Raw genomic sequence first — 49,684 nt, 5'->3', positions numbered from 1 at the left:
TCGACTGCAGGCCCGCAGTTGAGCTGCGGGTTTTCACAGTCGACGCGACAAGCCGCCTACGAGCTCTTTACGCCCAATAAATCCGGACAACGCTCGCACCCTACGTCTTACCGCGGCTGCTGGCACGTAGTTGGCCGGTGCTTCTTCTGCAGGTACCGTCACTTACGCTTCGTCCCTGCTGAAAGAGGTTTACAACCCGAAGGCCGTCATCCCTCACGCGGCGTCGCTGCATCAGGCTTCCGCCCATTGTGCAATATTCCCCACTGCTGCCTCCCGTAGGAGTCTGGGCCGTGTCTCAGTCCCAGTGTGGCCGGTCGCCCTCTCAGGCCGGCTACCCGTCGTCGCCTTGGTAGGCCATCACCCCACCAACAAGCTGATAGGCCGCGAGCCCATCCCAGGCCGAAAAACTTTCCACCACCAACCATGCGACCGGTGGTCCTATTCGGTATTAGCCCCCGTTTCCGAGGGTTATCCCAAAGCCTAGGGCAGGTTGCTCACGTGTTACTCACCCGTTCGCCGCTCGAGTACCCCGAAGGGCCTTTCCGCTCGACTTGCATGTGTTAAGCACGCCGCCAGCGTTCGTCCTGAGCCAGGATCAAACTCTCCAACAAAAACTTGTCGAACAGTCATCCCGACAACAAAAAGTGTTGCCAAAGGAATCCAAGACCAACAAACCATAAACGGTCTGCCAGTCCGGGGTATAAAACATAATTGGCACTGGCTTATCAAGCACCCTGTTGAGTTCTCAAAGAACAACCACACACCGCCCAGAAACCCCACACCGTGGAGCACCCGACCCGGGGCATTTCGTTCACCGCACCCGCCGCTTCCCGCGCCGGGCACTTTTACTACGTTACCCGGTGGTTTCCGCCGTGTCAAACCGCTTCGTAGCGATCCGCACCACTTCAACCCATTTTCCGGGCGCACACGACATCGGCTTGCGCCGTTGTCGATCGTGACTTCCGGTAGGCCGGCCGCCGCAGTCTCCCGCGAGCTCGCCCGGTTCCCTACCGGCGATGAACCATACCCGGTCGGCTCCGCCTCGCCAAATCCGCCTCGCGGCGGATCCGGGGCACCGCCCGGTCACGGGCCGGTGAGTGCAACTCGCCGGACCCGAAAGCTCGTTGCCGCGCCCGGCCTCCGGTTAATTTGCCCCGGTTCGTCCGTTCCGCGCTGGCAGAGAGAAAGTTACGCCCCCGGCGGATCGATCGTCAAATCCGCCGGGGGCGTCCCACGTCACGTCTGGAAACGTACGGCTAACCGCGCAGCTCGACCCCGGCGAACGACCGCTTGCCGCGACGCAGCACCAGGTACCGGCCGTGCAGCAGGTCGCCGGGGCCCACCGTGGCGTCCGTCTCGGTGATCCGGGTGTTGTTCACGTAGGCGCCGCCCTCGGCGATCACCCGGCGCGCCTCCTTGAGGCTCGGGACCAGCCCGGAGTCCCGCAGCAGTCCGGCGACGTCGGGCAGCTCGTCGACGTGGACGAGGCCGGCCTCGGTCAGCGCGGCCCGCAGCGTCGCCGGCGCCAGCCCGTCCAGCGAGCCGCGGCCGAAGAGCGCCTGGCTCGCGGCGACCGCCTGCGCCATCTCCCGCTCGCCGTGCACCAGCGTGGTCAACTCCTCGGCGAGCGCCCGCTGCGCCGCCCGGGCCGCCGGTCGCTCGGCAGTCTCCTTCTCCAGCGCCTCCAGCTCCTCCCGGGAGCGGAAGCTGAAGTAGCGCAGGTAGCGACTCACGTCCCGGTCGTCGACGTTGACCCAGAACTGGTAGAACGCGTACGGGCTGGTCATCTCGGGGTCGAGCCAGATCGCGCCGCCCTCGGTCTTGCCGAACTTCGTGCCGTCGGACTTCGTCACCAGCGGCGTGGTGAACGCCTGCACGGGCCCGGCGCCGCGCCGGCGGACGTAGTCGACGCCGGCGGTGATGTTGCCCCACTGGTCCGAGCCGCCGAACTGGAGCCGGCAGCCGTGCCGGCGGTGCAGCTCGAAGAAGTCGTTCGCCTGGAGCAGCTGGTAGCTGAACTCGGTGAAGCTGATGCCGCTCTCCAGCCGGGCCTTGACCACCTCCCGGGCCAGCATCTTGTTGACCGGGAAGTGCTTGCCGACGTCGCGGAGGAACTCGACCACCGACATCTCGCCGGTCCAGTCCAGGTTGTTGACCAGGTGCGCCGCGTTCTCGCCCTCGTACGAGACGAAGGGGGCGAGCTGGTCGCGGATCCGCGCCACCCAGCCGGCGACCACCTCGGGCGGGTTGAGGCTCCGCTCGGCGCTCTCCTTCGGGTCGCCGATCTGGCCGGTGGCGCCGCCGACGAGCAGCAGCGGACGGTGCCCGGCAAGCTGGAGCCGACGGGCCGTGGCGACCTGCATGAGGTGGCCGACGTGCAGGCTCGGCGCCGTCGGATCGAAGCCCACGTAGTAGGCGATGGAGCCGCCGTCGAGCAGCGTACGCAGCTCGTCGAGGCCGGTGGAGTCCTGGATCAGGCCCCGCCAGCGCAGGTCGTCGGTCAGGGAGTCCCGCCCGGGCGGCGGGAGGCTGCTGTCGGTCACGGTCACCGATTCTCCCTCACGAGCCCCAGCGGGCAGTACCGGGTTTGCCCGGGCGAGCCGCGGCGTAGGCTGGCCACGCCGTGATCAAGGAGGGGACCACCGTGGACGTGCCGGACCTGACGGGTGGCTTCGTCGCGCTGCTCGGCCTCAAGCTCGACGAGGTCGACGGCGACCGGGTGGTGATCCGTTGGCAGGTCCGCCCCGAGCTGCACCAGCCGTTCGGGATCCAGCACGGCGGCGTGTACTGCTCGGTGGTCGAGACGGCCGCCAGCATCGGCGGGTCGCTGTGGCTCGGCGAGCGCGGGCGCGTCGTGGGCGTGTCGAACCAGACGGACTTCCTCCGCGCGGTCCGCGACGGTGAGCTGACCGCCGTGGGCACCCCCGTGCACCGGGGGCGCAGCCAGCAGCTCTGGCAGGTGGAGATCACCGACGCCGACGCCCGGCTCGTGGCCCGCGGCCAGGTCCGGCTGCAGAACCTCTACCCGGCCTGACCCGCCGAGCGCAGGCCTGCCCGCCGAGCGCAGGCCTGCCCAACGAGGGCTGGCCTTGACCGGCCGAGACGCGTGACGGCGCTGCCGGTTGAGGCGCGTGACGGCGCTGCCGGCCGAGGCACGTGACGGTGCCGGCCGCAAGGCGGCAGCGAAGGTGCGTCAGCCCCGGGCCTCGTCCAGCACGGCCTCGGCCTCGTCGGGCGCCGGCTCGGCCCGCCGGCGCAGCCGGACCCCGACGATGGCGCGGTGGTCGATGCGGGTCACCTCCAGCTCCCAGCCGTCCACGACGACGCTCTCCCCCGCCACGGTGGGGATGTGGCCGAGGCAGGCGAGCAGGAGGCCCGCGATGGTGGTGTAGTCGCCGCCCGGACGGCTGGGCAGCTCGACGCCCAGATCGACGAGGTCGTGCACGGGGAAGGTGCCGGGAAGCAGCAGGGCGCCGTCGGGCTCGGTGCGCACGGAGCGCACGTCCCGGTCGGTCTCGTCGTAGATCTCCCCGACGATCTCCTCGAGGATGTCCTCCAGGGTGACGATCCCGTCGACCGCGCCCCGCTCGTCGACGACCAGGGCGATGTGCTGGCGTTCGGCCTTGAACTGCCGCAGCGCGTCCACCACCGGCAGGGAGTCCGGCAGCAGCATCGGCGGGCGGGCGCACTCGTCGACCGGCCGGTCGTCGGGGACGCCGACGAGGTCACGCAGGTGGATCACGCCGACCGCGTCGTCGAGGCCGCCATGCCGGACCACCGGCGCCCGGGAGTGGCCGGTGGCGGCCAGCAGCAGCCGCGCGGCCTCCGCCGTGGTGCCGCTGTCGAGCGTGAAGACCTGCAACCGGGGTACGAGGACCGCCCGCAGCTGCCGGTCGGCGATCTCGACGGCGCCGGCGATGATGGTCCGCTGCTCCTTGGTGAAGCCGTGGTTGCCGGCGACGATGTCCCGCAGCTCGTCAGGGCCGATCTCGTCGGGCTCGTGCTTCGGGTTGAGCCCGACGAGGCGTACCACCAGGTCGCTGGTGGCGCCGAGGGCCCAGACGGCCGGCCGGGTCACGGAGGACAGCAGGTCGAGTGGGCGGGCCACCAGCAGGGCCCACCGCTCGGCGGCCTGCATGGCGATCCGCTTCGGGGCCAGCTCGCCGAAGACCAGGGTGACGAAGGTCAGCACCAGGGTGACCGCCACGATCGCGACGGTCTCGGCGGCGCCGCCGAGCGCGCTGAGGAGCGGTACGAGGGGCTTGGCCAGCGACACCGCCGCCGCGGCGGAGGCGAGGAAGCCGGCGAGGGTGATCCCGATCTGGATGGTGGCCAGGAAGCGGTTCGGGTCCTTGGCGAGGCGGGCCAGCACCCGCCCGGCCCGGCTGGTGCGTTCCAGCCGCTGGATCTGGCTGTCCCGCAGCGAGACCAGGGCCATCTCGCTGCCCGCGAAGACCGCGTTGAGGACGACCAGGACGCCGACCAGGGCCAGTTGGGTCCAGATGCTCTGCACGCCCGGCTCTCCTCACGCGGGACAGGTGCCCGCCGGCACGACGGGCACCGCCGGCCGAAGGTCCCGGCCGGCGTAGGGCACTCTGTGCCCACCGGACCGGCCGGCGAATCCTCGCCCCGGGCGGGATGTGATCAGATCCGCCCGGCAACCGGCGGGGCGGGCAGGTCGAGGGCGTACGAGCGGCCCTCGGGGCGGAAACCCAGCCGGTGGTAGTACGGGGCGACCATGCCGGGCGGGGTGATCACCCGGCGGAAGCCGCGGTCGGTGAAGAGGCTGCTGCGCCGGTAGACGAACTCGCCCGGGGTGAAGTCGCGGAACCGCCGGGTCACGTAGTCGAGGTCGACCTGCGCCACGCCGTCCGCCTCGGCGTGCGACAGCACCACGCCGACCACCTCGTCGGCGCGTACGACCAGGAACGCCGAGCGTTCGGCGGCGGTGCCGGGGGGCCAGCGGAAGCCGGGGTTGAACCGGGCGATGTCGGCGGCGTGCACACTCAGCGTGTGGGCCAGGAACTGGTCGTCGACGCCGACCTCGACCACCTGGTAGGTAGCCTCGTCGTGGCGGGTGGCGAGCATGCTCCGCAGGTACCAGACGTTGATCACGGCGAGTACGACGTTCAGCCCGACCATGGGCCAGACCTGCACGGCGGCGTTGTAACCGATCAGGATCAGACAGCCGACCAGGTTCAGGGCACGCAGCCGGAGGATGCGCGTCTGCAGCAGCGACCAGACCAGCAGCGCGGAGCCGGTCCAGCCGATCAGTTCCAGCCAGTTCACCCCGCGAGAGTAGTGAACGCGCGGATGCGGTGACCCGGCGGGCGGCGACGGCTCAGTCGCCGGCCAGCTCCAGCACCCATTCCTCCACCTCGGTACCCCGGCCGTTGGCGTAACCCCGGTCCTCGCCGATGACGACGAAGCCGCACTTGCGCAGCACGGCGAGCGAGGCGCGGTTGTCCTTGGCGGCGCGGGCGTGCACCGGCCGTTGGGGCAGCTCGCGCAGCAGCGCGGCGAGCGCCGCGGTGGCGTGGCCCCGGCCCCAGCGTCGCGGGTCGATCCAGTAGCTGACCTCGGTGCGCCCGTCGGCCGGGAACGCGACCACGTGGCCGACGACCTCGTCGCCGACGACCACGGTGCGCGGAACGTTGCGCTCGTCGGCGCGCACGCGGCGCCAGTGGGCGTCGAAGCGCTCCCGGTCGGCAGGGTCCTCCGGGCCGAAGGCGGCCATCCAGTTGGCCTCGACGTCCTGCTCGTGGGCGAAGAAGTGAGGCAGGTCGTCGTCGCGGACGGGGCGCAGGCGCAGCTCGGCGGTCACGGGCCCGAGGATAGGGCCGACCACCGACAACGGGACCGCTGGCCGCCCGGCCGGCCGGGACGCCCGGTGGCGCTGCCGGATCCGCGGCCACCGGACCGCTGGCCGGGACGCCCGGTGGCGCTACCGGATCCGCGTCGCACCCGCGCGCCGGCCGTGGGCGGCAGGGCCGTTGGTCCCGGGTCAGTCGGGCGGAACTCCCCTGGCCGGTGCCGTCCGACGGGACGAGGGTGGGATCGGGACGGTGCGCCGCGACGGCGCCGGCAGGGCGGAGGGCGATGTGGGACGGTGCGGAGAACGGCGGCCATGGGGGCGTACCGGTGCCCGCTGAGACCTCGACCAGGCCGGCGGCCGGGCTCAGCTCGGCGGAGGCCGCCGCGCGACTGCGCGCGGACGGGCCGAACGCGGCGGTCGCGCCGGCCCGGCGCCGTCTGGGCGGGCGCGTCCTGCACCAGCTCAGCGACCCGCTGGTGGCGCTGCTGCTGGCCGCCGCCGTGGTCACCACCGTGCTGCGCGACTACCCGGACACCGCGGTGATCGTGCTGGTGGTGCTGGTGAACACCGCCATCGGCGTGGTCCAGGAGGTTCGCGCCGACCGGGCGATCGCCGCGTTGGACCAGCTCGCCGCGCCCACCGCCCGGGTCGTCCGGGACGGCCGCGACGTCGTCCTGCCCGCCGCCGACCTCGTCCGTGGTGACCTGGTGCGGGTCGAGGCCGGCGACGTGGTTCCGGCCGACCTGCTGCTCGCCGAGGCGGCCCGGCTGAGCGTCGACGAGTCGGCGCTGACCGGGGAGTCGGTGCCGGTGACCCGGGCCGTGGGCGAGGAGGCCAGCGCGGGGACCGTCGTCACCACCGGGCGGGCCACCGGAACGGTGGTACGCACGGGCGCCGCGAGCGCGCTCGGCCGGATCACCGCCCTGGTGGCGTCCACCCGGCCCGCCGCCACCCCGTTGCAGCGCCGCCTCGCCGCGCTCGGCCGGATGCTCGGCTTCGCCGCGGTGGTGCTCTCGGGGGTGGTCTTCGTCATCGGCGTCGTCAGCGGGCGGCCGGTGGTCGACATGGCGGTCACCGCGGTGAGCCTCGTGGTGGCGGCCGTGCCCGAGTCGCTGCCGGCGGTCGTCACCCTCGCCCTCGCCCTCGGCGCCCGCCGGATGGCCGGGGCGCGGGCCATCCCCCGCCGGCTGCACGCGGTCGAGACGCTCGGCTCCGTCACCGTCATCGCCTCCGACAAGACGGGCACGCTCACCGAGGGCCGGATGGCGGTGCAGCACGCCGTCACCGCCGGCGGCTCCCGCTACGGCGTCACCGGCAGCGGCTACGCGCCGCAGGGCGCGGTGCACCAGCGGGGCGCGCCGGTGGCCGTACCGGACGACCTGCGCCGCCTGGCGCGCGCCGGGCTGCTCTGCAACGACGCGACCCTGGCCCCGCCCACCGACGAGCGGCCGGAGTGGGCAGCCGTCGGCGACCCGCTGGAGGCGGCCCTGGTCGCCTTCGCCGGCCGGTGCGGCCTCGACCCGGAGCTCACCCGGTCGGCGTGGCCGCGCGTCGCGGAGCACCCCTTCGACCAGGAGCTGCGCCGGATGACCACCGTGCACCGCTCCTGCGACCAGCGGTACCTGGTGGTGTGCAAGGGCGCACCGGAGAACGTGCTGGCCGCGCCGCTTGTCGACGCCTCCGCCGAGGAGATCGCCGAGCTGACCGCCGTCGCGCACCGGCTGGCCGCCGAGGGGCTGCGGGTGCTGGCCGTCGCGTCCGCCGTGGTGGACACCCCGCCGGCCGATCCCGCCCGGCCGGTCGGGCTGCGGCCCGTGGGGCTGGTCGCCGTCGGCGACCCGCTGCGCGCGGGCGCGGCCGACATCGCGGGCAGCTTCGACGACGCCGGGGTCCGGCTGGTGCTGGTCACGGGCGACCACCCGGCGACCGCCGCGGCGATCGGCGGCCAGTTGGGGCTCTGGCGCGAGGGCGATCCGGTGGTACGCGGGGACGACGGCGACCCGGCGCGGGCGCACCCGCAGGCGCGGGTGTTCGCGCGGACCCAGCCGGAGCAGAAGCTCGACATCATCGCCGGCCTCCAGTCGCGGGGGCACGTGGTGGCGATGACCGGCGACGGGGTGAACGATGCCCCCGCGCTGCGTCGCGCCGACATCGGGGTGGCGATGGGCGGCGGTACGGAGGTCGCCCGGCAGGCCGCCGACCTGGTGCTCGTCGACGACGACCTGTCCACGGTGGCCACCGCGATCGGTGAGGGCCGCCGCATCTACGACAACATCCGGCGGTTCCTGCGCTACGCGCTCTCGGGCGGGGTCGCCGAGATCGCCGTCATGCTGCTCGGCCCGCTGTTCGGGCTGGCCGTACCGCTGCTGCCGGCGCAGATCCTCTGGGTGAACCTGCTCACCCACGGCGTGCCGGGCGTGGCGCTGGGCGCGGAGCCGGCGGAGCCCGGCACCCTGCGCCGGGCGCCGCGCTCCCCGTCGGAGTCGGTGCTCGGGGCCGGCCTGGGCCGCGACGTGCTGGTCACCGGCGGGCTGATCGCCGCCGTGGTGCTCGGCGCCGGTGTGCTCGCCGCGCACTGGGGCCGGCCCTGGCAGTCGGTGGTCTTCGTGGTGCTCGGCCTGGCCCAGCTCGGGGTGGCGCTCGCGGTCCGCGCGCCACGACCGCACGGCGCCCGGCACGGCAACCTGGCGCTGCCGGTGGCGGTGGCGGTCTCCGCGCTGCTCCAGGTCGCCGGGGTGCTGCTGCCGCCGCTGCGGGAGCTGCTCGGCACGCAGCCGCTCGACGCGGCGGAGCTGCTGGCCTGCGCCGCCGTCAGCGTGCTGCCCGGGCTGGTGCTGCGGCTGGCCCGCCGCCCGGGTGGCGGCGACGGCCCGGCGGACGCGCCCATGCGGGACGGGAGCGCGCGGGGTCCGGAGGCGGTGGCCGGTGTCGGTCGGCCCGCGGGGAGCGCGCCGGTGGCGGACGGCCCGCCCGGTGACCGCCAGCCTGCGATTCGGGACCAAGGTCCCGCTGGTCGGGACGACCGCCTCTGACGGGTAGCGTGCGGACGAAGCAGGCTGAAGGTGGACGAAGGAGGAGTCGATGACCATCAACACCGGTGCCCCCGTCGTGGTGGGTGTGGACGGCTCGGCCGCCGCGCTCGACGCGGTCCGGGCGGCGGCGCGGGAGGCGGCGCAGCGGCAGCGTCCGCTGCGGGTCGTGCACGCCTTCATCTGGCCCCTGACGCGCGCCCCGCTCGGTGCCGCCGAGGGCGCGCCGGCCGGCGCCGGTCTGCGCAACCAGGCCGAGCGATACGTCGCCGAGGCGATCGCCGAGGCCACCAAGACGGCCCCGGACGTGCCGGTGACCGGCGTGGTGGTCGACGGCGCGGCGACCCCCGTCCTGCTCGGGGAGTCCCGGGACGCCGCCCTGCTGGTGCTGGGCCACCGGGGCCTGGGCGGTTTCGCCGGGCTGCTGCTCGGCTCCGTCACCGTGCAGGTCTCCGCCCACGCGCAGGTGCCCGTCCTCGTGGTGCGCGGCGAGCAGCGCGCCGACGGTCCGGTCGTGGTGGGCGTCGACGGCTCCGAGTGCTCCCTCGAGGCCGTGGAATTCGCCTTCGAGGAGGCGAGCCGCCGGGGTGCCCCGCTGCTCGCCGTGCAGGCCTGGCTCTATCCCACGCCGGTCGGCCCGGGTGACATCCTGCCCCTGGTGTACGACCTGGACGCCTACGCCGCGGACGAGGAACGGGCCCTCGCGGAGTCCGTCGCCGGCTTCGCCGAGCGCTACCCCGACGTGCCGGTGCAGCACCGGCTGGTCCGGGGCTCCCCGGGCGGCGTACTGGTGGAGGAGTCGAAGCGGGCCCAGTTGGTGGTCGTGGGGGCGCGCGGCCGGGGCGCGCTGGGCGGGCTGCTGCTCGGCTCGGTCAGCCACGCGGTGCTGCACCACGCGCACTGCCCGCTGGTGATCGTGCGGCACCCGAAGCGGGCCGACGCGTCCTGATCCGGTCACCGCACCGCGACGCCGTCGCGTCGGCCGCTCCCCCGGCCGGCACGGCGGCGTCGACGCAAATGCCGGCGGGTCGGCGGTGCCGCGTCGACAATGGCCTGATCGATCTCTGGGAGGGCTCATGAACCGACCCGTGGTGGTGGGTGTGGACGGATCACCGGCGAGCCTGCTGGCGGCGGAGCACGCCGCCCGGGCCGCCGTGCTGCGGTCCCGCCCCCTGCACCTGGTGCACGGATACCTGCATCCGCTCGGTTACGGCGTGCCGGTCAACCCGTACGACCTGGGGTTGCCGGCGCCGACCGAGGAGGCGCAGAAGATGTTGGAGACGACGGCCGCCGACCTCGCCGAGCGCTGCCCGGGGCTGACCGTCGAGGTACGCCAGGTGGCGGGCGGGCCGGGTGCGACGCTGGTGGAGGAGTCCCGGCGGGCCGAGCTGGTGGTGGTGGGCAGCCGGGGGCTGGGCGGCTTCGCCGGGCTGCTGCTCGGCTCGGTCGGCACGCAGGTGGCCGCCCACGCGCACTGCCCGGTGCTGGTGGTGCGCCCCGCCGAGGAGCCGATCCCCGTCGCCGGGCCGGTGCTGGTCGGGGTGGACGGGTCGGAGCCCGCCGAGCTGGCGGTCGGGTACGCGGCCGACGAGGCGGCCCGCCGGGGCGACGGGCTGGTGCTGTTGCACGTCGGGCCCCCGGACCGCGCGCCGGCGGACGAGGCGACGGAGACGCAGGCCGCCGAGCTGCTGGCCACCGCCGCGGCGGCCGTCCGGGGCAGCCACCCGGGGCTGGCCGTGGAGGAGCGGGTGCTCCGGGCGCCGAAGGCCGAGCAGGCACTCGTCGAGGCCAGCGGGGACGCGGCGCTGGTGGTGGTCGGCTCCCGGGGCCGGGGCGGGTTCGCCGGGCTGCTGCTCGGCTCGGTCAGCCAGGCCCTCGTGCAGCACGCGCACTGCCCGGTGCTGGTGGCCCGCCCGTACGGTCACGCCCGCTGACGTGCCCCGACCCGCCGGCCCCGGGCGGGGTCGGCGGGTCGGCGGCGATCAGTGGTCCCGGCCGCCGAGCAGCTCGTCGAAGCTGGTGGTGAGGGCGAACGGGTCGGCGGGGCCGGTGGATGCCGGCCGCCGGTGGACCTGATCGGCCAGCTCGCCGCCGGCGCGGGCGATCCGCGCCCGCAGCGCGCCGTCGGCGGACCCGGCGGACCAGTCCTCACCGGCGGCGAAGACGGCGGTGGGGACCACGACCGACCGCAGGGGGGCGAACATCGGGCGCAGGGCGTGCTCCAGCGCCAGCGAGTGCCGGGCCGTTCCGCCGGTGGCGCCGACCAGCACCGGCCGGTCCGCGAGCGCGCCGGATTCGACCAGGTCGAAGAACGACTTGAACAGCCCGTTGTACGAGGCGTGGAAGATGGGCGTGACGGCGATCAGCCCGTCCGCGCCGGTGACCGTGTCGAGCACCTCCCGCAGCGCGGGCGACGGGAAGCCGGTCAGCAGGTGGTTGACGATGTCGTGGGCGTGCTCGCGCAGCTCGACGGGGCGGACGTCGACGTCGTCGCCGCGCCGGACCAGCTCGTCGCGGGTGGCCGCGGCGAGCTGGTCGGCGAGCAGCCGGGTCGACGAGGGCTGGCTCAGCCCGGCCGACACCACGGCGAGGGTGCGGCGGGTCATCGGCCCGCTCCCGTCCCGGCCCGATCCGCGGCGTCGCCGCTGGTGGCGGCGTCCCGCAGGGTCGCGTGGGTGGGCGCCGCCGGCACATGCGCCGGGCGCAGCGACTCGAACTCCTTGCGCAGCACGGGGACGACCTCCTCGCCGAGCAGGTCGAGCTGCTCCAGCACGGTCTTCAGGGGCAGGCCGGCGTGGTCCATGAGGAACAGCTGGCGCTGGTAGTCGCCGACGTAGTCGCGGAAGCCCAGCGTGCGGTCGATGACCTGCTGCGGACTGCCGACGGTCAGCGGGGTCTGCGCGGTGAACTCCTCCAGCGACGGGCCGTGCCCGTAGACGGGCGCGTTGTCGAAGTACGGCCGGAACTCCCGTACCGCGTCCTGCGAGTTGCGCCGCATGAACACCTGCCCGCCGAGGCCCACGATGGCCTGGTCGGCGGAGCCGTGGCCGTAGTGGGCGTAGCGCTGCCGGTAGAGCCCGACCATCCGCTGGGTGTGCTCCTTCGGCCAGAAGATGTGGTTGGCGAAGAAGCCGTCGCCGTAGTAGGCGGCCTGCTCGGCGATCTCGGGGCTGCGGATCGAGCCGTGCCAGACGAACGGCGGCACGCCGTCGAGCGGGCGCGGCGTCGACGTGAACGACTGCAACGGGGTGCGGAAGCGGCCCTTCCAGTCGACTACGTCCTCGCGCCAGAGCCGGTGCAGCAGGTCGTAGTTCTCGATGGCGAGGGGGATGCCGTTGCGGATGTCCTGGCCGAACCACGGGTAGACCGGCCCGGTGTTGCCGCGCCCCATCATCAGGTCCACCCGGCCGTCGGCGAGGTGCTGGAGCATCGCGTAGTCCTCGGCGATCTTCACCGGGTCGTTGGTGGTGATCAGCGTGGTGGAGGTGGAGAGCAGCAGGCGCTCGGTGCGGGCGGCGATGAAGCCCAGCATGGTGGTGGGCGACGACGGCACGAACGGCGGGTTGTGGTGCTCGCCGGTGGCGAAGACGTCGAGGCCGACCTCCTCGGCCTTGAGCGCGATGGTGACCATGGCCTTGATCCGCTCATGCTCGGTCGGCTCGCGACCGGTGGTCGGGTCGACCGTGACGTCGCCGACGGTGAAGACTCCGAACTGCATGACCAGCTCCTCGCGTTGTCCCTGGCCGGGGCCGCTGCGGCTCCCGGACGCCCCGCACAACATGTTTGACGAGTCAACTATTCCGCCACCGGAGGCGCCGCCGGTGGCCGCCGTCACGCCCCCACGCCCTACGCGTCGATCGCGCGGCGGGCGTTCCCGGGCAGGTCAGCGGCTACGCGGCACGTGCCGGCGGTAGGCGCTGACCGTCGGGTCGCCGGCGATCCAGAACCGCCACGGCACGTCGTGCGCGCCGGTGACGCCGACGCGGGGCCCGGCGGCGACCGCCTCGTCGGGCACCGGCACGTCGGCCGGGCGCAGCCGGACGGGTCCGTCGCCGAGCAGCCAGCGGCCATAGGCGCTCTTGTCGATGCCCAGGGCCGCGCAGAGCCGGGCGGGCCCGCGCGCGAGATCGACGTCCCGGCGTACGGCGGTGCGCCGGGCCCGGGCCGCCTCGACGCCGTCGACCACCTCGCCGGCGCGCAGCAGCACCGCCGAGGCCTCCCCCTCGACGCCCGTGACGACGTTCATGCACCAGTGCATGCCGTAGGTGAAGTAGACGTAGGCGTGCCCGGCCGGCCCGAACATGACGGCGTTGCGCGGGGTGCGACCGCGGTGCGCGTGCGACGCCGGGTCGCCGGCCGTCCCGGCGTACGCCTCGACCTCGGTGATCCGGACGGTCACGTCGCCGGCGGTCAGCCGGCAGCCGAGCAGGCCCCGGGCGGCCGGCACCACCGGGCCGGCGAGCAGGTCGGCCAGCCCGGCGAGGTCGGCGGGACGGGGGTCGGAGTACGCCACCACGGCACCGACCCTATCCGCGCGACACCCGGACCGCCGGCTATCAACGATCCGTTGAAGAACTCTGCGTTGCTCTCATGGGGCCAACAGTTCGATCGACTCCTGCTCCGCCGCTCCGCCGCGAGCTGCGCCCGAGCGCAGCTTCCTGATCGCTTCGAGCACCTCGCGGGCGGCAGTGGCCGCCCGGCAGTCGGGCGTGTGACAGATCGGGCAGGTGCCGTCGGGGTCGGGACGGTGGTCGCGAAGGGTCCAACGGGCGGCGAGGGCCAGCCGGTTGAGGATCTGGGGCAGGGAGAGGAACGGCGCGGTCATCCCGCCGATACCCCGAGTGCGGAGGCGATCGGGATGATCGCGCTCGGCGCGTCCGGGCTCCGGATCACCTGGGCGAGCACCTCGCGGGCAGCGGGCCGGTGCCGCACCTCGGCCGGTGCGGCACGGTCAGCGTCCAGCAGGAGCTTTCCGGCAGAGGCCGGGTCGTCTGCCTGAAGGTGGGCGCGGGCGGCGTCGACCAAGTGGGCAGCGCGGTGCTCGGCCGGCAGCCACCGCCAACCATCGCTGCCGATCGCCTTCTCGTGCCAGGCCATTGCCTCGCCCGTGTCGCCCAGTTCCAACGCCACCAGCATGCGCGCCGCCGTGGTCGCGGTAATTCCGAACCCGGTCCGGTGGTGGTCGTGGCCGTCGCCCACCCGCGCCGCCAGGTCCGTCGCCTCGTCGATCAAGCTCATCGAGGCCTGCTCGTCGTCGTGCCGGGCCGCAGCGAGGGCAGCTTGCACGAGCAGCGTGCCGCAGAGCGACAGGTACCCCGCCGGGCCGCCGTCGAGGTCCGGCGGGGCGATGCGGTAGGCGGCAGCCCGCATGATCGGCACCGCAGAAGGCGCTCGGCCGGTGGCGCGCAGCACCTGCCCAAGCTGCACCGCCGCAGCGGCCACCAGCACTGGATCCCCGGTAGCGATCGTCATCGCTCGGTCGGCAGCGAGCCACGCCAACTCGGTCTCACCGATTTTCAACAGCAGGGATGCAGCGATCCGGTACACCTCTACCAGCGAGACCCGTCGCGCCTCAGGCTCCCGAACGTAGCCGCGCTGCGCCGCGACCACCAGGTCCGGCAACCCTTTGACCAACTGTGGGTACCGCGCATGCTGGTAGGTGGTCCAGGCGTGCCCGACGCTGTCTGCCAACTGGACTGCCGGAGGCACATCCCGGCCCGGTGCCTTCCGGTCCAGAGCCATCTCGTACGTCGACAGCGCCGCCCGGATCCGCTCCACGCCGTCAGCCTGCGCAGCCAAGTCGGCGGGTTGAGTGTCCCGGCCCAGTAGGATCGCCGGGTCGATCCGGAGAACAGCGGCGACGTCCGCGATGGTGGAGACCTTGTCGAGCGACCGGGCGCCACGCTCGACCTTGTCCACTCAACTCTTCGACTTGCCCATCCGGTCGGCGAACACCTGCTGAGACATCCTGCGTCGACTACGCCAGTACGCCACCCGCCGACCGATCGGCAACGACTCACCGCCCACGGCGCCACCGCCGGTCCGGCACTGCCCGAGTCGTCTCCTCGACCGGAATCCGCTCCGCCTCAGCCTGGGCGAGCAACCGGTGGCTGGCCGCCTCCCGTTCGGCCGCCTCGATTTCTTCTCCCCTGCTGGGCTTCCTGACGCTTTCCTGGCCGCTCATCCCGACTCCCTCGCCATCAGAACCGGCAGCGGGAGCACTCTCGGAGGACTCCCCGCTGCCATCGCCTGATCACGTTAAGCAGTCGAGTCTTGCCGCCGGGGTACGCGTCGTACCCGGTGACGAGGCGTACCTAGAGGTCAGTGGCACCGATTCGACGTGCGAGGTCGACCGCCTCGGCGCGGATGGCCGCCGGTGCTTCATGGCAAAGCCGGGTGACCATGTCCTGTGCCATCGGTGAGTAGCGGACCGTCTCCGGCGAGGTTGCCTCGGCTCGGGCCAGCAGGTGCAGGGTCGCCTCCCTCGCACCCTCCAGATCGGCCGAGCGGGCCAGCTCCACATAGTGCCGGCCCCGACGCTCTGTCGACGGAATCGACGCCGGGTCAAGGGCGTGGGCGCGGCGCTGCGCCTCGTCCGGATCACCCAGATCCACTGCGCACATGACCGCGTACACGTCGACCAAGGGCCGCGACACCCGGGTCCGCAGGCCCACGAAGCCCTCGGGCAGCGCCCGGTCGACGACCGATCGGGCAGCGTCCCAATCCGACCACGCCCCCTGGTCGCCGGTCCGGGCGCGAGTAAGCGCCCCGCAGAGGTGCAGGTCCGCGAGCATCTCCGCCCATTCAGGACCGCCATTCGACACGCGCGGTTCGATCAGCCCTCGCGCTTCCCGAAGCCGCTCCAGCGCCTCGTCTCCGCGGCCGACCGAGCGCAGCAGGTGCGCGGCATACCAACTGGCCTGTGCGATAGCCAGCGCGTCGTCCGCGTCCAGGGCAGCGGCCATCCCGCGATCGACGGTCAACCACACCAACTCGCGGTCGCCATGCCAGGCCAGGTATGCCTGGGCAAGATGGTAAGTCTGCGCGAGCAGGGCGAGGCTCGCCCGCCGCTCGTCGCCGGAGTGCAGTCGGGCGGCCCGCTGGGTGGCGTCCAGCAGGCCGGGCAGGATCTCCCCCGCCGCCGTGCGCTGGTGCCGAGACGTGTGCCAGGCCTGCCATGCGGAGTCGACCGCGCCCCGTAGGTAGTCGGCGCTCTCTGGTTCACCGTCGAGGATGATGTGCCAGGCGGTCAACGCGCGGCGGACCTCGTGGACTGCGGGATGGCTGACCCGACCGTCGAGAGACAACGCCACGGACGGGCCGAACAGGTCACCGAGGTCCCGAACCCCGAGGTGCGGCGCCAACTGTTGCGCGGCACGCAGGGTCAACGACCGCCGGCCGTTCTCGATGAACTTCACCGTGGTCGCTGAGAGTCCGCTCAAGTTGGCGAGGCGCTCGCGGGAAAGCCCAACTGCTCGACGAAGCCGCTCCAAACGCTGGCCCGGCGTGGGCTGCTTTTGACTGATCACGAAACGACACCTCATCTGATGGGGTACATCGTGTACCTCACCGTACGCGCAGCTCCCTCTGACTGGAAGAGCCGCGAGCCGATCGCCGCCTCGGCGCTGCACCGCCAGCGCTCTAACGTGGGGTCCTTTCACATTGTCGGATAATCAACAGTGTTGCCATCCCGGGACAAGATTCCTCGCGTCCTGCGCGAGCTGACTCTCTCCTTATTGGATAATGGAGTCATGGCATTGATCAACTTGTCGCTGATCGACGGCAGGCCGGGCGAACTGCACTCCCTGTTCAGTTGGCTCCAGCGCACCGATGAACTGCGCGGAAGGGTGCGGACCCTGCCTCGCCAGCCTGGCCCGCACGAGATGGGCGGCGCCGTGGAGATGGTCTCGGTAGCGCTCGGCAGCGGCGGTGCGGGTGCGGTGCTGGTCGGCGCCCTGACAACCTGGTTGCAGACGCGGCGCGCTCGGATCAGCGTGGAGTTCGTTGTCGACGAAGCGGGCGAGACCCTCCGGAGGGTGGAGGTCGAGGCGAGTAATGCAGCCTCAGTCAAAGAGCTGTACGACGCCTTGGCCTCGGACCGGGCGGCGCCATGAGCGCGAGGCTGCCGGATCGGCAGACGTCGCGGGCACTGCTCATCGGGGCGTCGCGCTTCTCCAACGGAGACCTGCACGATCTTCCAGCGGTAGTCAACAACGTGCAGGCGTTGACCGACGTCCTGGCTGATCCGGTTGCCGGCGGCTTTGATCGATCCAGTTGTCGAGTGCTGACCGACCCAACGACACAGCAACAGGTCGGGGACCAGATTGACGCCGTCGTCGACGAGGCGTTGGACACACTCGTGCTGTACTACGCGGGCCACGGCGTGCTCAATCAACGTGGTGACCTGTTCCTGGCCGTCGAAATCACGGACCCCGATCCGCGTCGGGTGCACTACTCGGGCGTGCCCATGGAATGGCTCCGGTCCGCGCTGGCCGACAGCCCGGCGCGCAACCGAATCCTGATCCTGGACTGCTGCTTCTCCGGGCACGCTGCGGAAGCGATGTCGGGCACCACCTCGGCGGTCAACGGAAGGCTCGACATTCGCGGCACGTACACCCTGGCGTCCGCGCCTGCCCACGAAACTGCGGTCGCACCGGTTGGTGCGCAGTTCACCGCCTTCACCGGCGAGCTGTTGAACACTCTGCGGCAGGGCGTTCCGGGCAGCGAACCGCTGCTGACTCTCGGCAACATGTACCCCGCGCTGACCCGGGCGCTGCTGGCGGGCGGCATGCCACGCCCGCAGCGTCTCGGCACCGGCCTGGCCGACCACATCGCACTGACTCGCAACCCCGCCTATCGGCCAGCAGCTCTACCGGCCGCCAAGCCGCAGCCGGTGTCAGAACCGCATCGAAGTCCGAGCGTGCCGCGCCGGCGAGTCGCCGATGAGCAGAATCCGAAGGTCACCGCCGAGTTCCACGCCGCCATGCTGGACGGCTATCGCAGAGCCAAGAAGGAGCTGAACTACAACGCCGCCTACTTCCTGCAAATGGTGCAGGAAGTAGGCGGGCTGGAAGCGGCCCGGCGGCTGATCAGGGCAAGCTCGGTTTCCAGCGGCTTCACCACCCTGTGGGAGAAGGGCCGACTCGACCTCGCCGTGGAGGCGGTGGTGCTACAGGACCGCTTCGCCGGGCTGTTCACCGACGAGGAACTCGATATCGCCCGGAACCGGTTGGCAGAGTACGGCTACCAGCTGCCGGCTCAGACCTCGTAGACCTTGACTACCTCGTCGCCGTAGTGGTTGACCACCTTTACGGCGATCTTTCCTGACTCAGGTCGGGGGAACGGGCGGGACCGGTGACCGTAGAGGCTAGCCCAAGCCGACTCATCGATCTGTGCCCGGAGCGCCTTGCGCAGCCGATCGTACGGATCCAGCCCATCCGGCTTGCCCTCGCTGCCGGCGAAGTAGATGTGCCGGACGAAGAACTCTTCCTCGTTGTAGTCCGTGTCGATCATCCATAGGGCAATGTCATCGACGCCGTTGTCTGGCCGTAGATAACCGGTCGTGGGATTGTAGACATCGACGCCGCGGATTTCCACCACGAGCCCATCCGGTGCTGGGTCGATGGCAATATCCGGCTCGCCGAAAACCGTGAAGAGGTTTGCCGTCCCCGTCTTCTTCAACAGCGTGTCGCCCATCGCCAGGTCCGCGTTCATCCGGACCAGCAGAACAGGAAGCCGGCCGAGCTGGCGCTGCTCCGCGACCGTGGCGAAGTCGTCGCCCTCCGGTGCAAACTCACCGACGGCCTCGCTGGCACGCCCGCCAAAGCCGAACGCGCACACCAGTAGCAGGTCGAAACCGACACCCCGTATCGCCTCCCGGGCCGCATCCTTGACCCAGTCAGCATCCACCGTGCCGTACTGCGGGCCAACACTCACCGCGATCCGCGCCGAGGTGCCATCGTCGTTGCGGCGGGCAGCTTCCGCATGGATGAGTTTTCCCGGGTGCGGGGCCAACGACACGAACTCCAGCCGTTCGTTCCGCCAGCCGTTCTGCACGCCGGCTTTGGCAAGGTTGTCCAGGATCGTCTTGTGGTACGCGTTCACGTCAGTGCCACTGGCCTGTTCATCGCCCACCGAGAACGTCGCCGGGCGGTGTGGTGACAGGCTCTCGACGGTGAATTTGCCGGCAACGCGGACCCGCTTCTTGTCCTCGTACGGCCGATCATAGAGCAGTTCATAATCAGCGTGCCGGGCAATCGCCGCGTCGATCTCCGTAGGGCTCATACCCTCCTTGATGTCCGGATTGTTGGCGATGGACTTGAGGGTTACGTGCGGCACCCGCTCGTAGACAAATCCCCTACGGACGTCATGACCGGGCAAGGTGGGCGGCGGCTCAGCACCGGACAACTCCCGTTCCTTAGCCCGGCCCTCAATGGAGTCGGCGAGCAGGTAAGCCGGATATTTGGCCCCAATCAACCGCTGCCGCGCAAGGGTGATCGCGACTCGGGAGGTATCAATGGTGATCCATCGTCGCCCCCACTGCTCAGCCACGTACGCAGTGGTTCCAGATCCACAAGTCGGATCCAGCACCAAGTCCCCCGGGTCGGTGCACATCAACATGCACCGCTCCGGCACCTTAGTCCCCGTCTGGACAACGTAGACTTTTTCTCCGGGCCTACCCGCGACACCGGTATCGGCCCAGATTGTGTTGATAGTCAGAGCGGGAAAGTCGTCCATAAATCGCAGGTAGGCTAACGAATTGGCGCGTGGAACAACTCGCCCCGCCGCAACGAGACGTTGCATGCCCTCGCGGTGCGTCTTCCACTCGCCGGCCCCCGGCAGGAACTCTCGACCGTCAATGACAATTGGATAGTATCCGGTACGGTTCTCCCGCACCCGAGGGGAGGTCATGTTATCAAGACGGAAGGGCCTGCCCTTCGGCGATGTGCCGGCGGGTGCGATTGTGCCATCCGGCAGGTACTCCTGACGATATTCACCACCGCCAGCACCCTTGATCGATTTGAGCTCAAAAAGGCGATTGAATTTAAGTGAGTCGCGATTCTTCCCAAACCACAGAATATAATCAGATGTGCCGGGCAGGAACTGCGCTGTGGCTCCAGACGTCTTCGCAAAGGTAATCTGAGCCACGAAGTTTTCCGGGCCAAAAATTTCGTCGAGGAGGCAGCGAACCAGGTGGACGTTCTCGTCGCCGATCTGGACGAAGATGCTGCCGGACTCGGTGAGAAGGTCGCGGGCGATCAACAGCCGGTCCCGCAGGTACGCCAGGTAGGAGTTGATTCCCAGCTCCCACGTGTCCCGGAATGCCTTGATCTGCTCAACCTCGCGGGTCACATCGGCGAGGTTGCCGTCCTTGACGTCCCGCTTACGCGCCGACATCTGCCAGTTGGAGCCGAACCTGATGCCGTACGGCGGGTCGATATAGATCATCTGGACCTTGCCGCGCAAGCGTTCCTTTTCCGCCAGGGACGCCATGACCCGTAGCGAGTCGCCGAGGATCATCCGGTTCGACCAGTTGGCCTCGTGCTGGTAATACTCGACGGACTGCCATTCGTCCAGACCATCGAAGTCAGCGTAGTCGTCGGCGAAGAGTCCGAGTTGTTCGTTCTCGCGAGGGCGGGATTTTTCGGTGACCCTCCGCATCTCCTCGACTAGGGCGCGCGGGGCGATCTTCTCCTGGATGTAGATCGGCGGGGCCTCGACCACCAGGTCTTCGGCGTTCTGTTCCTCCTTGCCGATCCAGACGAGTTGCGGGTCCAGGCTCGGATCGCGCTCCTTGACGACCTGCTCGATCCGGGCGGCGTCGGGCGAGAGGAACTCCTGACCATCCGCCGTCGGCAGATGCACTCGCCGGTCGGTCGGGTGCGCGATCGCCTGCACGGGCACGCTGGCGACAGGCTTACGACTTCTCGGGGGCATCAGACCAGCTCCTCTTCGGCGGGTACGACATCCGTGAGCGTCGACGCGCCTTGCAGCTTGAACAGCGCTTCGATGGCGGGTCGGAGATCTCGTTTGGCGGTGGTCGGGTCACGAAGCTCGCAGAAGCTCCAGCGCCCAAAGGTGCCGCTGTTGTTGACCGCCGGCACCCAGAGATTACGGGCGGCCCACGCCTTCTGCGCCGCCTCGGCCTGCGATTTGCGTCCACCGGACACCTCGACGATCAGGGTGCGGGGGATCTCGTCGCCAACATCGGCCAGCTTGACCAGGAAGTCAGGGTAGAACCGCCGGCTCCGGCCGGCATGCTCGTACGGGATGAAGAAGTCGAGGTGGTCGTTGCGGACGTACGCGACGACCTGGTCCTCTGGCAACGACTCGATCGCCTGCGCCACCGCCCGCTCCCAGGCGTTACCGTCCTTGCCGTCCAGCGTCACGAGGTTGACCTGGCACCGCCTCGGGTCCGTCGGCCAGACCTCCCGGGTCGTCCGGAAGTCCACACTCGACGTTGTGCCGATCGGCTCGGTCGTCCGCAGCACCGGCAGCACCCAGCGCTCCCGCCGGCCGTCCTGCCACGTGATCGACTGCCAGATCTTCTCCACCGCCTCAGCCTCGCGCAGCAGGATGAGACCGATCGCCTGGTCGTCGCGTAGGTCGACACAGCGCCGCAGCCACTCCTGGGTGATCTCCAGCACTTGCGGGAAGTACCACGGCCGCAGATCGCCCTCCTCGGTGCGCAGCTTGCGCTTGAGCACCTCGGTGGCCAGCCGGTACGCCACAAACTGTCCCCGATAGCGCTTCAACCGCTCAAGGTCGTGGACGTCCTCCTCGCCGACCTGCCCCGCCACCGTGGTCTTTGTCGGCAGGTCGGCCCGGGAGAGGGCCATCCGCAGGTCCGGGTCCGAGAACTCGGGCACCAGCCGCTCGTCGGGCACCTCCAGGTGGTAGCCGACCACCCGAGGGAAGGTAATTTCCAGCTTGCTCGCGTCCCGGTCGGGCTCAGCCCGCACGTTGCGAACCGGCTTCATCGGCAGTTCGCGGGACACGGCGACGGTGGGGATGAACTGAAACGGAACGCCGTAGACATCCGCATACTCGGGGGTGAACATGCCGTTCTCGTCGGCGACGTACGAGCGTCGCCGCAGGCCTCGCCCGACCACCTGTTCGCACAGCAGTTGAGTGCCGAAGGCTCGCACTCCCAAAATGTGGGTGACCGTGTTGGCATCCCACCCCTCCGTCAGCATGGAGACGCTGACGACGCACCGCACGGGTTCACCGAGCTTTCCCGGCTTGCCGACGGTGTTCATCACCTCTCGCATCAGATCCGCATCGTCGATATCGTCGGCGGTACGGCCGGGGAACCGATCCGCGTACTCCTGCTTGAACTCGGCGATCTCCCGGCCCGCCGCACGGCGGAACTCCGGTGACAGGCTCCCGGACTCGAACTCCGCTGCGTCAACGAGGATCGTCCGCGGTCGTTGCAGCCACTGCCCATCCGTCACGTTGCTGAACAGGGGAAGCTGTCCAGAGGTCGGCAGCAGGGCGCCACCCTGTTCACGGTCGTAGCCGCTGATCCAGTCGTAGACCGCCTTCGAGATCGTCGTATTGCTGCAGACGACGATGAACACGGGCGGCGGTTGCCCGTGCGCTGCGGCCGCTGACTTCTCCCATGCCTCGAACGCCGTCACGTATGAGCCGTAGAGGCTGTGCAGGGCGGCGGTCAGCGTGCCGGGCAGGTCCATTGCGGTGAAGCCCTGGTTGGACCTACGCCCGCCCTTGGGCAGGGCGTCCCGTACCTCCTGCCACAGATTCAGGTACGTCACCCGGTTGGCCACCCGGTCGTCGTCCACTGGCACGCGGGGAATCTTGACGATGCCGGCCTCGATGGCGTCGATCAGGGAGAAGTCGCTGACCGTCCAAGGGAAGAGCGTGCCCTCGCGGTAGCCGGAGCCGGCCAGGAAGAACGGCGTCGCGGAGAGGTCGTACACCTTCTTTATGCCGACCTTGGCCCGGATAGCCTCCAGGCCACTGAACCAGACCCGGGCCTCCTCGGCCCGGTCGGCGGCCTCCTTACGCTCCTCGCCGCGCAGGTTCTCGACGGTGTCGGCGTCCGGCTCGGGGTCGCCGATCCGCCCCCGGTAGCAGTGGTGCGCCTCGTCATTGAAGACGACGATCTCCGAAGACCCGCCGAGTTCGCGCAGCACCCGGCTGACCATCTGCGCGGGCGTCTCCTGGAAGGGGTTGGGCCTCCCGGGCGCTACCAGGAGCTTGGTGTTGCCGGTCGCGTTGCGACCGAACCGGGTCTCACGAAGCTGGAAGGCGTGGAAGTTGGTGATAACGATCTTCGCCTGACCAAGGTCGTCAGCGAACTCGATCGGCACCAGGTCCCGCTCGCGGTAGTAGTTGCCGGCGTCTTCGGGCAACAGCACTCGCAACCGGTCGCGGATGGTGAGGCCGGGCGTCACCACGAGGAACCGCTTGGCGAACGTCCTGTCGTACGGCGCGTGCACCTTGTTGATCGTCTGCCAAGCGATCAACATGGCCATCACGACCGTCTTACCGGTGCCGGTCGCCATCTTCAGCGCGACGCGCGGCATCCCGTTGTTGTACTCGGCGTTGTGCGCGTCCAGATCGTTGTTGATCCAACTCCCGTGCCACTTGGTCGCGCCCTCGGCCAGGAAGATCGCCGTTTCGACGGCTTCGAGCTGGCAGAACAGGAGTTTGTTGTCCCGCTCCGGATCACTCCAGTACTCCAGCAGGCGTCGCGTCACCGGCGTCACGTTCGGCCAGCCGGCCTCTCGCCAGGCGTCGACACGTTCACGGACGTCGTTGACCTGCTTGTTGGGCTTGATGTCGTCTTCGGTGAAGACCTGCAACTCGAGTTGCTGACCCCGCTTGCGGGGCCGGGGCACCGGGATGAAGAAGCTTGACGGGCGCCGCTGCTCCTCGATCCGCTCGGTGATGCCGTCGCGGTCGAAGGCAAAATGGCGGGTCGGCCGCCCATACGGTGAGTTGATGATCGGGTTGTCGATGACCCGGTCGCTCACCGCGAGACCTCCCGGTTGAGTGGATGTTGCAGAACAGAGCGACAGCCTATACCGGGCGTTAGGCCCCTCGACGCAGCACCTACCCCTCACATAGAGTGCAGAGCGACTCGAACTTTCAACAATAAGTTGACAACCTTAAGTTGAGGCGCTTGAATCGATGGCATGTCTGATGCTTTCGTTACGCCTGACGCCTCCCGCGCCCGCGCCGAGCGCACGTACGCGGCGCTGCACCGGATCACGGAGCGGCACGCCGACACCGAGACGCGGCGCCGCCGACACACCAATCCCTACGTGCCGGACACCTACGAGGCGGTCGCGCTCGTCACCGCCCTGGCCGCCGGCGGGGCCGAGGTCGAGGCCGACGAGGAGCCCGTCGACGAGGCGGACCTCGTCGCGGCGCTCACCCTCGTCCCGCACCTGCGCGCCGAGGTCGACACCATGGAGGCGGGGCTGCTGACGCTGGCCCGCAGCCGCGGACTGACCTGGCAGCAGATCGCGTACGGGCTCGGGCTGGGCAGCGCGCAGGCCGCCAAGCAGCGCTTCGAACGGCTCTCCGCCCGCACCGCCACCACCGAATGACGCCGCCGATGGACGAGACTGGGCGCGGGATCGGTGTCGAGGAGGACGCGATGACGCGCGAGGAGATGCTGGCGTACTGCCTGGGCAAGCCGGGGGCCTGGCTGGACCAGCCGTGGGAGGGCGACGAGGTGGTGAAGGTCGGCAGCCGGATCTTCGCCTTCCTCGGCTCCGCCGGCGGCGACGAGCCGACCGTCGGGGTGAAGTGCGGCCCGAGCCGGGAGGTGGCCGACGAGTGGCTGCACCGGCACCCGGGCGACGCGCGGCCGTCGCCGTACATCGGGCGCGCCGGCTGGAACACGCTGCGCCTGGCCGGCGGGATCGACGAGGAGGAGCTGATCGAGGCGGTCGACGCCTCGTACGACGCGGTGGTGGCGAAGCTGCCGAAGCGGGAGCGCCCGGCGGGCTGAACCCCGCGCGGCCTCCGTGGCGGCCGCGCGGGGTCGGCGACTCAGCGGGGTACGACCCGCTCGGCGGCCCACTCCCGCCAGCCGGCGAGCTTGTCGGCGGCGGTGGCGAGCTGGTCGGCGACCGGTCCGGGACCGGTGGAGCCGGGCGTGGTCCGGGCGGCGAGCGCCGAGCGGACCGAGAGCACGTCGCGCACCGACGGGTCGAGGTGCTCGCTGACCGCCGCGAGGTCGTCGTCGCTGACCTCGTCGAGGGCGCAGTCCCGGGCCACGCAGAGCGCCACCAGCCGCCCGGTGATCTCGTGCGCGTCGCGGAACGGCACGTTGCGGCGCACCAGCCAGTCCGCGACCTCGGTGGCGAGGGAGAACCCGACCGGCGCGGCGGCCACGAGCCGGTCGGCGCGTACCGTCATCGTGGAGATCATCCCGGCGAGCGCCGGCAGCAGCAGCTCCAGGGTGTCGACCGCGTCGAAGGCCGGCTCCTTGTCCTCCTGCATGTCCCGGTCGTAGGTCATCGGCAGGCCCTTGAGCATGGTGAGCACGCTCATCAGCCCGCCGACCAGCCGGCCGGACTTGCCCCGGGCCAGCTCGGCGATGTCCGCGTTCTTCTTCTGCGGCATGATCGACGAACCGGTGGCGAACGCGTCGTCCAGCTCCACCCAGCCGAACTCCTGCGACGTCCAGAGCACCACCTCCTCGCCGAGGCGGGACAGGTGCACGCCGATCATCGCGGTGACGAAGAGGAACTCGGCGACGAAGTCCCGGTCGGCGACCGCGTCCATCGAGTTGGCGAAGGACGTGCGGAAGCCCAACTCCTTGGAGACGGCCACCGGGTCCAGCGGCAGGCCGGAACCGGCGAGCGCGCCCGCGCCGAGCGGGCTGACCGCCGTGCGGTGGTCCCAGTCGCTCAGCCGCTCCAGGTCGCGCAGCAGCGGCTGCACGTGGGCCAGCAGCCAGTGCCCGAACGTGACCGGCTGGGCGTGCTGCAGGTGCGTCATGCCCGGTGCGGCGGTCTCCACGTGCCGCTCGGCCTGCTCGACCAGGGCCTCGGCCAGCTCCACCAGCCGACCGGCCACACCCCGGGCGTGGTCGCGCAGGTAGAGCCGCAGGTCGGTGGCGACCTGGTCGTTGCGGGACCGGCCGGCGCGCAGCTTGCCGCCGAGGCTGCCGAGCCGCTCCAGCAGGCCGCGCTCCAGGGCGGTGTGCACGTCCTCGTCGTCGACCGTGGGACGGAACTGCCCGGAGGCGCAGGCGGCCTCCAGGTCGTCCAGGGCGGCGAGGATGCGGCCCAGTTCGTCCGGGTCGAGCAGGCCGGCCCCCGCGAGCACCCGGGCGTGCGCCCGGGACGCCGCGATGTCGTACGGGGCCAGCCGCCAGTCGAACTGCACGCTCACCGACAGGCGGGCCAGGGCCTCGGCGGGGCCGCCGGCGAATCGGCCGCCCCACAGGCTCGTGCGGTTGGTGGCGGCGCTGTTCTCGGTCAGGCTCTTGTCGTCCACGGCGCCCATTCTGGTGGTCATGGTCAGCAGCCGCCCAACCGGGCGTCCCGTGCGGCGGCCATCTCGCTGGGCAGGCCCCACAGCCGCACGAAGCCCTTCGCCAGGGACTGGTCGAAGGTGTCGCCGGTGTCGTAGGTGGCCATGCCGAAGTCGTAGAGGCTGGCCTCGGAACGGCGTCCGGTGACGGTGGCCCGGCCGCCGTGCAGGGTCAGCCGTACCTCGCCGGTGACGTGCCGCTGCGCGTCGTCGATGAACGCGTCCAGCGCGCGCTTCAGCGGCGAGAACCAGAGGCCGTCGTAGACCAGCTCCCCCCAGCGCTGGTCGACGCCGCGCTTGAACCGGGCCAGGTCCCGCTCCACGGTCACCGCCTCCAGCTCCTGGTGGGCGGTGATCAGCGCGATCGCGCCCGGCGCCTCGTACACCTCGCGGCTCTTGATGCCGACGAGGCGGTCCTCGACCATGTCGAGCCGGCCGACGCCCTGCGCGCCCGCGCGCCGGTTGAGCTCCCGGATCGCCTGGTACGGGGTGACGGTCTCGCCGTCGATCGCCACCGGGACGCCGGCGTCGAAGGTGATCACGACCTCGTCGGCGTCGCGCTCCTGCGCCGGGTCGCAGGTGTACGAGTAGAGGTCCTCGACGGGCGCGTTCCAGATGTCCTCCAGGAAGCCCGTCTCGACGGCGCGGCCCCACAGGTTCTGGTCGACGGAGTACGGCGACTTCGCCGACACGTCGATCGGCAGCCCCTTCTCCTCGGCGAAGGCGATCGCCTTGTCCCGCGTCCACGCGAAGTCCCGGGCCGGTGCCACGATCCTCAGGTCGGGGGCGAGCGCGCCGAGGCCGACCTCGAAACGGACCTGGTCGTTGCCCTTGCCGGTGCAGCCGTGCGACACGATGGTGCCGCCGTGCCTGCGGGCCGCGGCCACCAGGTGCGTGACGATCAGCGGCCGGGACAGCGCGGAGACCAACGGGTAGCGGTCCATGTAGAGCGCGTTCGCGCGGATGGCCGGCAGGCAGTACCCGGCGGCGAACTCGTCGCGCGCGTCGATGACCTCCGACTCCACGGCGCCGCAGTCCAGGGCGCGCTGCCGGATGGCGTCGAGGTCCTCGCCGCCCTGCCCGACGTCCACCGCCACGGCGATCACCTCGGCGCCGGTCTCCTCGGCCAGGTACGGGATGGCGACGGAGGTGTCGAGCCCTCCGGAGTAGGCGAGCACGACCCGCTCGGTCATGGTGTGCTGTTCCCTTCGGCGTTCTCTTCGCGGCGGGCCCAGCCGGCGAGCTTGTCGCCGAGCGCGGCCCCGCCGACGGCCTCGCGGGCCACGACGAGGATGGTGTCGTCGCCGGCGATGGTGCCGACGACCTCGGGCAGGCCCGCCCGGTCCAACGCGCTGGCCAGGTAGTGGGCTGCGCCCGGCGGGGTGCGCAGTACGGCGATGTTGCCGCTGGCGTCGACCCCGTTGAGCAGCTCGCGCAGCAGCCGGACCAGCCGGGCCGGTGCCGCCTCGGCGTCGCGCAGCGGCCGGTGGCCGTCCTCGGGGATGAGGTAGACGGCCCGCCCGTCGCCGCCGCGCGCGGTGACCGCGCCCAGTTCCTTGAGGTCCCGGGAGAGGGTGGCCTGGGTGACCTGGATGCCGTCGCCGGAGAGCAGGTCGGCCAGCTCGGTCTGCGAGTGGATCGCCTTGTCGCGGATCAGCTCGACGATGCGGGCGTGCCGGGCGGCACGGGTCAGCGGGGCGGTCATGGTGTCTCCCTGGTCGCGGCGACGCCCGGCGCCGCCGCGTCCGGGGCGGCGGGCGCGGCCCCGAGGAGGAACGTCAGCAGCGCCTTCTGGGCGTGCAGCCGATTCTCCGCCTGGTCGAACACGACGCTCTGCGGGCCGTCGAGCACCTCGTCGGTGATCTCCTCACCCCGGTGCGCGGGCAGGCAGTGCAGTACGACGGCGTCGGGCGCGGCGTGCCCGAGCAGCGCGGCGTTGACCTGGTACGGCAGGAACGGGGTGATCCGGTCCAGCCCGTCGTCCTCCTGCCCCATCGACGTCCAGGTGTCCGTGGCGACCACGTCGGCGCCGGCCACCGCCGCCACCGGATCGGTCAGCGCCTGCACCGAACCCCCGGTGCCGGCGGCGATCTTCGCGGCCCGGGCGACCACCTCAGGGTCGGGGCCGAAGCCCGCCGGCCCGGCGACCCGCACGTGCATGCCGGCGGTCGCCCCGGCCAGCAGGTACGAGTGGGCGAGGTTGTTCGCCGCGTCGCCGACGTACGCCAGCGTCCGCCCGGCGGTGCCGCCGCAGTGCTCACGGACGGTGAGCAGGTCGGCCAGGAGCTGGCAGGGATGGAAGCCGTCGGTGAGCGCGTTGACCACCGGCACGCTGGCGCCGTCGGCCACCTCGGCGATCCGGTCGTCGCCATGGGTACGCAGCACGATCGCCGCGACGTAACGGGACAGCACCCGGCCGGCGTCGGCCAGGGTCTCGCCCCGCCCGAAGTGGGTGACCTGGGTGTCCACCACGAGGGGGTGCCCACCCAGCTCGGCGATGCCGACGTCGAACGAGAACCGGGTCCGCAGGCTCTGCTTGTCGAACAGCACCGCCACCGACCGGGGCCCGGCCAGCGGCCGGTGACCGAACCGGTCGGCCTTCATCCGCGCAGCCAGATCGAGCACGGCCGACTGCTCGGCGGGGCTCAGGTCGTCGTCCCGCAGGAAGTGCCGGATCACGCCCCCGCCTCCGTCGTGCTCGACATCGCCCCGCCGCCGGTGGACGGCCTCGGCGCGGTGGGCAGGGTGGGCGGCGTGGACACGGTGGACGGCGTCAACGCGGCCGGCGCGGTGGGTGCGGTGGGTGCGGTGGGTGCGGTGGGGGGCGTCGAGATCTTGGTAGGTTCCGGCCCCTGGAGGGGCGGTTTCTCACCAAGATCCGACGCGGAGCCGGTGGAGTCGGTGGAGCCGGCGGCGGCAGCCGGGGATGCGCCGGCAGTCGCCGGGACGGAGGCGGCAGCCGGGAGGAAGGCGTTAGCGGCAGCGGCAGGGACCGTGCCGGCGGCGGCCGGGGACGCCGCGTCGAGGGCGGCCGGGAGGGCGGCCAGGAAGTCGTCGGCCTGGGCGACGGTGAGGATCAGCGGCGGTGCGAGCCGTAGCACGCCGGGCTGCGCCGGGTTGGCCAGGAAGCCGGCCTCCCGCAGCGCCTCGGCGAGCACCTTCGCGACGGGCGCGGTGAGCACGACGCCGAGCAGCAGGCCCGCGCCGCGTACGTTGTCGACCAGCGGGTGGTCGAGCGCCTCGATCCCCCGGCGCAGCCGCTCGCCGACCCGCGTGACGTGGTCGAGCAGCCCCTCGCTGGCGATGGTCGACACCACCGCGAGGGCGGCGGCGCAGCTCACCGGGTTGCCGCCGAAGGTGGTGCCGTGCGAGCCGGGGGCCAGCAGCTCGGCGGCCCGGCCGAAGGCCAGGCAGGCGCCGATGGGCAGCCCGCCGCCGAGCCCCTTGGCCAGGGTCACCACGTCGGGCTCGATCCCCTCGGCCTGGTGCGCGAACCAGTGCCCGGTACGCCCGACACCGGTCTGCACCTCGTCGAGCACCAGCAGCGCGCCGTGCCGGGCGGTGATCCGGCGCGCGGCGGCCAGGTAGCCGGCCGGCGGGACCACCACGCCGTTCTCCCCCTGGATCGGCTCCAGGATCACCATCGCGGTGGCGTCGGTGACCGCCGCCTCCAGGGCTGCCACGTCGCCGTAGTCGACGTGGGTCACCTCACCGGGCAGCGGGCGGAACGGATCGGCCTTGGCCGGCTGGCCGGTGAGGGCGAGCGCGCCCATCGTCCGGCCGTGGAAGCCGCCCCGGGTGGCGACCACGTGCGTGCGGCCCGTCAGCCGGGAGAGCTTGAACGCCGCCTCGTTGGCCTCCGCGCCCGAGTTGGCGAAGAAGACCCGTCCCGGCCGCCCGGCCAGGGCCAGCAGCAGCTCGGCGAGGGCCACCGGCGGTTCGGCGACGTAGAGGTTCGAGACGTGCCCCAGGGTGGCGACCTGCTTCGACACGGCGGCCACCACGGCCGGGTGGGCGTGACCGAGGGCGTTGACCGCGATGCCGCCGACGAGGTCGACGTACTCCCGGCCGGCGTCGTCGACCACGACGGCGCCGGAGCCGGCGACGAGGGCGAGCGGCGGCGTGCCGTAGTTGTCCATCATGGACTGCGCCCAGCGCTCGACGAGCGTGCTCATCCGGCGATCGTGCCTTCCTGGTTGGCGGCGGCGGAGCTGACAGGCCCGCTCCGCGCGCTGACGGTGTCCGGTTCGTTCGCGACCGCGGGGCTTGGTCGCTCCGCTCCCGCACTCCTCGCGCGAACGACCATGGTGCCGAATCCTTCCGAGGTGAAGACCTCCAGCAGCGTGGAGTGGGCGACCCGGCCGTCCACGACGTGCGCGGCCGGCACGCCCTGCCGCACCGCCCGCAGGCACGCCTCCATCTTCGGGACCATGCCGCTGGACAGCGACGGCAGCAGGGCCGCCAGTTCGTCGACGGTGATCTCGCTGATCAGGCTGTCGGTGTCGGGCCAGTCGGCGTAGAGACCCGGCACGTCGGTGAGGACGACCAGCTTGCGGGCGTCGAGGGCGACGGCGAGCGCGGCGGCGGCGGTGTCGGCGTTCAGGTTGTGCAGCACCCCGTCGGCGTCGGGCGCCACGGTGGAGATCACCGGGATGCGGCCGGCCCCGATCAGGTCGGTGACCGCCGAGACGTCGACCGATTCGACGTCGCCGACCTGCCCGACGTCGACCGGTTCCCCGTCCACGTACGCGGGCCGCCGCACGGCGGTGAACAGCCCGGCGTCCTCGCCGGAGAGGCCCACCGCGAACGGGCCGTGGGCGTTGATCAGGCCGACGAGTTCCCGGCCGACCTGGCCGACCAGGACCATCCGGACCACGTCCATCGCCTCCGGGGTGGTGACCCGCAGGCCGCCCCGGAACTCGCTGGCGATGCCCAGCCGGCCGAGCATGGCGGAGATCTGCGGGCCGCCCCCGTGCACCACGACCGGCCGCAGGCCGGCGTAGCGCAGGAAGACCATGTCGGCGGCGAAGGCCCGTTGGAGCTCGGGGTCGACCATGGCGTTGCCGCCGTACTTGACCACGACGGTCGAGCCGGAGAAGCGGGCCAGCCAGGGCAGCGCCTCGATCAGCGTGGCCGCCTTGACCTGGGCGCGGGCGAGGTCGGTGGAGAGGCTCATGTCGAGTAGGCCGAGTTCTCGTGCACGTACGCGTGGGACAGGTCGTTGGTCCAGATCGTGGCCTCGGCGGCGCCGGCGTGCAGGTCGATGCGGATGGTGACGTCCCGGCCGGTCAGGTCGACCTTCGACCGGTCCTCGGCGGCGGCGCCGGAGCGGCACACCCAGACGCCGTTGACGGCGACGTCGACGCCGTCGGGCTCGAACGCGGCGGCGGTGGTGCCGACGGCGGCGAGGATCCGGCCCCAGTTCGGGTCGTTGCCGAACAGCGCGGTCTTGACCAGGTTGTTGCGGGCCACCGAGCGACCCACCTCGACTGCGTCGTCCTCGCTGGCCGCGCCGACCACGTCGATGGCGATCTGCTTGGTGGCGCCCTCGGCGTCGGCGATGAGCTGCTGGGCCAGGTCGTGGGCGGCGGCGGTGACCGCGGCGGTCAGCTCGGCCGGGGTCGGCGCGATGCCGCTCGCGCCACTGGCCAGCAGCAGCACCGTGTCGTTCGTCGACATGCAGCCGTCGGAGTCGATCCGGTCGAAGGTGACCCGGCACGCCTCCCGCAGGGCGGCGTCGAGGTCCTCCGGCCCGGCCACCGCGTCGGTGGTCAGCACGCAGAGCATGGTGGCCATCGCCGGCGCGAGCATGCCGGCGCCCTTGGCCATGCCGCCGACGGTCCAGCCGCTGCCCCGGGCCACCGCCGTCTTGGGCCGGGTGTCCGTGGTCATGATGGCCTCGGCCGCCGCCGGGCCGCCGTCGCGCGCCAGCCGGCGGATCGCCGAGCGTACGCCGGGAAGCAGCTTGCCCATCGGCAGCCGCTCGCCGATCAGCCCGGTCGAGCAGACCGCCACGTCGGCGGCGCCCAGCATCAGCCGTGGGCTGGCCGCGGTGAGCGCGGCGGCGGTGTGCTCGGCCGTGGCGTGGGTGTCCTGGAAGCCGGCCGGGCCCGTGCAGGCGTTGGCGCCGCCGGAGTTGAGGATCACGGCGCGCGCCACGCCGCCGCGCACCACCTGCTGCGTCCAGAGCACCGGCGCGGCCTTGACCCGGTTCGCGGTGAACACACCGGCGACACCGGCGTCCGGGCCGTCGTTGACGACCAGCGCGACGTCGCTCGCGCCGCTGGTCTTGAGCCCGGCGGCCACCCCGGCCGCCCGGAACCCCCGTGGAGTCGTGACGCTCACTGCACCAGTCCTTCGTTCGTGGCTACGGAACTCACGGTGCGACTCCTTCGTTCGCGGCTGCGGGGCTCCGCTGCGCTGCACTCCTCACGCTCACGGCGCGACTCCCCAGACGGACAGGCCCGTCGTCTCCGGCAGGCCGCACATCAGGTTGGCGTTCTGCACGGCCTGGCCGGCGGCGCCCTTGCCGAGGTTGTCCAGCGCGCTCAGCACGATCATCCGGCGGGAGTCGACGTCGACCGTGGCCTGCAGGTGGCAGGAGTTGGAGCCGAGGGTGGCGGCGGTGTGCGGCCAGGCCCCCTCGGGCAGGACGTGCACGAAGGGCGCGTCCGCGTACGCCTCGGCGAGCACCGCCCGCGGGTCGACGCCCCGGGCCGGCACCGCCGTCACGGTGGCGAGGATGCCCCGGGGCATCGGCGCGAGCACCGGAGTCAACGACAGGCCGGTCGCGCCGGTGGCCTGCTTGATCTCCGGGACGTGCTGGTGGGTGCCCACGCGGTAGGGCGACAGGTCGCCCATCACCTCGCTGCCGAGCAGGTGCGGCTTCGCCGCCTTGCCGGCGCCGGAGGTGCCGGAGGCGGCGACGACCACCACGTCGGCCGGGGAGGCGGCGCCGGCGGCGATCAGCGGGGCGAGGGCCAGGATGATCGCGGCGGCGTAGCAGCCGGTGTTGGCGACCCGGGTGGCGCCGGCGATCAGCTCACGCTGGCCGGGCAGCTCGGGCAGGCCGTAGGTCCACGGGCCGGCGTGCGTGCCGCCGTAGTAGTTGGCCCAGGCGTAGGGGTCGGCGAGCCGGTGGTCGGCGCCCAGGTCGACGACCCGGACCTCGGGCGGCAGCTGGGCCGCCAGGGCCGCCGACTGGCCGTGCGGCAGGGCCAGGAAGACCAGGTCCGCGTCGGCCAGCGTCGCCGCGTCCGTCTCGCCGAGGATCAGGTCCAGGCCGGCGAGCTGCGGGTGTACGACGTCGAGCCGGTGCCCGGCCTGGCTGTGCGCCGTGGCGGCGACCAGCTCGAACTCCGGGTGCCCGGCGACCAGGCGGATCAGCTCGCCCCCGGCGTAGCCGCTCGCCCCGGCGACCGCGACTCGGATACCCATCCCCACCTCCGCATGACTATGCAGAGGAGGCTAGCAAGCGACGACACTCCTCTGCAAGTTCATGCAGTCGACTGCATGGGAATGAGGCTGGCCCGATCGCGCTCCCACCCCCCTGAGGAGCCGGGGAACGACGAGGGCTCCTCCCGCGCCGGCGGAAGGAGCCCTCGTCGTCAGTCAGGCGCCGCGCAGGGTGGCGCCGAAGCGTTCCGCGGCGCGGGCGACCGCCGCGTCCCGGGCGGCCACCGCCTCCTCCACGGTCAGCGTCCGGTCCGGGGCCCGGAAGGTGAGCTTGTACGCCAGCGACCTGCGCCCCTCGCCGAGCTGCTCCGAGGCGTACACGTCGAACAGGCGCACCTGCTCCAGCAGCCCGCCGGCGCCCTCGACGAGGGCCTGCTGCACCTGCGCCGCGGGCACCGAGGCGTCCACCACCAGCGCCACGTCGATCAGCGCCGGGGGGAAGCCCGAGACCACCGGCCCGGACGCCACCGGGGCGGCCGGCAGCGCGTCCAGGTCCAGTTCCATGGCGCTGGTGCGCCGGGGCAGCTCCAGCGCCGCCACGACCGCCGGGTGCAGCTCGCCGGCGTGCCCGACCACGGTGCCGTCGACCAGCAGCTCGGCGCAGCGGCCGGGGTGCCAGGGGGCGTACTCGGCGGCCCGGACCTCGATCCGGTGCGTGGGGACGTCGGCGGCGGCGAGCACGTCGCGGCCGGCCTCCACGGCGTCCGCCCAGCCGGCCGGGCGGCCCGCGCCCCACCAGCCGGCCGGCTCGACGTCGCCGGTCAGCACGACGGCGACGTGCCGGGGCTGGTCGGGCACCACCGCGTCGGCGGCGGCGAACTCCTCGTCGGTGGGTCGCCGGTCCACGCCCATCGCCGGCGGGCGGCCGGCGTCGGGACGCGGATGGAACACCGCGCCGATCTCGTAGAGGGCGAGGTCGCGCTGGCCCCGGCCGAGGTTGCGCTTCGCGATGCCGAGCAGCGGGCCGAGCAGCGTGGTGCGCAGCAGCGGCTCCTCCTCCGACAGCGGGTTGGCCAGTCGCACCGCGCTCCGGCGCGGGTCGTCGGCCGGCAGCCCGAGCTGGTCGGCCAGCCCGGGGGCGACGAACGGGTGCGCGAGCACCTCCACGTACCCCCGCTCGGCGAGCGACCGGGCCACGGCCCGGCGGCGGCGCTGCTGCCAGGTCAGGCCGCGCCCGGGCGGCGCGGTCGGCAGCACGGACGGCACCCTGTCGTACCCGTCGAGGCGGACCACCTCCTCGACCAGGTCGGCCGGGTCGGTCAGGTCGGGACGCCACGTCGGCGGGGTGACGCTGAGCGCGTCCCCGGTGCCGGCGGCCACGCCGACCTCGCCCGGGTCCTCGGCCAGCCGGTCGGTGCCCTGGGCCACCGTGCAGCCGACCTGCTCCAGCAGGGCGGCCACCCGCGCGGGCGGGTAGTTCACGCCGATCCGCTGGCTCGGCAGGTCGGCCGGCAGGACGACCGGGGTACGCGGCCGGACGTGGTCGATGTCGAGGATCTCGTCACCGGCCGCGCCGCCCGCGTGCTCGGTGAGCAGCCGGACCGCCCGCGCGACGGCCACCAGCGGCAGGGCCGGGTCGACGCCCCGCTCCCACCGCTTCGCCGCCTCGCTGAACAGCTTGTGCCGGCGGGCGGTGCGCCCGACCATCACCGGGTCCCAGTGGGCGGCCTCGAAGAGCACGTTCGTCGTCCCGGCGACGACCTCGCTGGTCTCGCCACCCATCACGGCGGCCAGCGAGATCGGGCCGGTCTCATCGCAGATGACCATGTCCTCGGGCGCGAGGGCGCGGGTGACCCCGTCCAGGGTCGTCAGCTTCTCCCCCGTCTCGGCGCGGCGGACCACCAGCGGCCCGGCGATCCGGTCGGCGTCGAAGGCGTGCATCGGCTGGCCCAGTTCGAGCATCACGTAGTTGGTGATGTCGACAGGCAGCGAGATGCTGCGGATGCCGGCGACGGTGAGCCGCCGCTGCATCCAGCCGGGGGTCGGCGCCGTCGGGTCGACGCCGCGCACGAGGCGGGCGGCGAACCGGTCGCAGCCGACGGTGTCGCGCACCTCGACCGGGTACGCCGGCTCGGCGGTGCCGCCGGGCGCGGGCGCCAGGCCCGGGTCGCGGAACGGCACGCCGAGGGCGTGCGACAGCTCCCGGGCCAGGCCACGGACGCTCATCGCGTACCCCCGGTCGGGGGTGATCTCCACGTCGACCACGACGTCGTCGAGGCCGACGACGGGCCGCGCGTCGTCGCCCGGCTTGGCCGGGGTGTCCCGGGGCAGCACGACGATGCCGTCGTGGTCGTCGCCCAGGCCCAGCTCCCGCGCGGAGCAGATCATGCCGTGGGAGTTGCGCCCGTACGTCTTGCGCGCGCCGATGGCGAAGCCGCCGGGCAGCACGCCGCCGGGCAGGATCACCACGACCCGGTCGCCGGGGGCGAAGTTGCGCGCCCCGCAGACGATCTCCTGCGGCTCGCCGGTGCCGTTGGCGTCGCCGACGTCGACCCGGCAGAACCGGATCGGCTTCTTGAAGCCGGTCAGCTCCTCGATCTCGCGTACCTCACCGACCACCAGCGCACCGGTGACGGTCTCCCGCAGGTCCGCCACGGACTCGACCTCGATGCCGAGGCCGACCAGGGCCTGCTCCAGGTCGCCGGCGGGCAGGTCGGCCGGGAGGTCGACGTACTCCCGCAGCCAACTGACAGAAACTCGCATGACTCAGACCACCGTCTCCATGACTCGTACCCGCATCGCCTACGCCCCGACCCCGAACGCGCGGGTGAACCGCACGTCGCCCTCGGCCATGTCCCGCATGTCGCTGACCCCGTGCCGGAACATCACCGTCCGGTCGATGCCCATGCCGAACGCGAATCCGGAGTAGACCTCGGGGTCGATGCCGCAGGCGCGCAGCACCCGCGGGTTGACCATGCCGCAACCGCCCCACTCGACCCAGCGCGGGCCGTCGCGGTGCTCCGGGAACCAGACGTCGAACTCGGCCGACGGCTCGGTGAACGGGAAGTAGTGCGGCCGGAAGCGGGTCTTCGCGCCCTCGCCGAACATCGCCCGGGCGAAGTGGTCCAGGGTGCCGCGCAGGTGCGCCATGGTGATGCCCCGGTCGACAACGAGCCCCTCCACCTGGTGGAAGACCGGCGCGTGGGTGGCGTCCAGCTCGTCGGTGCGGTAGACCCGGCCCGGCACGATCACGTAGATCGGCGGCTTGCGGGTCAGCATGGTGCGCGCCTGCACCGGCGAGGTGTGGGTGCGCAGGACGAGGCCGGAGCCCTCCGTGCCCTCCGGCGGCGCGACGTGGAAGGTGTCCATCAGGCCACGCGCCGGGTGGTCGGCGGGGATGTTCAGGGCGTCGAAGTTGGTCCACTCCAGCTCGACCTCGGGCCCCTCGGCCACCTCGTAGCCCATGCCGACGAACAGGTCGCTGACCTGCTCCATCAGGGTGCTGATCGGGTGCCGGGCGCCCCGGGGCCGCCGGTCGTGGGGCAGCGTCACGTCGACGCGCTCCTCCACCAGCACCCGTTGCGCCTGCTCCCGGTCCAGAACCTCCTGGCGGGCCGCGTACGCGGCGTCGATGGCGCGGCGGGCCTCGTTGACCCGCTTGCCGGCGTCGGACTTGGCGGCCGGCGGCAGCGCGCCGATCTCGCGGCGGGCCAGCGAGACCGGGGACCGGTCGCCGAGGTGCGCCGGGCGCAGCGCGGTCAGCGCGTCCGGGTCACCGGCCTCGGCGAACGCCTTCTCGGCGGCGGCGACGGCCTCGGCCAGGGCGGCCGGGTCGAGCAGGGCGACCTGCTTCGGGTCGTACGGATCGTTGCGGTAGCTCATGGCGTACGGGCACTCCCTCACGGCGGCGCCAGCCCTCACGGGCGGCGAAGCGAGTCTACGGACGCGCGGCTGTGCCGCAGCCCGCCGGTGGGAGTTGTGCGGGGAGCAGGTCAGGCCCGCCGCCCGCCGACACCGGCGGGCTGGCTAAACGAACGCCGTGGCGCGTTCATGGGCGGACGGTCTCCCCTGCGATCTGTCTCGACGGCCGGGTCACGACCGCCGCTGTGCTCTCGCCGAAGCGTACAGGCAGACGGCGGCGGCCGCAGCCAGGTTGAGGCTCTCGGCGCGCCCGTGCAGGGGCACCCGGACCCGGGCGTCGGCGGCGGCGGTGAGCGCCTCGGGCAGGCCGTGCGCCTCCGCGCCGAAGAGCCAGGCCGTGGGAGCGGCGAGCCGCCCGTCGTCGGCGAGGTCGTCGAGGTCGTCCTCGCCGTAGCCGGTGGTGGCGAGCACGGTGAGCCCGGCGGCGCGCAGCGCCGCGACGACCTCCACCGGGTCGGGCGCGCGGACCACGTCGACGTGGAAGAGGCTGCCGGCCGAGGCCCGCACGCACTTGCCGTTGTACGGGTCGACGGCCTCGCCGGCGAAGACCACCGCACCGGCGCCCGCGGCGTCGGCGGTGCGCAGCACGGTGCCGGCGTTGCCCGGGTCGCGGATCCCGGCGAGCACGGCCACCAGGCGGGGCCCGTCGGCCAGGGCCCGCTCCAGCGGCACGTCGAGGTGTCGGCAGACGGCGACGAGGCCCTGCGGGGCGACGGTCTCGGCCAGCGCGGCGAGCGCCTCGTCGGTCGCCTCGGAGACGGGCACGTCGGCACGGGCCGCGACGGCGGCCAGGTCGGCGTGCCGGTCCAGGGCGGCGGGCGTACCGAAGAGTTCGGTGACCACCCCTGGGCGGGCCAGGGCCTCGCGGACCGCCTGCGGCCCCTCGGCCAGGAAGCGGCCGGCGGCCTCGCGGTCCCGGCGGCGCTGCAACCGGCGGGCGGCGACGACCCTGGGGGTACGCGGGGTGAAGGGGCCGGAGACAGCGTCGAGGCGTCTCCCGCGCGATGGTGACTGCATGGGAGACGCCTCGATCTGCTGGTGCGCGGGGATCAGGCGGCCTGGGCCGCCGCGCCGCCGGTGCCCTCGGCCGCGACCGCGGCCCGGGCCAGCTCGACGATCGCCGCGAAGGCGGCGGCGTCGTTGACGGCCAGGTCGGCCAGGATCTTGCGGTCGACCTCGATGCCGGCCAGGCGCAGGCCCTGGATCAGGCGGTTGTAGGTCATCCCGTTGGCGCGGGCGCCCGCGTTGATCCGCTGGATCCACAGCTGCCGGAAGTCGCCCTTGCGGTCGCGACGGTCCCGGTAGGCGTACTGCATCGAGTGCAGCACCTGCTCCTTGGCCTTGCGGTAGAGGCGGGAGCGCTGACCGCGGTAGCCGCTCGCGGTCTCCAGCAGGGTACGACGCTTCTTCTGGGCGTTCACAGCCCGCTTGACGCGTGCCATCTCAACTCCTAATTACGTAAGGTGGCGCGCGTCAGCGGCCGAGCAGCTTCTTGATGCGCTTGACATCGGCCTTGGCCAGCACCACGGTGCCGGTCAGCCGACGGGTCTGGGTGGAGGGCTTCTTCTCCAGGTTGTGCCGGAGGCCGGCCTGCTGGGCAACGATCTTGCCCTTGCCGGTCACCTTGACCCGCTTGCCCATCCCCGTGTGGCTCTTCATCTTCGGCATGTGGAACGTCTCTCCCCTGTTACTCGCCGCTGTTGTCGGCGACGGTGCCGGTGTCACCGGCCGCTGCGGGCTCGCCGGCCGGGGCGCCCTCGGCGTCCCGCTCCCGCGGCCCGCCCCGGGTGGCCGTGGCGGCGACCGCGGCGGCCTTGGTGGCGCGGTGCGGCGCGAGCACCATGATCATGTTTCGACCGTCCTGCTTCGGAGCGGCCTCGACGTACCCCAGCTCCGAGATCTCCGACTCGAGCCGGCGCAGGAGCCGGTAACCCAGCTCCGGGCGGCTCTGCTCGCGACCGCGGAACATGATCGTCACCTTGACCTTGTCGCCCGCCTTGAGGAACCGCACCACGTGACCCTTCTTGGTCTCGTAGTCGTGCGGGTCGATCTTCGGGCGGAGCTTCATCTCCTTGATGACGGTCTGCTGCTGGTTACGCCGCGCTTCGCGCGCCTTCAGTGCGCTCTCGTACTTGAACTTGCCGAAGTCCATGAGCTTGCACACCGGCGGGCGCGCCATCGGCGCAACCTCGACCAGGTCCAGGTCGACGTCCGCGGCCAGCTGAAGGGCGCGCTCCAGCGGGACGATGCCCACCTGCTCACCCTCGGGGCCGACCAGTCGGACCTCACGTGCCCGGATCTGCTCGTTCACGCGTGGTTCGACGCTGATGGGGCCTCCTCGAGTCGGAATCTCTACGTGGCCGACCCTCGCGGCTCCCGGGTGGGAGCCGACCCGGAAAGCAGAAGGCCCCGGCGCATGCCAGGGCCCGCTCGACCGGTCGGCACGATCACATGATCGCGCATCCGGTGCCGGGACGTGCCCGGAACCGGTGACCGGACCCGGCCACCGTGGTGGCGACTCGGGTGGGAGCAGGCGCTCCTCTTTCACGGCTGCACGCACGGGCGCGATGCGCACACACGAAGACAGCCTGGTCGACTTGGTAACACTACACCCTCGCCCGGACACCCTCCCAACCGGGCACCCGGATCAGCGGCCGGCGGCGCCCTCGGTGAGCCGGGCCTGGTGCGCCTGGTGCAGCCGGCGCAGGGCGCGGACCCCCTCGACGGCCCGCTCCTTGTCGGCGGCCTGGAGGGCGACCATCGGCAGCAGGTCGTCGTCGTGCAGCTCCAGGCTGGCCCAGGGCGCGCCCCGGTCGAAGCGGACCCCCCGGACGACCTCCCACGGCAGCTCGTACGAGCCGACGAGGTTACGCACGCGCACCCCCGACGCGTTCGCGTCGACCCGGGGACGGGTGAAGATCAGGACGGCGAGCGCGCCGAGGACGCCGAGCCCGACCATCGCGATCTGGTCGCCCCGCTGGAAGCTGCCGTAGCCGTTGCCCGTCGCCCCGCTCAGCGAGGTGGCCAGGAGGCTGAACACCACGAACAGCACGGCCGCGCAGGCCCAGCAGACCACTCGGATGCGGCGGGGGCGCAGGTGGACGGACTCGGTTTCGCTCACCCCACCAGTCTGCCACCCGGTCCCGGCCGTTCCCGCGCCGCCACACGTACCGCCCCCGCCCGGCACCCCGTCAGTCCTCCCCGGCCTCCAGCTCGCCCATCCGCCGCAGCCGGGGCAGATCGCGGACGGTGATCCGGCGGTAGTCCGTGTCGACCAGGCCCTCCGTGCGCAGGTCACGCAGGGCCTTCTGGATGGAGGTCTCGGCGGCGCCACAGATGCTGGCGAGCTCGGGCTGGGTGAGCCGCACGTCGATGACCACCCCGTCGCGGACCTGGCGGCCGTGGGTGCGGCAGAGCTCGGCGACGACCCGGGCGACCCTGATCTTCACCGGGTAGGAGGTGAAGTCGATGCGCCGCCGGTTGGACCAGCGCAGCCGGTCCGACACCATCGCCGCCAGCTCCAGCGCGGCGTCCGGGTGCTCCTTGAGGAACATCTTGAACCGGTCGGGCTGGATGACCCGGTACGTCGCCGGCCCGCAGGTGGTGACGCTCGCCGAGCGGGGCCGGTCGTTGAGCGCCGACATCTCGCCGACGAGGTCGCCACCGACGCGCAGGGCCAGCAGCGCCGCCCGCCCGTCCGGAAGGATCGCGGTGACCTTCGTCAGCCCCTCCTCGAGCAGCACCAGGTGCGACTCCCGTACGCCCTCGTGGATGACGATCTGTCCGGGCGGGACCCGCCGGCGCACCCCCAGCTCCAGCAGGGCGGCACGAACCGGGGGGCCGAGCCGTTGCAGGAACGTGCCGTACGGCCAGGTGACGTCGGACAGTTCGGCTGGTCGTCGCATCAGCGCTCTCATCCTCCTCGGCCAGCGACAGCCGTCGAAGCGTAGCCGCCCCTGCGCGTAGCGCGACGCCCGCAGGCGCAGGGCGGCGGCGACGGCGAGCTGGACGATCACCCACGCCAGCAGGACGCCCGGCGGCCAGCCGACCGCGAGCAGCAGCTCCATCAGCCCGATCCTCATGCGACCAGGACACCGGTCCGCCGCGTGCCGGACCCCCGAACAGGACGGGATGACGCCCCACCGACAGTTCCGGACGATGCCGTACTTCTACGGGGTTCCGCCGGGCCCGCCCCGGTTCGATGTCCCCTGCGGTGCCCGCCTGTGGGGCGGGTCGGGCGACGAAGGGCGGCACGACGATGCGACATCCCGAGCGACGACTGTTGATCTCCGTGGACATGGAGCGGTACAGCCGGCGCACCAACCTCCAGCAGTACGAGGCGCAGAAGCACTTCCGGGAACTGCTGCACGAGGCGGCCGGCGACGTCGGCCTGGACCGGGTCGCCTGGACGACGCAGCAGGCCGGCGACGGCGAGCTGGCGATCCTCCCCCGCGACGTGGCCGAGTCCCGGGTCATCGGCCGCTTCGTACCGGAGCTGAACAGGCGGCTGCGCAGCTACAACAGCAGCCGGGTGCCGGCCGCCCGGATCCGCCTGCGGGTCGCCGTCCACCAGGGACTCGTCCACCTCGACGGGGCCAACGGCTTCCCCGGCAACGCCGTCGTCCTCGTCTGCCGGCTGTGCGAGGCGGCCCCCGTGAAGCGGGCCCTGGCGGCCTTCCCCGAGGCCGGGGTGGCGCTGGTCGTGTCGGCGGAGATCTACCGCGACGTCGTCACCGAGTACCCGGAGGAGATGCGCCCCGAGCGGTTCCGGCGGGTCGAGGTGGCCCACCCGGACAAGGGGTTCCGGGAGGACGCCTGGTTCTGCGTCGTGGACGAGGACATGTCCGCACTGCCGGCGGCGGAGGACGCCGGTACGCCTTCCCCGGCACCCGGCTCCGCGGCGACGCCGCCCGCTCCGGGAGGCGGGGCCCCGGGTGGGGAGCCGCCGGAGTCCCCGCCGACCCGGACGCCGCCGGGCGCGGGTGACATCCGCACGGGTGACATCCGGGTCGACGGCCAGAACGCGATCGGGCACGGCGCCACGGCGATCGGTTCCGTCGGGCGCGACCTGACCTTCGGTGGCGGACAGGAGGGCCGGGCACGGTGACCGCGCCCCACTTCCCGTACCCGCCCGTCGTCGGCGACGACGACGACGCCGACCCGGACGGGCCCCGGGACGCCCCCGGTGACGACGGGTACGACCGTCCCACGGAAGGCCCGGCGGCGGGCCCGGACCAGGACCCGCCGGACGGGCGGACGGACCCGGCGGCGGGGACCGGGCCGTCGGAGGGCGGCGAGGCGGACGAGCCGGAGGAGCCGCTCGATTCGGCGGACGTCATCCGCGGACTGGCCGACCTGCTCGGCGGCGCCACGATCGGCCTCGGCGACGTGCGGGTACGGGGCCAGAACGCCACCGGGCACGGCGCCGTCGCGATCGGCACCGTCAACGTGACCACCGCGGGAGCCGACGGCACGGGGCGGATCTGGTACGAGAGCCTGAGCGGGAACGACGTCGGGGAACTGGCGCAGGGGTACGCGCCGACGTCCAGCGACCAGCAGCTCGACCGCCACCTCAAGCGCCGCCACCTGGTGTGCCTGTCCGGCCCGTCCGCCAGCGGCCGGTTCACCTCCGCCGTCCTCGCCATCGCCCGCCGGCACGGGCTCGACCGCGCCTGCGTCCTCGGCGCGGAACAGCCCGCCGACCTGCTCGGGTCGAGCGAACGGTTGCCCGCCGGACGCGGATACGTGCTCCGACTCGCGGACAGCGCGGCGAACGCCGTCGACGGGTTCACCCTCGTGGCGCTCGCGGCCCGGGCCGAAGCGACCGGCATGACGCTGATCCTGGTCGGGGACTTCTCCCGGCGCGGTCAGGACCTCGCCGGCCACGTCGTGGAGCATCGGGTGCCACCGGCGGTCGAGGTGTTCCGGGCGCGGCTGCGCCAGCAGCTGGCCGGGCTCTGCGTCGGCTGGTGCCCGGACGGATGCGACGGCACCTGCGTGGAGCGGTACGTCGACGACGAGTGCGTCACCCATCCGCTGCTCTCGGCCTACCTCGCCGGCGAGCCCCGGCCGGGCGAGGTGGTGCCCGTCGTGGAGCTGATCGCCCGGACGGTGCCGCACGGCCCCGCCCTGACCGAGCGGTTGGAGCAGCTGCTCCCCCGCCAGCTGCGGGAGCGCGCGGCGCAGATCCTCGACGCCGGCCGACCCGACGGCCCGGACGGGGTCGACGCCTGGGCGGCCGACCGGGCCCGCGCCTTCCGGCTGACCTGCGCCGTCCTGGCCGGGCAGCCGGTGGCAGAGATCGACCAGGCGGCCCGACGGTTGGCCGGGACCGACCTCACCGGGACCGCCTCCGTGGGACCCCGGCTGCGCGGCCCCGAACTGGACTCGCTCCTCGGGTCGACGCTGCGCCAGGCCGTCGTCGTGCTCGGCGACGAACGCGCCGCGGGGGGCCGGCGGATCGAGTTCGGCGCCGGCAGCGAGCAGCTGCGTTCGACGTTGCTCGAGGTCGCCTGGACGGACTGGTGGCTGCCCGGGCAGCTGCTCGGCTGGCTGGCGGACCTGGTCCGCTCCGACGTGCCGGGGATCCGGCAGGCCGCCGCGGGCGCCATCGGCTGGTCGGCCGGGCGGGACGTGCGGGCAGCCCTGGAGACGGTCGGCGACCTGGCCCGGGAACGGCGGGCGGGCGTCCGGCAGGCCGCCGCCATCGTGCTGGTCGCCATGGCGATGCAACCCGGCCTGCGCCAGCGCGTACGGACCGAACTCGACCAGTGGGCCGCCGGACCGGCGGCGCACCTGCGGGACACCGTCGCGCGGGCGTACGGCCTCGGACTGGCCCGCCTCTGGCCCGACGCCGCCCTCGTGCAGTTGCGCCTGGTGGCGCAGGCCCGCATGCAGCGGCGGAACAACTCCGTGGTCCGGGGCTTGGTCGAGGTCTACCGGGACGGCCACGCGGCCACGCTCGTGCCGGAGCTGGTCGACTGGACGTCCGACGACCCGGAGGTGCGGCTGCACGCGGCGCGGACCCTGCGCGTCCTCGCCGACCGCTGGGCCGAGCCGCCCAGGGAGCACTGGCCGGAGCTGCTGGACCTCGTCCGGCGGCGGATCGTCAGCCCGGGCGACGTGGCCGCGCTCTGGGCCGTGGCGCTGGGCATGCCGCAGACGGCCTACCGCTCGTGGCGGACGCTCGGCTTCTGGCTGAACCGGGCGGACGGCAATCCCGAGGTCGCGGCCCACTGCGTGGCCCTGCTCCGGCACGTGATCGCCGGTCGGCCGCCGCTGCGGCACCGCCTCGACCACCAGGTCCGCCACGTCTGGCGGCCCATCATGCCGCGCAACGAACTGCTCGACGCCGTACACGCACTCATCGACGAGGACCTGTCATGACGACTCACCCCACCGGGCCACCCCCCACGGCAGCGTTCGTACCGCCCCAGCCGGAGCGCCGCCGCTGGTGGCACGCCTTCTTCCCGCCTGTCGAACCGGTCCCTCCCGCCGGGCCACCGGCGCCCCCGGTCCCCGACACGGTGACGTTCCGCCACGACGTGCCGCAGCCGATCCTGGTCCCGGCCAGGGGCGACGCCTTCGACTTCCGGCTGCACGCCGTCTACAACTGGACCGCGCAGAACATGCCCTACGAGGCGCTGCGGCTGCGGGCCGAGCGGTACCTCGCCTGGGCGGGTGGCATCGTCCGCGAGCGGGCGGTGGATCTGGCCCGCCAGTACGAGCCGCACCGCTCGCACGACCTGGAGCGGGCGCTCAACGACCGGCTGGCCGGCCAGCGCTGGCCCCGCGAGGGTTCCCAGCCCTACTTCTGGGTGCAGGTGCGGGTCAGCCCGGACGAGCGGGTACGGGAGCGGCTGCGGCCGTACTGGGAGCAGCGGATCAAGCTCGAGTGCGACCACGAGCTGGAGAAGATCAGGGCCCAGCAGGCCGACGAGCTGACCCGCCGGTGGTGCGCCGTGCTGCAGAGCCTGGAGGACGATCCGGTCACCGCGCACGCGGCCCGGCTGACCGGTGAACAGTTCGCGGAGGTCTTCCGCCGGTACGTCGAGGAGCGCCGGGGGACGGTACCGGACCTGGTGCAGCTGCTGCGGGAGGCCGTGCGGGGGCACGGCGACCTCGGCATGGGGCCGTCGGAGTACACCGAGGCGTGGGACGCGGCGATCCGGACGTACGAGCGACGGCACGGGCTCTCCGAGCGGACGAACTGACCGACGGGCCCCTCCCGCGTACCGCCGGATCGTCGGCGCCTACCCCGGCGTCGCTGATCCGGCGGTCGCGGCGGGGGTGCCCGGACCGGCAGCGGGCGGCACGGCGTCGCGCGGACCGCGCCGGCCGGCCCCTCGGCCGGCGACCAGGGCGGCCGCCAGGGTGAGCAGCGCGCCGGCCAGCACCGGCAGCCGCAGGCCGGGGCCGCCCGGCAGCAGCGCGTCCAGCAGCAGGGCGCCGCCCAGCTGGCCGGCGACCAGGGCGAGCCCGGTGCGCAGCACGCCGACCGCGGGGACCCCGACCAGCAGGGCGGCCACGATGACGACGCCGAGCAGGCCGCCGGTGTAGAGGTACCAGTCGTCCGGCCAGGTCGGGCCCGGCCCGGTGACGGCGCCGGCCAGCGCCGCGACCAGCAGCACGACGGGCGTGGCCGTGGCGAAGTTGACCACCATCCCGGCGGCGGCCGAGCTGGCGGCGGAGACCCGCGCGTTCAGCGCGGACTGGAGCGCGACACCGAGCCCGCCCGCCACGGCGAGCAGGACCAGGCCGAGGGCGAGGTCGCCGACGGGCTGGCCGAGCTGGGCCAGCGTCACGGCGGTCACGCCGAGCAGCGCGCCAGCCACCCGGGGCGGGGTGAGCGCCAGCCGCCCCACCGGCGCCAGCCCGGCCCGGTCGACGGCCAGCCCGCCGAGGCTGCCGCCGGCGACCTGGGCGATGGTGAAGACCGCCACCCCGAGCACCGGCACGATGTACGCGCCGGCCAGCACGATGCCCGCGCCGCCGAGCCCGCCCAGGTACGTCCACCAGGGCAGCCGGGCCCGACGCAGCGCGGCCAGGCCGGTGCGCGCCGAGGGCAGCGCCAGGACCCCGAGGCCGACCAGCAGCGCCCCGCCGAGGTTGTTGACCACCGCGCCCAGGGTCGCGTTGCCGGCCCGCTCGCCCAGCTCGGCGTTGGCCGCGCCCTGGGCCGCCGAGGCGACGCCGGCGAGGGTGACCAGGGTCAGCGCCACCCACGGCGGCAGGGCGCGCGACACCGGGGACGGCGCCGGGGCACCCGCCGCCGTGGGCGAACGGCTCACAGCCGGCAGGCGTGGATGTTGGTGACCAGGATCGCGCGGGCCCCGAGCTCGTACAGTTCGTCCATGATCCGGTGCACGTCGTCGCGGAGCACCATCGCCTGCACCGCCACCCAGCCCTCGCGGTGCAGCGGGGAGACGGTCGGCGACTCGATGCCCGGGGTCAGCGAGCTGGCCCGGTCGAGCAGGCCGGCCGGCACGTCGTAGGCGAGCATCACGTAGCGGCGGGCGACCAGCACCCCGTGCAGCCGGCGCAGCAGCTGCGCGGCCTGCGGGTGGGCCTCGGCGTCGGCGCGGCGGACCAGCACCGCCGACGAGCGCAGCAGCGGCTCGCCGAAGACCACCAGGCCGGCCTGGCGCAGCGTGGTGCCGGTCTCGACCACGTCGGCGACCACGTCGGCGACGCCCAGCCGGATGGCGTTCTCCACCGCGCCGTCGAGGCGGGTCACCTCGGCCTTGACGCCCAGCTCCGCGAGGTGCCGCTCGACGAGCCCCGGGTACGCGGTGGCGATCCGGTGCCCGCCCAGCTCCCGCACGTCGTCGACGTCCTCCGGGCGGGCGGCGAAGCGGAAGGTGGCCCGGCCGAAGTCGAGATCCATGACCTCCTCGGCCGGCGCGCCGGAGTCGATCAGCAGGTCCCGGCCGGTGATCCCGACGTCGAGGTCGCCGGAGCCGACGTAGGTGGCGATGTCCTTCGGGCGCAGGTAGAAGAATTCGACGTCGTTGGGCTCGTCCCGGCAGACCAGATCCTTCGGGTCGGTGCGCTGGCGGTAGCCCGCCTCGCGCAGCATCTGGGCGGCCTTCTCGGCCAGGGCGCCCTTGTTCGGAATGGCGACACGCAGCATGACGGAGTGCTCCTTCGATCGAAACTGATCAACGACGGGGCGCACTCACAGATGTCGGTAGACGTCCTTCAGGTCGAGGCCGCTGGCCAGCATCAGCACCTGGACCTGGTAGAGCAGCTGGGAGATCTCCTCGGCGGTGCGTTCCGGCCCCTCGTGCTCGGCGGCCATCCACGACTCGGCCGCCTCCTCGACGACCTTCTTGCCGATGAAGTGCACGCCCTTCTCGAGCGCGGCGACCGTGCCCGAGCCGGGGGTGCCCGCGGCGGCCTTGGCCTGCAGCTCGGCGAACAACTCCTCGAACGTCTTCACGCCGCGATTCTTCCAGCCGCCCCGACGGCGCCGGTGCGCCGGGTCAGGCCCCGCTCACCGACCGGGAACGCGGCACGGCGGCGGCGCGGTCCCGGTCGGTCGGATGTCAGCCGCCGGAGCCGACCCGGTGGCCGTTGCTGGCGAGGGCGCGGATGGTCAGGGCGGCGTCGAGGGCGGCGACGGTGGCCGACCAGCCCTTGTCCTCCGCCGAGCCGGGCAGCCCGGCCCGGTCCCGGGCCTGCGCGAGGGTGTCGACGGTCAGGACGCCGTGCGCGACCGGCTTGCCCTCGTCCAGCGCCACCCGGGTCAGCCCGTCGGTGACCGAGCGGCAGACGTAGTCGAAGTGGGCGGTGGCGCCGCGGATCACCACGCCGAGCGCGACCACCACGTCGCAGCGCCGCGCGAGGGCCTGGGCCACCACGGGCAGCTCGACCGAGCCGGCCACCCGGGCGGTGACCGCCCGGGCTCCGCACGCCTCGGCGGCGGCGACCGCCCGGTCGAGCATGTGGTCGGTCAGCTCGCCGTGCCAGCGCGCCGCGACGACGCCGACGGTCATCCCGGCGGCGTCCACCGCCGTCACGCCCGGTTCACCGAAACCCGCCATGCCTACGCTCCGATCTCGTCGCCGAGGACCGGGCGGCCCATCGGGGCCTCGGTCACCTCGTCCAGCTCGTCCAGCAGGTGCCCCATCCGGTCCCGCTTGGTGCGCAGGTAGCGCACGTTCTCCGGGTGCGGGCGCACCGGCAGCCCCTCGCGGCCGGTGACGGTCAGCCCGTAGCCCTCCAGGCCGGCACGCTTGGCCGGGTTGTTGGTGAGCAGCCGCATCGAGCGCACCCCGATGTCGTAGAGGATCTGCGCGCCGGTGCCGTAGTCGCGGGCGTCGGCTGGCAGGCCCAGGTCGAGGTTGGCGTCGACCGTGTCCCGGCCCTGGTCCTGGAGCTGGTACGCCTGCAGCTTGTGCAGCAGGCCGATGCCGCGCCCCTCGTGGCCGCGTACGTAGAGCACGACGCCCCGCCCCTCCCGGGCGACCCGGTCCAGGGCGGCGTCGAGCTGCGGCCCGCAGTCGCAGCGCACCGAGCCGAACACGTCCCCGGTGAGGCACTCGGAGTGCACCCGCACCAGCACGTCGCGCCCGTCGCCGATCTCGCCCGTGACCAGGGCCACGTGCTCGGCCGAGTCGTGCTCGCTGCGGTAGCCCAGGGCCCGGAACACGCCGTGCCGGGTGGGCATCCGGGCGTCCGCGACCCGCTCGACCTGCTTCTCGGTCCGCCGCCGGTACGCGACCAGGTCGGCGATGGTGACCAGGGTCAGGGCGTGCTCGGCGCAGAACTTCTCCAGGTCGGGCACCCGCATCATGGTGCCGTCGTCGTTGACCAGCTCGCAGAGCACGCCGGCGGGGCGCAGCCCGGCCAGCCGGGTCAGGTCGATCGCGGCCTCGGTGTGCCCCGGCCGGCGCAGCACGCCGCCCTCGCGGGCCCGCAGCGGCACCACGTGCCCGGGCCGGGCCAGGTCGGCCGGGCCGGTGCCGGGGTCGGCGAGCAGCCGGATGGTGTGCGCCCGGTCGGC

Annotated in this window: 45 protein-coding genes and 1 rRNA gene (2 of these 46 running past the window's edge); 11 read left to right on the top strand and 35 right to left on the bottom strand. The window is 72.6% G+C overall.

Going from position 1 to position 49,684, the window contains the following annotated elements; translation table 11 throughout:
- Nucleotides 1-611: ribosomal RNA gene (locus tag ACN27A_RS33000) — 16S ribosomal RNA — on the bottom strand; it reaches 904 nt to the left of the window's first position.
- A gap of 645 nt (nucleotides 612-1,256) precedes the next feature.
- On the bottom strand, nucleotides 1,257-2,543 hold the full coding sequence (tyrS, locus tag ACN27A_RS32995) for a tyrosine--tRNA ligase (protein ID WP_421458733.1): 1,287 nt from the start codon (nucleotides 2,541-2,543) through the stop codon (nucleotides 1,257-1,259).
- A 101-nt stretch (nucleotides 2,544-2,644) separates the two neighbouring features.
- Here tyrS and ACN27A_RS32990 point away from each other — a divergent pair, with 101 nt between their 5' ends.
- A complete protein-coding gene (locus ACN27A_RS32990; RefSeq protein ID WP_393172193.1) occupies nucleotides 2,645-3,034 on the top strand; it encodes a PaaI family thioesterase in 390 nt (129 codons plus the stop codon).
- A 159-nt stretch (nucleotides 3,035-3,193) separates the two neighbouring features.
- Here the strand turns inward: ACN27A_RS32990 and ACN27A_RS32985 are convergent, their stop codons facing one another.
- The 3 genes from ACN27A_RS32985 to ACN27A_RS32975 all read right to left on the bottom strand — a co-directional run bounded on the left by ACN27A_RS32985 (nucleotide 3,194) and on the right by ACN27A_RS32975 (nucleotide 5,824).
- The gene (locus ACN27A_RS32985) at nucleotides 3,194-4,513 is read right to left on the bottom strand and encodes a hemolysin family protein (protein WP_421458314.1); all 1,320 of its coding nucleotides are present in this window, start codon (nucleotides 4,511-4,513) and stop codon (nucleotides 3,194-3,196) included.
- Nucleotides 4,514-4,644: 131 nt separating this feature from the next.
- Complete coding sequence (locus ACN27A_RS32980; RefSeq protein WP_132240207.1) at nucleotides 4,645-5,289, bottom strand: hypothetical protein; 645 nt, start codon at nucleotides 5,287-5,289, stop codon at nucleotides 4,645-4,647.
- Nucleotides 5,290-5,341: 52 nt separating this feature from the next.
- Nucleotides 5,342-5,824, bottom strand: coding sequence for a GNAT family N-acetyltransferase (locus tag ACN27A_RS32975; protein WP_311414705.1), 483 nt, complete (start codon nucleotides 5,822-5,824; stop codon nucleotides 5,342-5,344).
- A gap of 275 nt (nucleotides 5,825-6,099) precedes the next feature.
- On the opposite strand from ACN27A_RS32975, the gene ACN27A_RS32970 reads away from it, so the two are divergent.
- From ACN27A_RS32970 to ACN27A_RS32960, 3 genes are all read left to right on the top strand, one after another.
- Nucleotides 6,100-8,847, top strand: a complete 2,748-nt coding sequence (locus tag ACN27A_RS32970) for a cation-translocating P-type ATPase (protein ID WP_421458313.1) — start codon at nucleotides 6,100-6,102, stop codon at nucleotides 8,845-8,847.
- Between the two features lie 49 nt (nucleotides 8,848-8,896).
- Entirely contained in the window at nucleotides 8,897-9,793 is an 897-nt protein-coding gene (locus ACN27A_RS32965; protein WP_421458312.1) for a universal stress protein, read from the top strand.
- Nucleotides 9,794-9,920: 127 nt separating this feature from the next.
- Complete coding sequence (locus ACN27A_RS32960; RefSeq protein WP_357579132.1) at nucleotides 9,921-10,778, top strand: universal stress protein; 858 nt, start codon at nucleotides 9,921-9,923, stop codon at nucleotides 10,776-10,778.
- 48 nt (nucleotides 10,779-10,826) lie between these two features.
- On the opposite strand, the gene ACN27A_RS32955 is transcribed toward ACN27A_RS32960, so the two are convergent.
- The 7 genes from ACN27A_RS32955 to ACN27A_RS32925 all read right to left on the bottom strand — a co-directional run bounded on the left by ACN27A_RS32955 (nucleotide 10,827) and on the right by ACN27A_RS32925 (nucleotide 16,370).
- Complete coding sequence (locus tag ACN27A_RS32955; protein ID WP_421458311.1) at nucleotides 10,827-11,450, bottom strand: FMN reductase; 624 nt, start codon at nucleotides 11,448-11,450, stop codon at nucleotides 10,827-10,829.
- Nucleotides 11,447-12,562 (bottom strand): LLM class flavin-dependent oxidoreductase, encoded by a 1,116-nt coding sequence (locus ACN27A_RS32950; RefSeq protein ID WP_393172157.1) that lies wholly within the window; start codon nucleotides 12,560-12,562, stop codon nucleotides 11,447-11,449. The genes ACN27A_RS32955 and ACN27A_RS32950 overlap by 4 nt, the downstream gene beginning before the upstream one ends.
- A 165-nt stretch (nucleotides 12,563-12,727) precedes the next feature.
- The gene (locus tag ACN27A_RS32945) at nucleotides 12,728-13,360 is read right to left on the bottom strand and encodes a DNA-3-methyladenine glycosylase (protein WP_421458310.1); all 633 of its coding nucleotides are present in this window, start codon (nucleotides 13,358-13,360) and stop codon (nucleotides 12,728-12,730) included.
- Nucleotides 13,361-13,432: 72 nt separating this feature from the next.
- Nucleotides 13,433-13,669 carry a hypothetical protein gene (locus tag ACN27A_RS32940; protein ID WP_421458309.1) on the bottom strand — a complete coding sequence of 79 codons (237 nt, stop codon included), beginning with the start codon at nucleotides 13,667-13,669 and terminating at the stop codon, nucleotides 13,433-13,435.
- Nucleotides 13,666-14,763, bottom strand: a complete 1,098-nt coding sequence (locus tag ACN27A_RS32935; protein WP_421458308.1) for an XRE family transcriptional regulator — start codon at nucleotides 14,761-14,763, stop codon at nucleotides 13,666-13,668. The genes ACN27A_RS32940 and ACN27A_RS32935 overlap by 4 nt, the downstream gene beginning before the upstream one ends.
- Before the next feature lie 97 nt (nucleotides 14,764-14,860).
- Nucleotides 14,861-15,028: a hypothetical protein gene (locus ACN27A_RS32930; protein WP_421458307.1), complete on the bottom strand. Its 168-nt coding sequence runs from the start codon at nucleotides 15,026-15,028 to the stop codon at nucleotides 14,861-14,863.
- Nucleotides 15,029-15,158: 130 nt separating this feature from the next.
- On the bottom strand, nucleotides 15,159-16,370 hold the full coding sequence (locus tag ACN27A_RS32925; protein ID WP_421458731.1) for a helix-turn-helix domain-containing protein: 1,212 nt from the start codon (nucleotides 16,368-16,370) through the stop codon (nucleotides 15,159-15,161).
- 225 nt (nucleotides 16,371-16,595) lie between these two features.
- Between ACN27A_RS32925 and ACN27A_RS32920 the strand changes: the two genes are divergently transcribed.
- Nucleotides 16,596-16,958 carry an effector-associated constant component EACC1 gene (locus ACN27A_RS32920; protein WP_421458306.1) on the top strand — a complete coding sequence of 121 codons (363 nt, stop codon included), beginning with the start codon at nucleotides 16,596-16,598 and terminating at the stop codon, nucleotides 16,956-16,958.
- Nucleotides 16,955-18,115: a caspase family protein gene (locus tag ACN27A_RS32915; protein WP_421458305.1), complete on the top strand. Its 1,161-nt coding sequence runs from the start codon at nucleotides 16,955-16,957 to the stop codon at nucleotides 18,113-18,115. The genes ACN27A_RS32920 and ACN27A_RS32915 overlap by 4 nt, the downstream gene beginning before the upstream one ends.
- On the opposite strand, the gene ACN27A_RS32910 is transcribed toward ACN27A_RS32915, so the two are convergent.
- Both ACN27A_RS32910 and ACN27A_RS32905 read right to left on the bottom strand, forming a co-directional pair.
- A complete protein-coding gene (locus ACN27A_RS32910; RefSeq protein ID WP_421458304.1) occupies nucleotides 18,103-20,748 on the bottom strand; it encodes a site-specific DNA-methyltransferase in 2,646 nt (881 codons plus the stop codon). The two genes, ACN27A_RS32915 and ACN27A_RS32910, sit on opposite strands and share 13 nt — an antisense overlap.
- 32 nt (nucleotides 20,749-20,780) lie before the next feature.
- Nucleotides 20,781-23,843, bottom strand: a complete 3,063-nt coding sequence (locus tag ACN27A_RS32905) for a BPTD_3080 family restriction endonuclease (RefSeq protein ID WP_421458303.1) — start codon at nucleotides 23,841-23,843, stop codon at nucleotides 20,781-20,783.
- A 162-nt stretch (nucleotides 23,844-24,005) separates the two neighbouring features.
- Here ACN27A_RS32905 and ACN27A_RS32900 point away from each other — a divergent pair, with 162 nt between their 5' ends.
- Both ACN27A_RS32900 and ACN27A_RS32895 read left to right on the top strand, forming a co-directional pair.
- Complete coding sequence (locus ACN27A_RS32900; protein ID WP_421458302.1) at nucleotides 24,006-24,422, top strand: DNA-binding protein; 417 nt, start codon at nucleotides 24,006-24,008, stop codon at nucleotides 24,420-24,422.
- A 50-nt stretch (nucleotides 24,423-24,472) separates the two neighbouring features.
- A complete protein-coding gene (locus ACN27A_RS32895) occupies nucleotides 24,473-24,829 on the top strand; it encodes an MmcQ/YjbR family DNA-binding protein (protein WP_421458728.1) in 357 nt (118 codons plus the stop codon).
- 41 nt (nucleotides 24,830-24,870) lie between these two features.
- On the opposite strand, the gene argH is transcribed toward ACN27A_RS32895, so the two are convergent.
- The 16 genes from argH to ACN27A_RS32815 all read right to left on the bottom strand — a co-directional run bounded on the left by argH (nucleotide 24,871) and on the right by ACN27A_RS32815 (nucleotide 41,759).
- Nucleotides 24,871-26,334: an argininosuccinate lyase gene (gene argH, locus ACN27A_RS32890; RefSeq protein WP_421458726.1), complete on the bottom strand. Its 1,464-nt coding sequence runs from the start codon at nucleotides 26,332-26,334 to the stop codon at nucleotides 24,871-24,873.
- A 14-nt stretch (nucleotides 26,335-26,348) separates the two neighbouring features.
- Nucleotides 26,349-27,554: an argininosuccinate synthase gene (locus ACN27A_RS32885; protein WP_421458301.1), complete on the bottom strand. Its 1,206-nt coding sequence runs from the start codon at nucleotides 27,552-27,554 to the stop codon at nucleotides 26,349-26,351.
- A complete protein-coding gene (locus tag ACN27A_RS32880; protein WP_421458300.1) occupies nucleotides 27,551-28,066 on the bottom strand; it encodes an arginine repressor in 516 nt (171 codons plus the stop codon). Before ACN27A_RS32880 ends, ACN27A_RS32885 begins: the two co-directional genes overlap by 4 nt.
- Nucleotides 28,063-29,040, bottom strand: coding sequence for an ornithine carbamoyltransferase (gene argF, locus ACN27A_RS32875; RefSeq protein ID WP_357579124.1), 978 nt, complete (start codon nucleotides 29,038-29,040; stop codon nucleotides 28,063-28,065). The genes ACN27A_RS32880 and argF overlap by 4 nt, the downstream gene beginning before the upstream one ends.
- Nucleotides 29,037-30,536, bottom strand: a complete 1,500-nt coding sequence (locus tag ACN27A_RS32870) for an acetylornithine transaminase (protein WP_421458299.1) — start codon at nucleotides 30,534-30,536, stop codon at nucleotides 29,037-29,039. Before ACN27A_RS32870 ends, argF begins: the two co-directional genes overlap by 4 nt.
- Nucleotides 30,533-31,537 (bottom strand): acetylglutamate kinase, encoded by a 1,005-nt coding sequence (argB, locus tag ACN27A_RS32865; RefSeq protein ID WP_421458298.1) that lies wholly within the window; start codon nucleotides 31,535-31,537, stop codon nucleotides 30,533-30,535. Before argB ends, ACN27A_RS32870 begins: the two co-directional genes overlap by 4 nt.
- Nucleotides 31,534-32,706: a bifunctional glutamate N-acetyltransferase/amino-acid acetyltransferase ArgJ gene (gene argJ, locus ACN27A_RS32860; protein WP_421458297.1), complete on the bottom strand. Its 1,173-nt coding sequence runs from the start codon at nucleotides 32,704-32,706 to the stop codon at nucleotides 31,534-31,536. Before argJ ends, argB begins: the two co-directional genes overlap by 4 nt.
- Nucleotides 32,707-32,796: 90 nt before the next feature.
- Nucleotides 32,797-33,798, bottom strand: coding sequence for an N-acetyl-gamma-glutamyl-phosphate reductase (gene argC / locus ACN27A_RS32855; RefSeq protein ID WP_421458296.1), 1,002 nt, complete (start codon nucleotides 33,796-33,798; stop codon nucleotides 32,797-32,799).
- 174 nt (nucleotides 33,799-33,972) lie between these two features.
- Nucleotides 33,973-36,519, bottom strand: coding sequence for a phenylalanine--tRNA ligase subunit beta (pheT, locus tag ACN27A_RS32850; RefSeq protein WP_421458295.1), 2,547 nt, complete (start codon nucleotides 36,517-36,519; stop codon nucleotides 33,973-33,975).
- 39 nt (nucleotides 36,520-36,558) lie between these two features.
- Entirely contained in the window at nucleotides 36,559-37,638 is a 1,080-nt protein-coding gene (gene pheS / locus ACN27A_RS32845; protein WP_357579118.1) for a phenylalanine--tRNA ligase subunit alpha, read from the bottom strand.
- A gap of 210 nt (nucleotides 37,639-37,848) precedes the next feature.
- Complete coding sequence (locus ACN27A_RS32840) at nucleotides 37,849-38,694, bottom strand: TrmH family RNA methyltransferase (protein ID WP_421458294.1); 846 nt, start codon at nucleotides 38,692-38,694, stop codon at nucleotides 37,849-37,851.
- Between the two features lie 32 nt (nucleotides 38,695-38,726).
- Nucleotides 38,727-39,119 carry a 50S ribosomal protein L20 gene (gene rplT, locus ACN27A_RS32835; RefSeq protein ID WP_030335718.1) on the bottom strand — a complete coding sequence of 131 codons (393 nt, stop codon included), beginning with the start codon at nucleotides 39,117-39,119 and terminating at the stop codon, nucleotides 38,727-38,729.
- Nucleotides 39,120-39,150: 31 nt separating this feature from the next.
- Nucleotides 39,151-39,345, bottom strand: a complete 195-nt coding sequence (gene rpmI / locus ACN27A_RS32830; RefSeq protein WP_007458415.1) for a 50S ribosomal protein L35 — start codon at nucleotides 39,343-39,345, stop codon at nucleotides 39,151-39,153.
- 19 nt (nucleotides 39,346-39,364) lie between these two features.
- The gene (gene infC, locus ACN27A_RS32825; protein WP_089000940.1) at nucleotides 39,365-39,988 is read right to left on the bottom strand and encodes a translation initiation factor IF-3; all 624 of its coding nucleotides are present in this window, start codon (nucleotides 39,986-39,988) and stop codon (nucleotides 39,365-39,367) included.
- Between the two features lie 336 nt (nucleotides 39,989-40,324).
- On the bottom strand, nucleotides 40,325-40,798 hold the full coding sequence (locus tag ACN27A_RS32820; RefSeq protein WP_421458293.1) for a PH domain-containing protein: 474 nt from the start codon (nucleotides 40,796-40,798) through the stop codon (nucleotides 40,325-40,327).
- A 70-nt stretch (nucleotides 40,799-40,868) separates the two neighbouring features.
- Nucleotides 40,869-41,759, bottom strand: a complete 891-nt coding sequence (locus tag ACN27A_RS32815) for a Crp/Fnr family transcriptional regulator (RefSeq protein WP_421458292.1) — start codon at nucleotides 41,757-41,759, stop codon at nucleotides 40,869-40,871.
- A 176-nt stretch (nucleotides 41,760-41,935) separates the two neighbouring features.
- Here ACN27A_RS32815 and ACN27A_RS32810 point away from each other — a divergent pair, with 176 nt between their 5' ends.
- Genes ACN27A_RS32810 through ACN27A_RS32800 form a run of 3 tightly spaced genes read left to right on the top strand, consistent with a single transcriptional unit; the run spans nucleotide 41,936 to nucleotide 45,890 of the window.
- Nucleotides 41,936-42,784: a hypothetical protein gene (locus ACN27A_RS32810; RefSeq protein ID WP_421458291.1), complete on the top strand. Its 849-nt coding sequence runs from the start codon at nucleotides 41,936-41,938 to the stop codon at nucleotides 42,782-42,784.
- Nucleotides 42,781-45,063, top strand: coding sequence for a hypothetical protein (locus tag ACN27A_RS32805; protein WP_421458290.1), 2,283 nt, complete (start codon nucleotides 42,781-42,783; stop codon nucleotides 45,061-45,063). Before ACN27A_RS32810 ends, ACN27A_RS32805 begins: the two co-directional genes overlap by 4 nt.
- Nucleotides 45,060-45,890 carry a hypothetical protein gene (locus tag ACN27A_RS32800; RefSeq protein WP_421458289.1) on the top strand — a complete coding sequence of 277 codons (831 nt, stop codon included), beginning with the start codon at nucleotides 45,060-45,062 and terminating at the stop codon, nucleotides 45,888-45,890. The genes ACN27A_RS32805 and ACN27A_RS32800 overlap by 4 nt, the downstream gene beginning before the upstream one ends.
- 39 nt (nucleotides 45,891-45,929) lie before the next feature.
- On the opposite strand, the gene ACN27A_RS32795 is transcribed toward ACN27A_RS32800, so the two are convergent.
- From ACN27A_RS32795 to ACN27A_RS32775, 5 genes are all read right to left on the bottom strand, one after another.
- Nucleotides 45,930-46,967, bottom strand: a complete 1,038-nt coding sequence (locus ACN27A_RS32795; protein ID WP_421458288.1) for a DMT family transporter — start codon at nucleotides 46,965-46,967, stop codon at nucleotides 45,930-45,932.
- Nucleotides 46,964-47,809, bottom strand: coding sequence for an ATP phosphoribosyltransferase (gene hisG, locus ACN27A_RS32790; protein WP_132240187.1), 846 nt, complete (start codon nucleotides 47,807-47,809; stop codon nucleotides 46,964-46,966). The genes ACN27A_RS32795 and hisG overlap by 4 nt, the downstream gene beginning before the upstream one ends.
- Nucleotides 47,810-47,854: 45 nt before the next feature.
- A complete protein-coding gene (locus ACN27A_RS32785; protein ID WP_088947482.1) occupies nucleotides 47,855-48,118 on the bottom strand; it encodes a phosphoribosyl-ATP diphosphatase in 264 nt (87 codons plus the stop codon).
- Nucleotides 48,119-48,224: 106 nt separating this feature from the next.
- A complete protein-coding gene (gene ribH, locus ACN27A_RS32780) occupies nucleotides 48,225-48,722 on the bottom strand; it encodes a 6,7-dimethyl-8-ribityllumazine synthase (RefSeq protein ID WP_421458287.1) in 498 nt (165 codons plus the stop codon).
- A gap of 2 nt (nucleotides 48,723-48,724) precedes the next feature.
- A protein-coding gene (locus tag ACN27A_RS32775; protein ID WP_421458286.1) for a bifunctional 3,4-dihydroxy-2-butanone-4-phosphate synthase/GTP cyclohydrolase II crosses the window boundary here: on the bottom strand, nucleotides 48,725-49,684 show its 3' portion. 306 nt of this gene lie beyond the right edge of the window; only the last 960 of its 1,266 coding nucleotides appear in the window; its start codon lies beyond the right edge, outside the window — the gene reads right to left on this strand; the stop codon is at nucleotides 48,725-48,727.

Source organism: Micromonospora sp. WMMD737 (assembly GCF_049179055.1).
Classification (GTDB): Bacteria; Actinomycetota; Actinomycetes; order Mycobacteriales; family Micromonosporaceae; genus Micromonospora; species Micromonospora reichwaldensis.
This window is presented reverse-complemented; position numbering and strand designations above follow the sequence as displayed.

Coding starts and splice junctions, on each gene's coding strand:
- ACN27A_RS32970 (WP_421458313.1), top strand. CDS start 6,100: ATGTGGGACGGTGCGGAGAACGGCGGCCATGGGGGCGTACCGGTGCCC.
- ACN27A_RS32965 (WP_421458312.1), top strand. CDS start 8,897: ATGACCATCAACACCGGTGCCCCCGTCGTGGTGGGTGTGGACGGCTCG.
- ACN27A_RS32960 (WP_357579132.1), top strand. CDS start 9,921: ATGAACCGACCCGTGGTGGTGGGTGTGGACGGATCACCGGCGAGCCTG.
- ACN27A_RS32955 (WP_421458311.1), bottom strand. CDS start 11,450: ATGACCCGCCGCACCCTCGCCGTGGTGTCGGCCGGGCTGAGCCAGCCC.
- ACN27A_RS32950 (WP_393172157.1), bottom strand. CDS start 12,562: ATGCAGTTCGGAGTCTTCACCGTCGGCGACGTCACGGTCGACCCGACC.
- ACN27A_RS32940 (WP_421458309.1), bottom strand. CDS start 13,669: ATGACCGCGCCGTTCCTCTCCCTGCCCCAGATCCTCAACCGGCTGGCC.
- ACN27A_RS32930 (WP_421458307.1), bottom strand. CDS start 15,028: ATGAGCGGCCAGGAAAGCGTCAGGAAGCCCAGCAGGGGAGAAGAAATC.
- ACN27A_RS32920 (WP_421458306.1), top strand. CDS start 16,596: ATGGCATTGATCAACTTGTCGCTGATCGACGGCAGGCCGGGCGAACTG.
- ACN27A_RS32915 (WP_421458305.1), top strand. CDS start 16,955: ATGAGCGCGAGGCTGCCGGATCGGCAGACGTCGCGGGCACTGCTCATC.
- ACN27A_RS32900 (WP_421458302.1), top strand. CDS start 24,006: ATGTCTGATGCTTTCGTTACGCCTGACGCCTCCCGCGCCCGCGCCGAG.
- ACN27A_RS32895 (WP_421458728.1), top strand. CDS start 24,473: ATGACGCGCGAGGAGATGCTGGCGTACTGCCTGGGCAAGCCGGGGGCC.
- argH (WP_421458726.1), bottom strand. CDS start 26,334: ATGGGCGCCGTGGACGACAAGAGCCTGACCGAGAACAGCGCCGCCACC.
- ACN27A_RS32885 (WP_421458301.1), bottom strand. CDS start 27,554: ATGACCGAGCGGGTCGTGCTCGCCTACTCCGGAGGGCTCGACACCTCC.
- ACN27A_RS32880 (WP_421458300.1), bottom strand. CDS start 28,066: ATGACCGCCCCGCTGACCCGTGCCGCCCGGCACGCCCGCATCGTCGAG.
- ACN27A_RS32870 (WP_421458299.1), bottom strand. CDS start 30,536: ATGAGCACGCTCGTCGAGCGCTGGGCGCAGTCCATGATGGACAACTAC.
- argB (WP_421458298.1), bottom strand. CDS start 31,537: ATGAGCCTCTCCACCGACCTCGCCCGCGCCCAGGTCAAGGCGGCCACG.
- argC (WP_421458296.1), bottom strand. CDS start 33,798: ATGGGTATCCGAGTCGCGGTCGCCGGGGCGAGCGGCTACGCCGGGGGC.
- pheT (WP_421458295.1), bottom strand. CDS start 36,519: ATGCGAGTTTCTGTCAGTTGGCTGCGGGAGTACGTCGACCTCCCGGCC.
- pheS (WP_357579118.1), bottom strand. CDS start 37,638: ATGAGCTACCGCAACGATCCGTACGACCCGAAGCAGGTCGCCCTGCTC.
- ACN27A_RS32840 (WP_421458294.1), bottom strand. CDS start 38,694: ATGCAGTCACCATCGCGCGGGAGACGCCTCGACGCTGTCTCCGGCCCC.
- rplT (WP_030335718.1), bottom strand. CDS start 39,119: ATGGCACGCGTCAAGCGGGCTGTGAACGCCCAGAAGAAGCGTCGTACC.
- rpmI (WP_007458415.1), bottom strand. CDS start 39,345: ATGCCGAAGATGAAGAGCCACACGGGGATGGGCAAGCGGGTCAAGGTG.
- ACN27A_RS32815 (WP_421458292.1), bottom strand. CDS start 41,759: ATGAGGATCGGGCTGATGGAGCTGCTGCTCGCGGTCGGCTGGCCGCCG.
- ACN27A_RS32810 (WP_421458291.1), top strand. CDS start 41,936: ATGCGACATCCCGAGCGACGACTGTTGATCTCCGTGGACATGGAGCGG.
- ACN27A_RS32800 (WP_421458289.1), top strand. CDS start 45,060: ATGACGACTCACCCCACCGGGCCACCCCCCACGGCAGCGTTCGTACCG.
- hisG (WP_132240187.1), bottom strand. CDS start 47,809: ATGCTGCGTGTCGCCATTCCGAACAAGGGCGCCCTGGCCGAGAAGGCC.
- ribH (WP_421458287.1), bottom strand. CDS start 48,722: ATGGCGGGTTTCGGTGAACCGGGCGTGACGGCGGTGGACGCCGCCGGG.